This is a genomic window from Blastococcus sp. SYSU DS1021 (assembly GCF_054050995.1).
This window is the reverse complement of sequence record NZ_JBJHAL010000018.1, coordinates 1-56,735: the sequence shown is the minus strand read 5'-3', so window position 1 is coordinate 56,735 and position 56,735 is coordinate 1. Positions and strand designations below refer to the sequence as shown.

The following is a 56,735-nucleotide window of genomic DNA, read 5'->3' as shown; positions in this document are numbered from 1 at the left end:
GTGCCCCGCGGCCGGGTGTCCGGCGGCTCCAGCGCGGTGAACGCCGGCTACTTCGTGCGCCCCACGCCCGCGGACGCCGCCGGCTGGGCCGCGGCGGGGAACGACCTGTGGTCGTGGGACCGGCTGCTGCCCGCGCTGGTGCGGCTGGAGAACGACCGCGACTTCGGCGACCGCCCCGGCCACGGGGCCGACGGGCCGGTGCCGGTGACGCGCCCGCGGAGCGCCCCGCCCCTCGCCGAGGCGTTCGCCGCCGCGGCCGAGGAGCTGGGGGTCCCGGCCGAGCCGGACAAGAACGCCGGTGGCGCGCCCGGCTACGGCCCGTTGCCGCGCAACGTCGTCGACGGCGTCCGGATCAGCACCGCGGCGGCCTACCTGGCCCCGCGCCGCGGGCACCCCGGCCTCACCGTGCGCGGCGGCGTCCAGGTGCTGCGGGTGCTGGTCGAGCACGGCCGCGCGGTGGGCGTGCGCACGACCGGCGGCGAGGTGCGCGCCGAGGAGGTGGTGCTGGCCGCGGGGGCGGTGGGCTCGGCGCACCTGCTGCTGCTCTCGGGGATCGGTCCACCGTCGGTGCTACGGGCCGCCGGGATCGAGCTGCTGGTCGACGCCCCGGGGGTGGGGCAGCAGTGCTCGGACCACCCGCTGGTCTACCTGCCCTTCCGTCCCGTGTCGGGCACCACGGCCCCGCCCGGCCGGTCCCCGCTGCACGGCGTCCTGCACGGGACCTCGCCCGGCGCCGAGGTGCCGGGCGACCTGGAGCTGCTGCCCTGGCTGGCCCCGTTCGCGCAGGTGATGACGGGCCACGCCGCACCCGAGGGCGAGGTGGTCGAGCTCGGGGTGGGGCTCCAGCGGACGGTCGGCCGCGGGCGGCTGGTCCTCGACCCGCGGGACCCGGCCGCCCTCCCGGTCGTGGAGTACGGGCACCTGGCGCAGGAGCCGGACCGCCGGCGGATGCGGGACGGGGTGCGGATGGCGGCGGAGCTGCTGCGGACCCGCGCGCTGGCCGCGGTGGGTGTGCCGACCGACGAGCCGACCGGCGCGGTGCTGGCCGACGACGTCGCGCTGGACGCCTGGATCCGTGCCCGCCTGACCACCGCCGTCCACCTGTCCGGGACCGCGCGCATGGGGCCGGAGAGCGATCCCGGAGCCGTGGTCGACCAGCGGCTGCGGGTCCGCGGGGTCGAGGGGCTCCGGGTGGCCGACACGTCGGTGCTCCCGCAGGTGCCCAGCCGCGGACCGGCTGCCACCGCCGTGCTGGTCGGGGAACGCGCCGCAGAGCTGATGGCCGGGAGCTGAGCCACGCGGCCGTCGGCGCGGGTCCCGGCGGCGCGAGAGGCGCGGCCGCCGGGACCCGGGCTCCGGGTCAGCGGATGGCGGACATCTCGCTGGTGGTGGTGGTCGGGGCCGACCAGGCGTCGGGGTGCGGCCGTCCGACGTCGGACGTCCAGGCCGGGGTGCGGGGTCCGCTCTGCGGCCCGCGGCTGGTGGTGGCCGGACGGGCGCTCAGGCTCACGATCGCGGCCAGGAGCACGAGCAGGCCGACCAGTACACCGCCGAGGGTCAGGAGCGTGGAGAGCATGTACACAACGTAGGCGGTTGGTGCTGTGCTGTCACCGGGCAGAACTCCCCGAAGATCGGCTGCGACGTGCGCACAGTTCACCCGCGTTCTCCCGTCGCGCCCCAGCTGCCCCAGCACCCTTCGCCGAGGGGGGCCGCCGCACTGGTCGCTCTGCCGCGGCCGGTTGCCCGACGGTCGACGGCGGGTAGGGCAGGCGCCGTCGGTCGAACGGAGGACGTGTGCCTGATCTGGTGGCAGCTGCGGGGCAGGTGGTGGCGGTGCCGCTCGGCGCCGTGGCGCGCTGGCGGCGTGGCCGCCCCATGCACCCGCGCGGGGCGGTGCTGGCCGGTGTGCTGGACCGGCAGGGCGCGCGACCGCCGTTCGGGGTCCCGTGGCTCGACGGCGCCGGTACCGACGACGTCGTCATCCGGATGTCGCGCGGCGCCGGGCTCCCGGCCCCGCTGCCCGACGTCCTGGGGCTGACGATCCGGTTGACCGGTGCGGACGGCTCCCCGGTCGACCTGCTGCTCTCGACCATCGGGCGCGGCCGCCTGACGCGGCTGGTGCCGGTGCCGCGGGCGGACGCGGCGGCGACCTACGGCTCGATCATGGCCTACCGCTCGGCCGTCGGGCCGGTGCGGCTGGCCGCCCTCCCGCAGGCATCCTCCCTGCCCACCGACCCCGCGCCGCTGGCCGCGGCCGCCGTGTCGGGCGACGTCGTCTTCACCCTGGCGGCCGCCCGCGGCCTGGAGGAGTGGCGCCCCTTCGCCACGCTGCGGGCCACCGGTCGGCACGGCTCGCTGGACACCGACCTGCGCTTCGACGCGGTGCGGAACCCGCCGCCGGGGCTGGCCGCCGACGGCCCGCTCGCCCGCTTCCGCGAGCCGGCGTACGCCACGGCGCGCTGGATCGGCCGCACCGGTTCGTGACGCGCCGGAGATGCCAACTCACCCGATGGAGTTGATCACCGATTGCCCGGGGGCCGCGTGGGGTATGCAGAACCGGACCGGGCGCATGGACGTCGCCGGGCGCTGAGGACGTCGAGCGGCACCGTCGTGCTGTCGTGAAGCTCGACCGCACGAGGAGATGCACCCGCGCGTGACGCACGCAGAACCCCCGCTCCCGGGGCTGCCCCCGACGCCGGGGGCAGGCATCCGGGTGGTGTCCATCCCGCACACCGACCCCTACGTGGACGCCGTGCTCCCCGACGGGTCGATCCGGGTCGGCGACCACGTCGTCCCCAGCCCGTGGCTGGACCTCGCCCACCTGGCGGTCCACGCGGACGAGGTCGACGTCGTCCACCTGCACGCCGTCCACGGGTACCTGGGCGCGACCGAGCTGGAGGCGTGGGCCGAGGAGCTGCAGCGGCTCGGTATCCCGCTCGTCGTCACGGTCCACCAGCTGCGCGACCCGCAGCGCCCCGCGCCCGCGGAGACCGACGACCACCTCGCGGCGGTGCTCGCGACGGCGGAGGTCGTGCTCACCCTCACCCCCGGGGCGGCCGACGAGATCGCCGAGCGGTACGGGCGCACGGCGATCGTCGTGGCCCACCCGTCCATCGCCGTCCCCGACCCCGAGCTGGGCGCCGAGCGGGGGCTGGTCGGCGTGCGGGTGGGGCCGGCGTCCAGCACGATCCCCGACCCCGTGGGGATCGTCCGCGCGGCTCTCTCGGGCGCGCTGTCGGGCGGTGGCCGGCTGCGGGTTCTCGTCGACGAGGCGGAGGCGCCGGCCCTGGATCCCGAGATCGTCGCCCTCGTCGACGAGGGAGAGGTGGAGCTCGTCCTGGTCGGCGACGGTGGATGGACCGCCCAGCTGCAGCAGCTGCACGCCGCGGTGCTGCCCGAGCGGTGCGGCACGCACTCGGCCGACGTCGAGATCTGCCGGGACGTCGGCACCCGGGTGGTGGCGCCGAGCTGCGGGTGGTTCGCCGACCAGTGGTCGGACGTCGTGCCCTACACCAACGACGAGCGCACAGGCCTGGACCCGGTGTCGCTGACCGCCGCGATCGGCGCGGCGCTCACCCGGCCCATGCCGCGGCCCGCCGACCGGAGCTGGCGGGAGGACCAGCGCGCCGCCGTGCGCGAGGTGCACGGCGAGGTCTACGCCCAGGTGGTGGCCGACCGCAGCTGGGCGTGAGACGACGACGGGCCCGGCGACTGCCGGGCCCGTGCGATGAGGAGAGTGTGGGCAGGGGCGGGGTCGAACCGCCGACCTCTCGCTTTTCAGGCGAGCGCTCGTACCGACTGAGCTACCTGCCCCTTCCGGTGACCTCACCGGAGAGCGACCCTGACGGGACTCGAACCCGCGACCTCCGCCGTGACAGGGCGGCGCGCTAACCAACTGCGCTACAGGGCCTTGCTGGTGGTGCTGGTGCTGCGTGCCCCCAACGGGGTTCGAACCCGTGCTACCGCCTTGAAAGGGCGGCGTCCTGGACCGCTAGACGATGGGGGCTCGTGTTCGCCGGGGGCAGCGAGAACAATACATGGCTCCCGGGCCCCGCCCGAGGCGGGGTCCCCCGAGAGGGGGCGGCGCGCCGGACGACCCGTCTCAGCCGAGGGTGGCCCGCAGCTCCACCGAGTCGTCGGTGACGCTGGAGCAGGCGAGCTCCAGAGGGCCGGCGGAGACGCTCTCGCCCTCGGCGCAGGACACGGTGGTCCCGCCGACGGTCAGCGTGGCGCGACCGTCCTGCACGCTGTCGAACGCCAGCGTGGTGCCGAGGATCTCGGCTTCCGCGCCGTCGCCGGAGAGGGTCACCGTGCAGGTTCCCCCGGAGCACGAGACGTTCTGGGACGAGAGGGTGCAGCCGCTGAGCGCCGCGAGGGAGAGGCCGCCGGCCAGCACCCCAGCGGCCAACCGGGTGATGCGGGTCGTCGACGTCATGTCGCGAGCGTAGGACCCGGCGGTCATCCCGGCGGGGAGGTCGGCGCGAGCGGGGCGCCGCCCGGCCCGGGGGGCACGACCACGCCGCCGCCCGGCCCCGGCTCCACACCCGCGTCGGGGGGTTCCACCTCGCCGACCACCGGGGGCTCCACCCCGCCGACGGCAGGCGGCTCCACCCCGCCGACGGCAGGGGGCGCCACCCCGCCGGCGGGCAGCTGGGCCTCGTCGGCCGGCGGGCTCTCCGCGACGATGGTGCGCTCCACCGTCACCTCCGTGGAGCCCAGCCCACCGAGGGTGATGTCGTCGTAGGCCTGCAGCGCGCCGGTGGCCGGGTCGAGGTAGAGCACGGTGCAGGTGAGCGGTTCCGGGTACTCGCCCTCGAGCGCTCGCAGGCCGGCGCCGCCGGTCGAGCCCTGCACCATCAGCAGGGTTCCGTCGGAGAGCTCCTCGACCACCCGGTTGTGCGTGTGCCCGGCCAGCACCAGCGGCACGAGGCCGTCCAGCGGCGGCGCCTGCTTCGGGTCGTGCACCATCGCGATGGCCGGGTCCTCGGCCAGCGTCCGGGTGTAGTCCGCCAGCTCCTCGCCGGACCGCTCGAGGACGTCGGCGCCCGCGTCGTCGTCGCCGGTGCTCTTGTCCGGGGTGAACCGGGGATCAGGGGCGCCGACGATCCGGATGCCGGCGACGCTCACGTCCGAGTCGTCCAGGACGGTGACGTTGGGCTGGGCGGCGAGGATGCTCGCCGTGGTGGCCGAGTCGTGGTTGCCGCGGATGTAGACGTAGGGCACGCCGAGGTCGCCCACCGCGGTGATCAGCCGGTTCTCGGGCTCGCTGCCCCAGTCGGTGATGTCGCCGGTGTCGAGGATGCCGTCGATCTCGAAGCGCTGCGCCACCTGCCGCACCAGGTCGAAGCCGGCCGGGTTGAGGTGGATGTCGGACACGTGCAGGAGGGCCACGGAGTCGCCGGTGCCGCTCGGCGAGGGCAGCGCGGACAACGTCGCGTAGAGCGTGCCCACGTTGGCCACCAGGTCCTCGAGGGACGCCCGGTAGGCATCGAACCGGGCGACGATGTCCTGGGCGTTGCCGATCAGGCTGTTGGCGTTCACCAGCAGTCCGGTGTACGTCGGCTGCGACAGCGCCTCGGGGCGCCACGTCGCGGCGCCCAGCGCGCCCGTGCCGGCCAGCAGCGCCGCGGTGATACCGACGGCGATGAGCGGCTCGCGGCGGCGGCGCAGCACGACCCAGGAGGTGAGCGCGGCTCCGGCGAGCGCCACCAGCACGGTCACCCAGACCAGCCGGACGACGGCGGACTGCAGGTCCTCGGTCACCCGGTCGACGACGCCGGCCAGCCGCACCGGGTCGGTCGCCAGCGCCTCCGCGCGGGCCTGGTCGACCCGTTGCAGCGAGATGTCCAGCCGGAGCGGCCCGTCGTAGGCGTCGACCGCCAGGGAGCCCAGCGGCGGGACGGCGACCTCCGCACCGCCGGAGGCGGGGCGGAAGGCGAGCGTGGCGTCGAACGGCCCGATGGGCGCGGAGACCCGCGCGAACAGCAGGACCGCGATGACGGCACCGACGAGCGCGATGGCCACGCGGCCGGCCCATCGACCGGCCACCCGGGCCCGGCCGGGCCAGGGGGACGTCGACGCGGTGGGCTCGCTCACGTGGACCACGCTAGCGACGTCCGGGTCGTCGTTCCGATCGGCGCGGCGAGGCGCTCAGATCCGGGTGGGTGCGGGGCGGAAGATCCAGCGCAGCGCGAGGAACCGCATGAGGCCGATGAAGGCCGTCACGCCGGCGACCGTGGCGATCTGCAGCAGGGGGTGGGTGCCGTCGGTGAGGGCGTCCAGCAGCCCCAGGGCGGTGCTGGTCGCGAGCAGGCCCAGGACGGTGACGCCGCCGGCCTCCCACTGGGCGGTGAACCAGTGCACCCGCTGGTCGGCGTGGAACGTGCGCCGGCGGTGCAGTTCGTTGGCCAGCACCGTGGAGACCGCCGTCGCCACGAGGTGGGCCGGCAGGTAGCCCCAGCCGTGCCCCGCCACGAACAGCGCCGCGTAGACGACGGTGGTGACCGCGCCGACCAGCACGAAGCGCAGGAACTGCGCCGAGGTGGCGTCCCCGCGCAGGAACTGCGCCGAGGTGGCGTCCCCGGGCGGGCCCTGCGCCGTCGCGTGCGGCAGGTCGCCGACGGCGTCGGCGGCGTGGCCGCGGCGGAGCAGGGACGGGCAGGTCACGGGGGAGGGCCTCCGGTCGGTCGCAGGTGGACAGGTCAAGGATTCTCTTCGGCAGAACCCCTGTCACCTCTGAACATGCCTGGCGTCACTGGCACTCACCCGTGTCCTTGCTCACGGTCACCTGTGAGCACCTCGGTGCAGTCGTCGGGGCGCCGTGCGTCGGGCCGGGTCCGCGCGGGTAGGGGGCGGCCATGAGTCTCATGGGCTTCCTGGACCGCATCGCGGACGTGTCGGCGTTCGACAAGGCCATCGAGCCCGCACGGCGCGCCGTCCTCGGCATGCCGAGCGCGGTCAAGGACGTCCTGCACGGGACCTGGCTGGGGCATCCGCTGCACCCGGTGCTGGTGCAGGTGCCAGTGGGCAGCTGGGTGTCGGCCGGACTGCTGGACGCCGTGCCCCCGCTGCGGCCGGCCGCCACCGTGCTGATCGGCACGGGGGTGGCCGCGGCGGTGCCGGCGGCCCTGTCGGGAGCGGCGGACTGGTCGGAGCAGGGCGCCGGCGTCCGTCGGCTCGGCGCCCTGCACGCGCTGATGAACACCGCCGCGCTGGGCCTCTACGCCGGCTCGCTGGTGGCCCGGTCCCAGGGCAGGGGCGCACTGGGCCGGGCGCTGGCGTACGCGGGCCTGGGCCTCGCGGGGAGCTCGGCGGCGATCGGCGGGCACATGTCCTACGCGCAGTCCTCGGGCGCCTCGCACGCGGCCACCGCTGTCCGGGCACTGACCACCGACTGGGTCGACCTCGGACCGCTCGACGACCTGCCCGAGGGGCGGCCGACGCTGCGCACCGGGAAGGGCGGCAGCATGTCGGTGCCGCTGGCCGTCGTCCGCCGCGGCGCGCGGGTCGACGTCTTCGTCGGGGCCTGCTCCCACCTGTCCGGCCCGCTGGACGAGGGCGCGGTGGAGACGGTGCGCGGCAGCGAGTGCCTGGTGTGCCCGTGGCACGGCTCCGCGTTCGACCTCGACAGCGGGGAGCCGCGCCGCGGGCCGGCGGCCAACCCGCAGGAGAAGCTCGAGGTGCGCATGGACGCCGGCCGGGTCATGGCCCGGGTGCCGAGCCGGCACCGCTGACGCGGGGGTGGCGCCGCTCTACGCTGCGGCGCCATGAGGCGCACGGCCGTGGGTCTGGCGGTGCTGCTGGCCGCGGCCTGCGGCACGCAACCGGCCGGAGGGCAGGCGGATCCCCCGCCGTCGACCGCCGCGGCTCCGCTGGTGCCGGCGGTGCCCGGCGTCGCCGCCGAGGCGGTCCGCCTGCGCACCGACGAGGCCGTCGGCGGGCGGATCCAGGTGCGGATCACCCACACCGGCGGCGCGCCGTACACGGTGACCGCGGTGGCGCTGGACGCGCCCGGCTTCGCGCCGCTGCCGCCGACCGAGGTGGCCACCGAGTTCGTGCCCGGGCGCGTCGTCGACCTGCCAACGCCCTACGGCGAGGCGGTGTGCCCGGCCGGTGACGGGCCCGCGACCGCCCGGCTGACGCTGCTGCGGCCCGACGGCACGGTGGAACACGTGCGGGTGGCGCTGGAGGGGGAGGCCCTCGACCGCGTCCACGGCGAGGAGTGCGGGGCCCGTGCGGTGGCCGACGCGGTGGAGCTCGGGGTGAGCGGGCCGCGGGCCGGGCCGGACCGGCTCACCGCCCGGCTGACGCTGGCCCGGCGGGGGCCCGACGCGCGGATCCTCGTGGAGCGGGTGGGCGGCAACGTCCAGTTCGACGTCGCGGCGGAGGTGCCGCTGGAGCTGCCCGCGGGGACCGGCGCTGCGGAAGGGTCGCTCACCTTCACCGTGGCCACGTGCGACGCGCACGTGCTGGCCGAGGCCAAGCAGCCGCACCTCTTCCCCGTCGGGGTGCGGATCGGCGGACGACCGGAGCTGGTGGTCGACCTCCCCGTCGACGAGGAGCTGCGTGCCGCCCTGGTCGAGCTGGTCCGGCAGGTGTGCCGGCGCGGCTGAGGCGGTGGGGGAAGAAGCCGGCCCGGCTGCCCCGGGGGGAACGGGTCAGCCGGGCCGGGGTCGTGCCCGCCCGGCGCCGGAGCGCGGGGCGGAGGATGCGGCGGACAGGGGCGCGGAGTCGCGTTCCCCGACCGGAACGATGATGACGGTACGTAACCGCCGGGGTCGACCGCGATCCCCTGAACGGGTGGACCGTACCGAATCACGGTGACCCACTGCACAGGAGGTGTGGTCCGTCGGCGCGCGGGCAACTCCCGAGGATGTTCTTCCTGTTCTCCAGCCGTCTCGGCTGCCTCGGCTCGCTGCTGATCTCGGCGCTGCTGACGCTCCTGCTGCTCCTGGTGCTGGGCGTGCTGTGACGACGACGCCCGGGGAACCCGTCCTGCGCGGACCGGTTCCCCGGGCGTTGCCGTGGTGTCGAGCGGGCTACCGCTGATCAGCCGTTGAGCTCCAGCGTCTGCATGGTCTCCGCGCGTACCTGGGCCAGCAGCGCCGGCTCGTCGTTCAGCGAGTGGCCGTAGGACGGGATCGCCGTCTGCAGCAGGGGGCGCCAGGCGTCGATGCGCTGGGGGAAGCACCGCTCCAGGAGGGTCAGCATCGCCGAGACGGCGGTCGAGGCGCCGGGCGAGGCGCCGAGCAGGCCGGCGATGCTGCCGTCCCCGCCGACGATGAGCTCGGTGCCGAACTGGAGCACGCCCTTGCCCGACTTCGGGTCCTGCTTGATGACCTGCACCCGCTGGCCGGCGGTGACCATGTCCCAGTCGCCCTGCTCGGCGGTGGGCACGAACTCCTGCAGGGTGCGGTGCCGGGCCGACCGGGTCTGCATCAGCTCGCCGATCAGGTACTTGGTCAGCGCCATCTCGGTGCGGGCCACGCCGAGCATGGAGCCGAGGTTGTTCGGCTTGACGCTCTTCGGCAGGTCGAACATCGAGCCGGCCTTGAGGAACTTGGGGGAGAAGCCGGCGTAGGGCCCGAACAGCAGCGAGTACTCGCCGTCGATCAGCCGCAGGTCCAGGTGCGGCACGGACATCGGCGGGGCGCCGACGGCCGCCTGGCCGTAGACCTTCGCCTGGTGGCGGCCGACCAGCTCGGGGGACCGGGAGCGCAGGAACATGCCGCTGACCGGGAAGCCGCCGAAGCCGCGGATCTCGGGGATGCCGGCCTTCTGCAGCAGGGGCAGGGCACCGCCGCCGGCGCCGACGAAGACGAAGCCGGCGCGCATCGTCACGCGGTCGCCGGTCTGGGTGTCGCGGACGGTCACCTTCCAGCGGCCGTCGCTCTCCTTCTCGAGCGCGTCCACCCGCTGGTTGACGTGGACGTTCACCCCGCGGGTGGCGGCGTCGTCGAGCATCAGGCGGGTGAGGGCGCCGAAGTTGACGTCGGTGCCGGCGACCGAGCGGGTGGCCGCGACGATCTGCTCCGGGTCGCGCCCCTCCATCATCAGCGGCAGCCAGTCGGCCATCTCCGCCGGGCTCTCGGTGTACTCCATCCCCGCGAACAGCGGCTGGGCGCTCAGCGCGGCGTACCGGTTGCGCATGTAGGTGCGCCCCTGCTCGCCGGTGACGAAGCTCAGGTGCGGAACGGGCGAGATGAACTCCTTGGGGGAGCCCGTCATGCCGGCGCGGACCAGGTGCGACCAGAACTGGCGCGACACCTGGAACTGCTCGTTGATCGTGATCGCCTTGCTCGGGTCGACCCGGCCGTCGGGGCCCGCAGGCGTGTAGTTCAGCTCGCAGAGGGCGGCGTGCCCGGTGCCGGCGTTGTTCCAGGGCCCCGAGCTCTCGGCGGCGACGGCGCTGCCCGACTCGAAGACCGCGACGCTCCACTCGGGGGCGACGACCTGCAGCAGCTGCGCCAGGGTCGCGCTCATGATGCCGCCGCCGACGAGTACGACGTCGGGGTTCGCGCTGTCGGGAACGCTGCGCTCGGAAGTCACGTCTGCCTCTCTGGCTGTGTGCTCGGCCCGGCGCCGCAGCGCCTCCTCAACGATCGTCGGCCGGATTCGGCCGCTACATGCGATCGCGGGCGTATGAGGTATGTCACCGCGCTTCGTGGGTGCGGCTCCTCAAGGTTATGACCGGGCGCGCCGGGGGTGATGCGCGGGCCGGTGCGGCGGTCGTTGGGTCCCGGCGCGTGCACCCGACCGGGTGACCGCCGGCGCGGGCGGCCACCGCGGTGCTGGAGGCTGCCGAGGTGAATGCGCGGTTGCTGGGCGTACCCGTGGTGGCGGGTGTCCGTGGTCATGGGAATGCTGCTCGCCCCCTTCGTGGTCGTGCTGTTCCGGCTACTCCGGGACATGAGCTGCGGCGCGTCGATGACGACTGGGGTCGTCGTCGCGGCGATCTGCGGACCGATGGTCGGGTACGTGGCATCGAATCGGGCAAGCAGTTCACTCAGCTGCCGGACCGCTGACCGGACACGTACGTGCGGCGGTGGAGCGAGCGGCGCGGCGGGGCCCCGTTCCGGATGACGATCAGCTGCGCCAGGCCGCTCTGCGTCTCGTGGAGCACGGGTTGGCCGTCCTCGGCACGACGAGGGTGCGCGCCCTGACGTCGGCGGCGGTCCTGCTCCTGGTCGCTGTCGTCCTCGCCGTGGTGCAGTCGCCCTGGTGGTGGATCGTCGTCGTCTTCTGGGTGGGGCTGCTCGTTCTCGTGCTGCTGATGCCCGTACGCCTGGAGCGGCGGGCCGCCGCACTAACGGGTCGGCCGTGGGGCGCACGGTGCTCGGGGCCCGTGCCCGGACGACGGGTGGCGTTCCGGCTGAGCTGTCGACGCACCAGCGAGACCGGCGAGCGCGAGCGGCCCCCGGCGGTAGCCTCACGCCGGGGTGCCACCGGTCCTCGGCCGAGCACCCGCGCCGGGCCTCTAGCTCAACTGGCAGAGCAGCGGACTTTTAATCCGCGGGTTGTGGGTTCGATCCCCACGGGGCCCACCGCGGTTCGGTGTTGTGTGACCGCATGCCGACCATGCCGATCCGCCCGTCACCCGGTCGCGCCGACGGCTAGGTGGCCTCGAACCGGCCGTCCTCCGAGCGGACGCGTCCGACGCGCTCCAGCCGCTCCAGGTGGAGGACCGCGGTGCGTCGCTCGACGGCTGTCACGAACGGGAGTTCGACGTGCGGCCGGTAGACCAGGCGGCGATCGATGATCTCCTCGAGCGTCCGGGGTTCGGCGAGCATGGCCAGGAGTGCCTCCTCCCGTCGCTCGATGACCGCCGCGAAGGCGTCGAGCTGCGCGAGGAAGGCGTCCCGACCCTCCACGACACCCTTGTGGTGCGCCGTGCCGTACCACCGGGCCTCGATGTCGCGCAGGCGGGCGAGCGACGACTCGAAGGTCTCGAGGTCGCTCCCGATGTCGCCGTAGTACGGCCCGAAAGACGTGAGGTCGATGTCGCCGAGGAACAGGAAGCCGTCGGGCTCCACCAGGAAGCCGCAGTGCCCGGGAGTGTGGCCGGGGAGGTGTAGCACGGTCACCGTACGCCCCCCCAGGTCGATCACCTGGCCCTCGACCACCGGGCGCACGTCCTCGTGCCCGGCGAGCGCGAACGTGTCGCGGAGCTCGGCCTGGAACGCCGCGCTCTGCTCGACGTCCATGCCGAAATTCTCGAGCAGTACGTCCGGATTCCGGACCGCCGGTGCTTCGGCCGGGTGCGCCAGTGCCGGGGTGTCCGGGAAGACGGACAGCCCAGCCACGTGGTCCTCGTGCCCGTGGCTGAGGGCGATCAAGTCGACCGCGCCGAGGGAGCGCCCTCTGCGCGACACCTCCAGTGATGGGTCGACGAGAAGGGTGCTATCGGCTCCAGAGAGCAAGAGCGAGTTCGCGCCGGGATAGCGGCCCCCCTCCGCCGACCCGAGGACCGTCACGCCTCCGTACCGCTGGTCGTCAGTGCTCCCGAGAGTCACGCCACCACCCTCTTCGCCGTCGCGTCGTCGTCAGGACCTCGCCGCGGGATCAGCGTCGGCGGCGCCGACCCCTACGAGCTGCTCGAACAGGCCGGCGATCTCGGCGACCGCGTCGTCCCTCCGGATCCGGCCCTCGGCCACGGGCGGGGCGAACGCCTCGACGGTGCCGAACCCCATGCGGGCGATCGTCGACGGTGCGGCATGCAGCCGCGCAAGCCCGCGCTCGGCGGCGCTCTGCAGGTAGCGCGCCGTGCGGGCCATCGTGCGCTCCCTGATCTCCCCCCAGGTGCGCTTGAGGTCGGGGTCGCCGATCGACTCGTGGTCGAGGAGCGTGATCAGGGTGAGGTTGGCGACCGCAGCGTCGAGGAACTTCCGGACAGTGACGGTCAGGACCTCCCGCACGTCGTCCTGGTCGAGCGCCGAGATGTCCTGGGCGGCGACGAAGTCCGCGCGCACGCTCTCGGCGAGCACCAGGAACACGTCCTTCTTGGACGCGAAGTACACGTAGAAAGTGGCCCGGCTGGTGCCGGCCTCCTCGGTGATGTCGGCGATCGTCGTCAGCCCGTAGCCGCGGCGCTCGAACACCGCGCGGGCGGCGTCGACCAGTTGCCGCCGCCGCTCGGTGTCCTCACGCTGATGGTCCTCGCGGACGGACCAGCCCTTGCCTTCCACGGGCGGGAGTATAGGTTTGGTGGACGTTGACGTTGACGTCAATGTCCTTGCTCGTGCGGTGCTGCAGTCGGAGGTCGCCATGAAGGTCCTGGTCGCGAACAGGGGGGAGGTGGCCGTCCGCGTGCTGCGGGCCGTCGCCGACATCGGCGGGTCCACGGTGGCGGTCCACACGCAGGAGGAGGCCGGTTCGCTTCACGTGCGGCTGGCGGACGAGTCCTGCGTGCTCCCCGGGCGCGGCGTCGCCGGCTACCTCGACGGCGAGGCGTTCGTCCGGGCCGCTGTCGCGACTGGCTGCACCCACGTCCACCCGGGCTGGGGCTTCCTCAGCGAAGACGCCTCCTTCGCCGAGGCGTGCCGGCAGGCCGGGCTGGTTTTCGTCGGTCCGGCCCCCGACGTGCTCGCGCTCTTCGCCGACAAGGCCCGCGCGCGCGCACACGCGGTGTCGGCCGGCGTGCCGGTGATGGCGGCCACCGACGCCGGGGTGTCCCTCGAGGAGGCGCGTGAGTTCCTCCAGGCGCATCCCGACGGCGTGATGGTCAAGGCCGCCGCGGGCGGCGGTGGCCGCGGCATGCGCGCCGTCGTGGACCTGGATGACCTCGACGAGGCCTTCGAGCGGTGCCGCTCGGAGGCGGTAACAGCGTTCGGTTACGGGGACCTGTACGTGGAGCAGCTCCTGCCCGTCGCCAAGCACGTCGAGGTGCAGGTGCTGGGGGACGGCCGCGGCGCGGTCGTGCACCTGGGGGAGCGCGAGTGCAGCGTGCAGCGCCGCCACCAGAAGCTCATCGAGGTGGCGCCCAGCCCCGCGCTGGACGACGCCCAGCGCGACGTCCTCACCGGGCACGCCGTACGGCTGGTGGAGGCGGTCGGTTACGCGGGGCTGGGCACCGTGGAGTTCCTGGTCGATGCCGCGGCCCTGGCGCGTGGCGAGCTCAGGGCAGCCTTCATCGAGGTCAACCCGCGACTCCAGGTGGAGCACACCGTCACCGAGGAAGTCACCGGCGTGGACCTGGTCGTCACCCAGCTCCGCATCGCGGACGGAGCGACCCTCGCCGACCTCGGGCTCGACCGGGGCGCCCGGCCGACCGCCCCCGGGTACGCGATCCAGTGCCGCGTCAACGCCGAGCGCATGACGGCGGACGGCGGCGCGCACGCGGCCACCGGCACCGTGACGCGGTTCCGGCTGCCCGGCGGCCCCGGCGTGCGGGTCGACACCCACGCGGACGTCGGCTCCACTGTCGACGGCAGCTTCGACTCCCTGCTGGCGAAGGTGATCACTCGCAGCCGCCGCCCCGGCTTCGACGCCGCCGCCGCGCAGGCGGCGCGTGCCCTCGGCGAACTGGGGATCGAGGGGGTGGGCACCAACGTCTCGGTGCTTCGTGCCGTGCTGACCCACCCGACCTTCGCGGCCGGGGAGGCGACGACGGACTTTCTGCACCAGATCGCCGGCGAGCTGCCCGTCGCCGAGGCCGCGCAGGGGCAGCGGTCCGCCGATCCCGACGCCATCGTCGCGGAGTTCCCCGGCGCCGTCGTCCTGGTGCACGTCGCGCCCGGCGACCGGATCACCGCGGCGACCCCCCTGGCCGTCGTCGAGGCGATGAAGATGGAGCACGTCGTGACGGCGGGGCGGGCCGGTGTGGTCACGGCCGTCGACGTCGCGCCGGGCGCGCAGGTGACCGAGGGGCAGCCCCTCGTCCACCTGGAGGCGTCCGACGACGTGGCGCTCGCCGACCAGGCCGACGAGGAGACTGATCCTGCGTACGTCCGCCCCGATCTGGCCGATCTCCACGCCCGACGTGCGCGCGTGCTCGACGACGCACGTCCCGAGGCCGTGGAGCGGCGCTCCCGCACCGGGCACCGGACGATCCGGGAGAACCTGGCCGACCTGGTCGACGCCGGTTCCTTCGTGGAATACGGCGCGCTGGCGGTGGCCGCGCAGCGCCGTCGGCGCTCGCTGGACGACCTCATGGCCTCGACCCCGGCCGACGGCATGGTCCTGGGCCTGGCCACGGTGAACGGTGACGACGCCGAGGACGAGGGGCGGTGCGTCGTGATGGGCTACGACTACACCGTCCTGGCCGGTACGCAGGGCTTCTTCGGCCACAAGAAGACCGACCGCATGCTGGAGGTCGCCGAGCGCCGCGGCCTTCCCGTGGTGCTGTTCGCGGAGGGCGGGGGCGGCAGGCCCGGGGACACCGACATCGCCGACATCGCGGCCTCGATGCTCGACTGCGGCACCTTCGCCGCCCTGGGCCGGCTGAGCGGCCGGGTCCCCACCGTCGGGGTGCTGACCGGACGGTGCTTCGCCGGCAACGCCGCCCTGCTCGGGAGCTGCGACGTCGTGATTGCCACCGCCGACTCGACCCTCGGGATGGCCGGCCCCGCCATGATCGAGGGAGGAGGGCTCGGCCGCTTCGCGCCCGAGGAGGTCGGGCCGATGTCGGTGCAGGTGCCCAACGGGGTGGTCGACGTCCTCGTGCAGGACGACGCCGAGGCGGTCGAGGTGGCCAGGAAGTACCTGTCCTACTTCCAGGGCCCACGGGCGACGTGGTCCGCGGCCGACCAACGCGGCCTGCGGCACCTCGTGCCGGAGAACCGGCTTCGCGTCTACGACGTGCGGCGGGTGATCGACACCCTCGCCGACACGGGGTCGGTGCTGGAGCTGCGCAACGGCTTCGGCCGGGGCATCGTCACCGCGCTGGTGCGGATCGACGGCCGCCCCATGGGCCTCGTCGCCAACAATCCGGCGCACCTGGGCGGAGCCATCGACGCGGACGCCGCGGACAAGATGGCCCGGTTCCTGCAGCTCTGCGACGCGCACGGGCTGCCGGTGGTCTCCCTGTGCGACACCCCGGGTTTCATGGTCGGCCCGGAGTCCGAGCGGGACGCCACCGTGCGCCACTTCTCCCGGCTCTTCGTCATCGGGGCCCACCTGAGCGTGCCGGTGATCACCGTCGTGCTCCGCAAGGGCTACGGGTTGGGTGCGCAGGCGATGGCGGCCGGCAGCTTCCGCGAGACGCTGGCGACCGTCGCCTGGCCCACCGGGGAGGTCGGGCCGATGGGGCTGGAGGGAGCGGTCCGCCTCGGGTACGCCAAGGAGCTCGACGCGCTGACGGACGGCGAGCAGCGGCGCCGCCGCTACGACGAACTGGTCGCCCAGCACTACCGGTCCGGGAAGGCCGTCAACGCCGCGATGGTGTTCGAGCTCGACGACGTGATCGATCCCGTGGACACACGGCGCTGGATCCGCGACGTCGTGGGCGGCTGGACGGCACCCCGCGAACGGCGGCGGTCCTACGTCGACACCTGGTGACACGACCCGGAAGGAGTGAGCATGGACATCGAGAGCTACCTGGAGGACCTGCGCGCGCGGCAGGAGTCACTGCGACCTCCGGACACCCCGAGCAGTGTGGTCTACCCATTGGGCGAGATCAGTCTGCCCGAGCACGTCGCCCATTGGGCCGCCACGGCGCCGGACCGGGTGGCCGTGAGCTTCCAGGGTCGCGACATCACCTACAGCGAGCTCGACGACCTCAACCGCCGGGCGGCCGGGTGGCTGCAGACGGCGGGCGTGCGTCCCGGTGACCGAGTCGGCGTCTTTCTCCCCAACAGCCCGGAGTTCATCGTCACCTTCCTGGCCGTGCTGCGGCTGGGTGCGGTGCATGTCCCGATCAATCCGATGTTCCAGCCGGGCGAGCTGGCGTACGAGGTGAACGACAGCGGTGCCAGGATCCTCGTGACGGCGGCTCCGCTGCTCGACGTCGTCGAGAGGACTCGGGACGAGCTGCCGGTCGAGCGGGTGATCGTGGTCGGTGACGGGGGGACCACGACGCTGCCGGTCACGGGCTGGCCGGACGTGGTGGCGCACGAGCGGTACGACGGCTGCGCGACCGATCTCGACACGGTGGCCGCGCTCAACTACACCGGCGGGACGACCGGTCTGCCCAAGGGCTGCATCCACACCCAGCGGCACATGATCTACACGGCGGCGACCGGGGCCGGCGCCACCGGGCTGAAGGCGGACGACGGATTCGTCGGCGTGTGCTTCCTGCCGATCTTCTGGATCGCCGGCGAGGACCTAGGCATCCTGATCCCGATCGTGCTCGGCGGCACCGTGGTGCTGATGCAGCGCTGGGACGCCTCCGCGGTGCTCGACTCGATCGACCGGTACCGGGCCACCTTCATGGTGGGGACGGTGGAGAACTACCTCGAGCTGATGGACCACCCGGACCTGCCGCGCCGCGACCTGACCTCGCTGCGGCACGTCCAGGCGGTCTCATTCGTCCGGAAGCTCACCCCCGAGGTGCGCGAGCGGTGGTCCAAGGAGGTGGGCAGCGGGGTGCTGCGCGAGGCCGCCTACGGCATGACCGAGACCAACACCCTGGACACCAGTCCCTACGGCTTCCAGGACGGTGACCAGGACCTCAGGGCCGAGCCGGTCTTCTGCGGGCTGCCGGTCCCCGGTACGGACATCGCCGTGGTCTCCTTCGAGACGGGCGAGCCGATGCCCGTGGGAGAGGTGGGCGAGATCGTCGTGCGCAGCCCCTCGGTGACCACCGGGTACTGGAACAACCCGGCGGCGACCGCGACCCAGCTCGTCGACGGCTGGCTGCACACCGGGGACAGTGGACGGATCGACCACATGGGCTGCCTGCACTACCTCGGGCGCCGCAAGGAGATGATCAAGGTCAAGGGGATGAGCGTCTTCCCAGCCGAGGTCGAGGTGCTCCTCGGACGACACCCGGACGTCGACACCGTGGCGGTCGTGCCCGCCGAGGATCCTGAGCGCGGCCAGCGCCCGGTCGCCTTCGTCCGCACCGTGCCGGGATCCAGCCTCGATGCCGAGGCGCTGCAGGAGTGGGCGCGTGGGCAGATGTCGGGCTACAAAGTGCCTCTCGTCCGGGTCGTCGACACGTTCCCGATGACGGAGACAGGGAAGATCAAGAAGAACCTGCTGGCCGGCGAGGCGCAGGAGATCGCGGACCGCGCCTGAGCACCCCGGACGCCGACGAGGGCTGCCCCGCTGTTGCGGGGCAGCCCTCGTCATGTCCGGGGGGCGTCGCGCCGACGGGTCCGGGGCCGGTGAATCGGCCAGCCGAACCCGCCGACCCGCTCAGGAGGCCGCGGCCTCGGAGACCGGCCGTTGTTTCGACGTCCGGCCGCTGGTGTCACCGAGGCTCACCACCACGGTGAGCAGCAGCGACAGCGGGAGGCCGATGAGGACCTCGCTGGACGCGGGCAGCTCGAAGAACGCGAACGCGACGACGAACGAGGCGGCGCCACCGAGCATGCCGGCGGTCGCGCCCCTGGTGGTCGCTCGGGGCCACCAGATTCCGAGCACCATCGGCGCGAACAGGGAGGAGGCGAGGAGGCCGACCGCCGCGGTGTAAAGGACGATGAGGAACTCGGGGGGGTTGAGGGCAAACAGCGTGCAGACGAGACCGACGCCCCAGGTGGCCAGGCGCGCCGCCCGGACGACCTGCTGCTCCGTCGCGCCGGGCCGGAGAAGGGACTTGTAGATGTCGTGCGCGATGGCCGAGTTGCACGCCATCAGCAGACCGGCCGTCGTAGACATGATCGCCGCGAGGATGGCCGCGGCCACCACGCCCTGCATGAGAGGCGACAGGACACCCTGGGAGAGGGCCAGGAAGAGCGCATCGGGGTTCGAGAGGTCGATGTCGTCAATCAGCACGGCGGCGCCGGTGGTCAGCACCAGGGCCACGATGAGCATCATCACGCCGTAGATCAGCATCGCCACGTTGAGCGACACCCGGGCGGACCGGACGTTGCGCGCCGAGTAGACCCGCATGATCACATGCGGGAGCACCGAGATGGCCGTCGCCCACGTCACGAACGCACCGATGTAGGAGGCCATCGGGAGCGACTCGGCGAAGGTGCCCAGTCCCGGGAAGCGCGTGTTCGCGTCGGCGAAGGCCTCCGACCAGTTGCCGATCGAGCTGAGGACGGAGACGGCGAAGAAGATCATCGTGGCGAACATCAGGATGCCCTGGAAGATGTCGTTCCAGGTGACCGAGAGGAATCCGCCCAGGGCGACGTACAGGATGAAGATGATGCTCGACGCCCACAGCCCGATCCGGTAATCGACGCCGATGACCTCCGAGGCGACGATGCTGGCGCCTTTCAGCTGGGCGACGATGTAGGCCATGCTCGCGGCCAGGATGAGCAGCGGCACCAGCCACTGGATGAGCCGGCTGTCGTAGCGCGACCGCAGGTAGTCCGGGAGCGTGTACTTGCCCAGCTCGCGCAGCGGCCGAGCGACGAAGATGGACGCAACGACGAACCCCACAGGTGCGCCGGCGACCAGTGCGGCCCCGTAGGGCAGCCCCAGGGCGAGCGCGGTGCCGGCCGTCGCCATGACGGACCCACCGCTGGCGAGTGAGGCGAGGAAGGCCCACGAGTTGGCGAAGGTGCCGATGTTGCGGCCGGCCACGAAATACTGGTCCGTGGAGCCCTTGACGCGCCGGTGGGCGTACCAGCCGATCAGGACCAGCACGACGAAGTACGCGGCGACCACGGTGAGGGTCACGCGTCGCCCTCCTCTCGGCTGGTGAGCGCGAGCACGAGCCCGGCCGCCGGGGCCATAACCATGACCCCGAACATCGCCCAGGCGAAGACGCTGACGTCGGCGACGGTCAGGTCATGGCTCCAAGGCAGGAAGATCACAAATGCGATGAGCGCGATGGCAGCCAACAGGCCGCTCTCGGCCTTCGGCAGGTTCTGGCGGCGCATGCCGACCTCCGGATGTGTTGTCGACCACAAGCGCCGCTCACAGTTGTTGACACTGGCGCCAATGTCAATACCGAGGGCTGACTGTCGACTGACCCCGTAGCCGGGACCGGGGAGGGAGCTGGACGGCCCCGCTCGACCGGTGAGCGTTCCGCCGGGACCACCCGTCCACGCGGCATCCCGTCTGGTTCCCGGCGGCTAGCGTCAGTGCATGGCAGAGGTCGTGCTGTTCCACCACGCGCAGGGGCTGACCCCCGGCGTCCGTGCGTTCGCCGACGAGCTGCGCGCGGACGGGCACGTCGTCCACACGCCCGACCTGTACGGGGGACGCACGTTCGACACCCTCCAGAACGGCGTCGCGCACGCTCAGGAGATCGGCTTCGGCACGGTGCTGGAGCGCGGCCGCGCGGCCGTCGCGGAGCTGCCCGAGCGGCTGGTCTACGCCGGTTTCTCCCTCGGGGTCATGCCGGCGCAGCTGCTGGCGCAGACCCGTCCGGGGGCCGCCGGCGCGGTCCTGATGCACGCCGCCGTCCCACTCGGCGAGTTCGCCGACGACTGGCCCGCGGGCGTGCCGGTGCAGTTCCACGTCATGGACGCCGATGAGTGGGGGGACGTCGACGTCGCGCGCGATCTCGCCGAGGCGATCGACGGCGCGCAGCTGTTCCTCTACCCGGGCGACCGGCACCTGTTCAGCGACAGCAGCCTGCCCGACCACGACCCGGGTGCGGCCGCCCTGCTGGCGCAGCGCGTGCGGGCGTTCCTCGCCGGCCTGCGGTAGACCCGCGACACGCCGGCGCGCCGGGTCCGCGGCGGGATGACCGACCCGGCCATCGGCCCCCGCCACGCTCGCGAACGGGTGGTTTGTCGACAGGTCGGCGTCCCGGGGAAGGGGTCACCGCGCGCCCGGGCCCCGCTCCGCAACGAAACGGACACGGGCCAGGCCCGGAACCGGTCCGAGCGGCCTTCGCGGGGGCCCGTCGTCCCTAGCCTTCGGGTCATCCGCGGTGCTTCCCAGCCGCGGAGCACCACCTGCGAGGAGCCCCCAGTGCACGCCACCGCATCACCTGTCCGCACGCCGTCCCTCCCCCTGCGCGAGGTCTTCGACGACCCGGGTCTGGACCTGCTCAGGGAGCTGATGGTGGAGGAGCCGGTCCCCGCGCCACCGGTGGTGCGCCCACCGCACCCCGGGTGGGCGGCCCGGGTGCAGGAGTGGACGAACCGCGCGGCGTCCTGGGGCGCGGGGCCGCAGGGGGCCTGGCGTGCCTGGTGAGCTGCTGGCCATCGCCGGGCCGCTGCTGGGGTGCTGCGGGCTGATCGCGCTCGTCGTCGTCCTGGCCGCGAGCTCCACCGCCCGGTACGAGTTCGAGCGCAACGCGGTGCGGGCGCACCGCGCCACCGTCCACGCGCCGCAGCCCGCCGGCCAGGGCGCGGCCGCCCGCGCGGCCGCTGACGCCGCAGGCGTCGAGTCCTCCGGCGATGCGGCCGGGCAGCCCGGGGCGGAGCGGGCGGCTGTCGGCCTGGCCACCCACCCGGTCGGCCGGAGCCTCCCCGACACCACGGGGGCGACCGGCTGGTGGCTGGTCGACGAGCACGACGGTGCGACAGTGGCCGGTCCGTTCGCGGACTCGCTCGACGCCGAGTGGGCGCGCCTGGCCGAGGACCTGACCGACCGCACGCGGGTCGTCCACGGCGGTCGGCGGGCGGACGGCGGCGTGGTCCGGCGGCAGTCGGCGGAGGAGCGCGACTGGCTGGCCGACCTGGGGGACCAGCTCGACCTGCTCCCGGAGGACTGGGACCCGTTCATGACCGACGACGACGACGTGCTGACCACGCTGGCCGTCGACGTCACCGCCGCGCTGCTCGAGGCCGGGCTGCCCCTGCACGACTGCGACGGCCGGGAAGGCGTGGGGCACGCCGTGGGCGGGGTCTGCCTGACCCCGCACCCGGACTCGGCCGGGGTCCTCGTGACCTGGCGTCAGCACGACCGGATGAGCGTCCACCAGGCCCGTGGCGGTGCCATGGAGGCCGCCGTGCAGCGGTCGATGACCGCGGCCGTCGTCACCGTGCTGCGGCTGATGGGCTTCGAGGTGGAGGAGTTCGGCTCCCCCGGGTGCCACCTGGTGACGGCACCAGCCCGCTGACCCGGGGGCGCGGACCGGTGTCACTCCCGGCGGTCGGCCCCCGGAACGGGTGGCACCACGAGCACGGCGCGCTGGCGCAAGCGGGCCGGTAGGCGGGCGCCGGCCGACGGCAGGCGCGCGGACTGCGGGCGGGTGGGACGGGGGGCCAGGTCGATCACGGATCTCCTCGGGGCTGGGGCGTGCCGTGAGCATCCCCGGCAGGTCTGACGGTTTCCCTCGGCAGCGCCTGCGAACTGCCTGTGCCCCCCTGCCCGTGTCACCTCACCTGGACGGGTGGGGACCGACCTCAAGTGCCGTGGATCACGGCCCGATAGGAGCAGCGTGCGCACACACCAGGACGTGGATAGCGGGCGACGGCGCGGGTTCCCGCTGCGGCGGTACCTGATCGCCCTGGTGCTCCTGCCCATGGTCGGCGTCGGGGTCCTCACCGTCGCGGCGGCCCAGGCGCGCGCGGCCGAGGTCGCCGGCGCGGAGCGTGCCGAGGTCGCCGTGCGCGCGCTGGCCCTGCTCGATGCCGCGCGCAGCGGTGTGGAGCAGGAGATGATCCCGGTCCTGTCGCTGTCGGTCATCGGCGATCCGGCGGCCGCGGCGGCCCTCGGGCTGCCCGAGTTCTTCCTGCGCACCCAGCGGCAGACCGCGATCGACGAGGCGGCTCGTGCGCGAGCAGTCACCGACCAGGCCCTGGCCCGGGTCTCGGCGGGCTCCGTCGGGGCGGCGGCCGCGGCGCGTGCCGCCGATGACCTGGCGGAGTTGCGCCAGGCCGACCAGGCGGGCCGGCTGGACATCGAGGCGCTGCACCTCCGGTTCCTGCGCGTCTCCAACGACCTCATGAACGCGCAGGCGGCGGCCGCCGCGGCAGCGACCTCCGAGGGCGTGCCCGGGAACACGCTGCGGGCCATCCGTGACGTCCAGACCGTGGCCCAGCTGGCGCAGGCCGCCGGCCGGCAGATGCCCCTCTTCATCGGCTCCCTGCTGGCCGAGGGCGGCGACGAGCTGATCGGCTCCCGCACCGCCTGGGAGACCCAGTGGCTGGACTACCTGGACGCCCAGCGCCGGATGGACACTGTCTCGGGGCAGGGCCTGCGGGATGCCTGGGAGGAGGTCCGCACCTCCGACGTCGTCACCCAGCTGGACGGCCTGCTCGCGCAGGGACTCACCGACGACGGCGGCGCCGCCATGCCGCTCAGCGACCTGGTCACCGTGCTGTTCCAGAGCCAGGACCGCAGCACGATGCTGGCCGAGCTGGTCGGGACGGCGGTCGACGAGGCCCGGCAGCTCGTGGCCGCCGACCTTGAGCGCGCCGGCGACCGGCTCCAGTTCGTCCTGCTGATGGGAGCCGGCCTGCTCGTCGCCTCGCTGCTCGGCGCCTTCGTCCTCGGCCGCAGCGTCACCGGGGCGCTCCGCCTGCTCGCCGCCCAGGCGACCGAGATCAGCGAGGGATCGCTGGTGGCGGTCGAGGTCGCCGGGCCGCGGGAGGTCCGGACGGTCTCGGCCGCGCTCGGGTCGGCCGTCGCCGGGCTGCGCCGGATCCAGGACCAGGCGCAGGCCGTGGCCCGCGGCGACCTCGACGACGCGCTCCTCGACGAGCCCCTGCCCGGCCCGCTCGGCGAGGTCGTGCACGCCTCGGTCAAGGCGATCGTCACCTCGGTGCGCCAGCGCGAGGAGCTGCAGTTCGCTCTCGCGCACCAGGCCACGCACGACCCGCTGACCGAGCTGCCCAACCGCGCGCAGGCCCTCACCCTCGTGACCTCGGCCCTGCACCGCGGCCGGCGGTCCGGGGAGATGACCGGTCTCCTCTTCATCGACCTGGACGGCTTCAAGGCCGTCAACGACGGCCACGGCCACGCGGCCGGCGACGAGGTGCTGCGCGCGGTGGCGGGCCGGCTCCGGGCGGCCGTGCGCCCGGGTGACGTCGTCTGCCGCCTCGGCGGCGACGAGTTCGTCGTCCTGGTCGAGCCGGTGCACGCCGAGCACGACCTGATCGACCTCGCCGAGCGGCTCATCGCCTCGGTCAGCGAGCCGATCCCGGTGGGGGCGCTGACGGTCGGCGTCGGCGCCAGCGTCGGCGTGGCGATCAGCCGCGACGGCGGCACCGACGCCGACGTGCTCTTCGCCGAGGCCGACACCGCCGCGTACCGGGCCAAGGCGCACGGCCGGGGCCGGGCGGAGATCTTCGACGAGACGCTCCGGCTGCAGCTGACCGAGCAGGCCGAGCTCGAGGCGGCCATCAGCCACGGCCTGGCCAGCGGCGAGATGCACCTGGTCTACCAGCCGGTCATGGACCTGGCGTCCGACCGGCTGACCGGGTACGAGGCACTGGTCCGCTGGGACCGGCCGGGCGTCGGCCCGGTCCCGCCGGACCAGTTCATCCCGGTCGCCGAGCGGTCCCGCCTCGTCGGGGACATCGACCGCTTCGTGCTGCAGGAGGCGACCCGTCAGCTGGCGCAGTGGCGGAAGGAGTTCCCGGTGGCCCCGGGGCGGCCCGAGCCGACGATCGCGGTGAACATCTCCGGCCGGCACCTCGCCGACCGGCGGGTGGTCACCGACGTCGCGGACGCGCTCGCCACCTCCGGGCTGCCGGCGCGGCTGCTGGTCCTCGAGGTCACCGAGACGGTGCTGGTGGACGACCCGGCCGCGTACGACCACCTGACCGAGCTGCGGGACATGGGCGTCGGCATCGCCATCGACGACTTCGGCACCGGGTACACCTCGATCGGGCAGCTGCGGAACATGCCCGTGGACACGCTGAAGATCGACCGCAGCTTCGTGGCGTCGGGGGAGCCCGCCCACCTCGAACTGGTCGCCCTGATGATCCGCGCGGCGCACACGTTCGGTCTCACCGTGGTCGCCGAGGGGGTTGAGGAGGACGCGCAGATGGCGCGGCTCCGGGCACAGGCGTGTGACCGGGCGCAGGGCTACCTGCTGTCCCGGCCGCTGCCCGCGGCCAAGGCCGGAGCGCTGCTGCGCCGGGAGGAGACGGCCGCCCCCACCACCTGAGCCCGTCGGCCCGGGCTGCCGTGCGGCTGCCGCACGCCGCCGGGTGTGCCACCATCCGGCCGGTGAGCGGCACATCGAAGACGTCGGCAGCGCACCTCGCGACAGAGTGGGGGAAGCGGGCATGAGCGAGCCCGGCACCCGGTCCCCCGACGCGGGCTCCGGGATCAAACGGCGCGTCTTCTACGGCTCGGTCGCCGGCGTCCTCGCGATCGCGCTCTGGGCGACGGCGACCCCGACGTCGGCCGCGGAGACGATCGGCTCCCTGGTCGGCTGGACGTCGGAGTGGTTCGGCTGGTTCTACATCGCCTTCGCCACCGCCGTGCTCGTCTTCGTCCTGGCCATCGCCTTCTCGCGGTACGGGAAGGTCAAGCTCGGCCCCGAGCACTCCACCCCGCAGTTCAGCACCTTCGCCTGGGCGTCGATGCTCTTCGCCGCCGGCATCGGCACCGACCTGATGTTCTTCGCCGTCGCCGAGCCGGTCACGCAGTACCTGGCCCCGCCGGTGGTTGAGGGCGAGACGGTGGAGGCCGCCCGCGAGGCGACCGTGTGGACGCTGTTCCACTACGGCATCAACGGCTGGGGCATGTACGCGCTGATGGGGATGGCGCTGGCCTACTTCGCCTACCGCATGAACATGCCGCTGGCCATCCGCTCGGTGCTGTACCCGATCTTCGGCCGGCGCGTGCACGGCTCGCTGGGCGACGCCGTGGACGTCGCGGCGGTCCTCGGCACGATCTTCGGCGTCGCCACGTCGCTGGGCATCGGTGTGGTGCAGCTGAACTACGGGTTGTCGGTGCTGTTCGGCATCCCCGAGGGCCGGGCCGCGCAGCTGGGGTTGATCGCCCTGGCCGTGGGCGTGGCGACGGTGTCCGCGGTGAGCGGTGTCGACCGGGGTATCAAGCGGCTCTCCCAGCTCAACGTCGTCCTCGCCCTGGGGCTGGCCGGCTTCGTGCTGGTGACCGGCAACACTGCGTTCCTGCTCAACGGGCTGGTCCAGAACGTCGGGGACTTCGTGAGCAGCTTCCCCGGCCTCACCATGGAGACCTTCGCCTACGACCGGCCGGACGAGTGGCTGAACGGCTGGACGCTGTTCTTCTGGGCGTGGTGGATCGCCTGGGCGTCCTTCGTCGGGCTCTTCCTCGCCCGCATCTCGCGGGGCCGGACGATCCGCCAGTTCGTGGCCGGGACGCTGCTGCTGCCCTTCAGCTACATCCTGATGTGGGTGTCGATCTTCGGGAACAGCGCCATCGACCGCATCCGGCAGGGCGATGCGGCGTTCGGCGAGACGGCGATGAACATCCCGGAGCGGGGCTTCTACACCCTCCTGGCGGACTACCCGGCCTTTCCGTTCATCGCCTCGATCGCGACCTTCATCGGCCTGCTGTTCTACGTGACGTCCGCGGACTCCGGCGCGCTGGTGATGGCGAACCTGTCCTCGCGGCTGCGCCGGCCGCAGGACGACGCGGCCGCCGGCGTCCGGATCGTCTGGGCGGTCGTGACCGGCGTGCTCACCGCTGCGATGCTGCTGGTCGGCGGCGTGCCCGCGCTCCAGAACGCGACCATCATCATGGGCCTGCCCTTCGCCTTCGTGATGGTGGCGGTGATGGTCGGGCTGCACCGCGCGCTGCGCAGCGAGGCCGATCGCGCCGTCAACCGCCACCGGATCGCTCCCTCCGGCCGGCCGGCCGCGCGGCGGCGCGCCCGGCTGCGACGGCGCCGGGCACCTGTCCCCACCGGCCGTGAGCGGGTCGACCAGTACCTCCACGAGACGGCGCGGCCGGCCCTGGCGGAGGCCGCGGCCGAGCTGCGCGCCCGGGAGGTCGAGTCGGACATGCACTGGGCCGTCGACGACTCCGGCGCGCCCTGCGTCGAGCTCACGGCGCAGGCCGACGGCGGCGCGCCGTTCCGCTACCGCATCCGGCCCAGCCGCCCGCCGCGCCGCGGGGACGGCGCCCGGCCGTCGTCGGACCCGGGTGCCTCCCGGCTCGATGTCCAGGTCGAGCCGGGCAGCCCGGCGGGGGCCGGCGGCTACGACGTCATGAACTACACCCACGCCCAGCTCATCGACGACGTGATGGACCGCTTCGAGCAGCACGTCGCCGCCGCGGCCGCCCGCGGCTGAACCGCCCGGTCAGCCGTCGAGGAACGACTCGATCACCGGGGCCAGCTCGTCGGCCTCGGTGACCAGCGCGATGTGCCCGCCGCGGTAGACGTGCAGCTGCGCCCGGGGGATCAGCCGGGCCATCACCCGGGCGTTCACGACCGGGATGATCGGGTCGTCGTCCCCCGCCACCACCAGCGTCGGCTGCCGGATGAGCCGCAGGAACGGCAGGCTGCTCCACCCGGTGCTCGAGGCGAGCTGGTAGTAGTAGCCGCGCTTCGGGCCGACCCGGGTGTGCGTGTGCAGCGCCGCCGCCGCCCGCTCGGGGTCGGTGCGCATCGTCCCGCCGTAGATCAGGCCGGCGATCTCGCGGGCGTACTCCGGGTCGCGGTGCCGCCGCGGGGTCAGCATGCGGGCCAGCACGGCGGGGCGGGCCGGCACCATGAGGGAGCCGGTCGCCGTCGCGGCCAGCACCAGCCGCCGGCAGCGGCGCCGGTGCTGCACCGCGAAGTGCTGGGCCAGCCCTCCGCCCCAGGACAGCCCGAGGACGTCCACCGGCCGGTGGTGGCCCAGCCGGTCCAGCAGCCCGGCGACCACGGGGCTCAGCGTGGAGAGCAGGTAGGGGACGACGGGTGGCGGTGAGCCGCCCACGCCCGGCACGTCGAACCGGATGACGGTGCGCCGGGGATCCAGCGCGTCGACGAAGGGCTGCAGCACCTCCAGGCTGGCGCCGATGCCGTTCATCAGCAGCAGCGGCGGCACCGCGTCGTCGGTACCCGGCCGCACGGCGGTCCGGAGCGTCCGGCCCCCGACGGTGAGGCTGCGGACGACCTCCCGACTACTTGTCGAAGACATAGGTGCCCGGGGCCTCGGCGAGCACCTCGAGGCCGTTCCCACCCAGCTCGGCCGGCGCCGGCACCTCCTCGCCCGACCGCTCGCCGAGCCAGGCCATGAAGTCCGGCCACCAGGAGCCCTGCACCGTCTCGGCCGACCGCAGCCACTCCTGGGGGTCGGGTGGCGTGGCGCCCGCCACCTGGAAGGTGGACTTCGGGTTGCCCGGCGGGTTCACCAGGGAGGCGATGTGGCCGCTGGTGGAGAGGATGAACCGGCTCTCCCCGCCGAGCAGCTGGGTGGTCCGGTAGCAGGCCTGCCACGGGCACAGGTGGTCGGCGATCCCCGCGGTGACGTAGGAGTCGACGGTGACCGCCGACAGGTCCACCGGCGAGCCGAGCATGGTGGCCCGGCCGGGCTCGGTCAGCGCGTTGCCCAGTGCCACCTCGATGAAGTCGCGGTGCAGGGCTGCGCTCATCCGGGTCGTGTCGGCGTTCCAGAACAGGATGTCGAAGTTCGGCGGCGGCTTGCCCTGCAGGTAGTTGTTGACCCAGTAGTTCCAGATCAGGTCGTTGGGTCGCAGCCAGGCGAACACCTCCGCCAGCTGGGCGCCGTCGAGGTAGCCCTTCTTCCGGGAGCGTTCGGTGGCGGCCTGCACCTCGTCCTCGTCCATGAGGGCGGAGATGGTGCCGGCGCGGGCCCAGTCGAGGACGGTGACGGCGTAGCTGGCCGCGCGCACCCGGTCCTGCCGGCCGGTCGCGGCCAGGTGGGCCAGCACCATCGCGGTGATGATGCCGCCGGAGCAGAACGCCTGGACGCTCACCTGCTCCTGCCCGGTGACCCGCTCGACGGCGTCCATCGCGTCGAGGACCGCCTGCCCGTAGGCGTCCAGGCCCCAGTCTGCGTGCCGCTCGTCGGGGTTGCGCCACGAGATCATGAAGACCTGCTGGCCGCTGGCCACGTAGTGCTCCACGATGCTGCGGCCAGGCGCCAGGTCGGTGATGTAGTACTTGTTGATCGTCGGCGGGACGATCACCAGCGGCACCGCGCGCACCCGCTCCGTCGTCGGCCGGTACTGGATCAGCTCGAAGACATCGGTGCGGAACACCACGGCCCCCGGCGTCACCGCGAGGTCCTCCCCGACGGTGAAGGCGTCGGGCTCGACCATCGACGGCACCCGGGGCGGGTTCGCCAGGTCCTTGACCATCCGCCGCACGCCCTCGACGGCGTTCTTGCCGCCGGTGTCGATGACCGCCTTGAGGGCCAGCGGGTTGAGCACCGGCACGTTGCTGGGGGCGAGCGCGTCGACCAGGTTCGTGGCGGTGAACCGGATCCGCTCGTCGTCCTGCCAGTCGAGGTCGGCGTCCTCGATCAGCTCCCAGGCCACCCGCGCCGTCGCCAGGTGCGCCTGCATGGCCCGCCGGAGCAGCGGGTTGCCGCTCCACGCGGGGTCGGCGAACCGCTTGTCCTTCTTCCCGGGCGCGAGCTCCGAGCGGCCGAGCACGACCTTGCCGAGCTCGCGGGCCAGTTCCCCGCCGCGGCGGGCCACCACGTCCGGCTTGCGGGCCAGCGCCGAGCCGAAGCGCAGCGCGGTGCCGGCCGGCGGGACCAGCCGGCGCAGCGGCCCGCGGGCGGCGTCGACCAGGACCATGTCGAGGCCCGTAGCGGCCTCGGCGGCCTGCTCGGGGGTCCCGGCGGGGAGGTCGCTCTCGGGGCGGCCGGCGGTGGGTGTGGAGGCCGTCCGGTCCGGTTCGGTCGCGGGCTGCGCCATGGCGGTTCCCTTCGTGCGCTTCCCCGGGCCGGCGACGTCGCCGGCCCCGGGGAGGGGCAGTGTGTGACCCCGACCACTCAACCACAGCCCTCGGTACCCGGCAGGCCGTGCACGCAGCCCGTCAGACGATCGCGCTGGCCCCCGTGACGCCGCGGCCGACGATGAGCGTGTTCACCTCGCGGGTGCCCTCGTAGGAGTAGATCGCCTCGGCGTCGGCGACGTACCGGCCGACGTGGTTCTCCAGCAGGATCCCGTTCCCGCCCATGAGCTCGCGGGCCCAGCCCACGGTCTCGCGCATGCGCATCGTGCAGAAGGCCTTGGCCAGCGACGCGTGCTCGTCGGTCATGGTGCCCGCCATCTGCAGCTGGGACAGCCGGGCGCACATCGCCCCCGAGGCGGTGATGTTGCCGAGCATCCGCACCAGCAGGTCCTGCACGAGCTGGAACTCCACGATGGGCTGCCCGAACTGCTCGCGCTCCAGCGCGTAGCGCAGCGCGTGCTCGTAGGCGCCGCGCGAGCACCCGACCGCCGACCAGGCGACCCCGGCCCGGGTGGTGCGCAGCACGTTGGCCGTCTCCCGGAAGCTGTGCGCCTCCTGCAGCCGGTTCTCCTCCGGCACCCGCACACCGTCCAGGGTGATGTGCGCGTTCTGCACGGCGCGGAGCGCGATCTTGTCCTGGAGGTCGACGGCGGTGAAGCCTGGCGTCCCCTGCTCGACGGCGAAGCCCAGCACGCGTTCGGTGTCCACGTCGCGCGCCCAGATGATGACCAGGTCGGCGAAGCTGGCGTTGCCGATCCACTTCTTCTCGCCGTCGAGCACCCACTCGTCGCCGTCCCGGCGGCACGTCGTCTGCAGGCCGCGGGCGACGTCGGAGCCGTGGTCGGGCTCGGTCAGCCCGAACGCGCCGATGAGCTCCATGCGGGCCATCGCCGGGAGCCAGCGCTCCTTCTGCTCCTCTGAGCCGCAGAGGTAGATCGAGCCCATGGCCAGGCCGCCGTGCACGCCCATGAACGTCGAGATGGAGGGGTCGCCCTTGGAGAGCTCCATCGCGATCATGCCGTCGAGCAGGGATGAGCGCCCCGGGCAGCCGTAGCCCTGGAGCGAGACGCCGGCGATGCCCAGCTCGGCCATGGCGGGGATGAGCTGACGGGGGAACTCCGCGCGGGTCCAGTACTCGTTGATGACCGGCGTCACCTGCTCGTCCATGAAGGTGCGAACCCGGTGCAGCAGCGCCCGGTCGTCGTCGTCGAGCAGCGCCTCGAGGTCGTAGAAGTCGGAGGTGATCGTCGACGGTTCGCTGCTCATGGGGGCTCGGCCTCCTGGATCGGGGAACGGTGGTCCGCACCTACCCGGGGGTCGTGGTGGCAACCAGGCGTGCCGCGGGCCCACCGGGGGCAGGACACCAGGTGACCGACCGACCGGAGGAGTTCCTGATGCGTTCCATCGCCGACCAGACCGTCGAGGAGCTGGGCGGGCCGGGCAGCGTGCTCGTCCGCCAGCGCCGCGACCACGCAGAGCTCGACCGGCTGCTGCACGAGCTCGACGGCACGACCGGCGCCGCCCAGGAGGAGGTGCTCACCCGCATCGACCGGCTGGTGTTCAGCCACGCCTTCGCGGAGGAGACCGTCCTCTGGCCGGTGATCCGCCGGGCGCTGCCCGACGGGGACGCCCTCACGCGGCAGGTGGAGGAGGAGCACCAGGAGGTCAACGAGCTGGTCAGCGCGCTGGAGCGCGACGGCCTGGACCACCCCGAGCGCCCGGCGCGGCTGCGGCGGCTGGTGGAGGTGCTCCGCGAGGACGTGCGCGACGAGGAGGACGTGATGTTCCCGCGGCTCCAGGAGGCGCTCAACCCCGAGGAGCTCCGCGCCCTGGGCCGGCGCTGGGCGGTGATGCGGCGGATCTCGCCCACCCGCCCGCACCCCACCGTCTCCCGTCGCCCTCCGGGCAACGCGCTGTCCGGGCTGCCGCTGTCGCTGATCGACCGCACCCGCGACGTCGTCGACGCCGGGGTGCGCCGTGTGCCGGACCGGTTCGCCCCCGCCGGGCGGGCGGTGAGCCAGGGCCTGGCCGCCGTCGCCGGCGTGGTGGAGCGGGTGCCCCTGGCCCGGCGCGGCGACGGGCCGCCGACCAGCCGCTGAGCCGCGCGCCGCAGCCCGGGCGGCCCCGGCCTCGCCCGATGAACGTCGACGGCCCCCTCCCGCAGCGGGAGGGGGCCGTCAGCCGCAGTGCGTGCTGCGCCTACGTCGCACTCGGGCAGTCCGGTCAGGTCGTCTGCTTGTCGTCGGGCTCGTCCCGGGCGTCGAGCTGGATCTCCTTCTCCGCCCGCGGCACGCCCTCCTTCAGCTCCTTGGTGCGCTCCATCTCGGCGTCGAGCTCGATGCCGAAGAGCAGCGAGACGTTGATCAGCCAGAACCAGATCAGGAAGATCACGACGCCCGCGAGCGCCCCGTAGGTGGCGTTGTAGCTGCCGAAGTTCGCCACGTAGAAGGCGAACGCGGCCGACGCGACGACCGCCACCAGGATGGCGACGCCGGCCCCGGGGCTGATGAACTTGAAGCCGCGCAGCTTGGCGTTCGGCGTCGAGTAGTAGAGCACCGCGATCATCAGCGCCAGGATCACCAGCATGACCGGCCACTTGGCCCAGCTCCAGACGGTCAGGACGGTGTCACCCAGGCCGATCGCCTGGCCGACCGCGTCGACCACCGGGCCGCTGAGCACCAGCATGGCGACGAGCAGCGCCGCGAACAGGATGCCGACCAAGGTGATCAGGATCTGCAGCGGCTTGAGCTTCCAGACCTTGCGCCCCTCGCGCGTCTCGTAGACGACGTTCGCCGCGCGGGTGAAGGCGCCGACGTAACCGGAGGCCGTCCACAGCGAACCGAGGAGACCGAGGACGAGGGCGAAGCCCAGGGGCGCGGTGTTGCCGGCGATGTCCTCGATGGCCGGTCTGATGGTCTCGGCCGCGGACTGCGGGACGACCTGCGTCAACGCGTCGGTGAGCTGCTGCGGGCTGGTGAACAGACCCACGACGGCGGCCAGGGCGGCGAGCGCGGGGAACAGCGCCAGCACCCCGTAGTAGGTCAGCGCGGCGGCCCAGTCGGTGAGGTTGTCCTCGCTGAACTCCTTGGCCGCGCGCTTGAGCGTGCCGCCCGTCGTGGGCTTCGGATCGGCGCCGGTGGGCGCGTAATCGGCCCGCGTGCCGCTGATGTTGTCGTCCTGCGGCGCGGGATCGCCGCCGGCGCGGTTGTCGGTGAAGCGCGTCTCAGCCTTGGTGCGGCTGGACGAGCCGGTGGGTCGGGCCATGAAGAAGTCCTCCTGGGACGCGGGCGGTCGCGCCTGTCGATGCCCCGGACGAACTCGTTCCATGCCGGACGCGCCGGTAACGGTCCGGCCACACCTCTCACCGGCGCCCGTGCCCCGGTCAGCGCACCCCGGACACCGGTGACCACTCGCCCGCCCCGGCGGTGGCCTGTTCCACCTCCGCCAGCGGATCGCGGCGGCCTCGCCCGCCGCGGCGGTCGGCGAGCATGCCGAGCAGCGCGACGAGCACGACCACGACCGAGGCGCCGACGCCGATGAGCGCGACCAGCGTGAAGGCGATGGTCCGCGGCAACCCGGTGGCGGCGTCGATGCTGCCCGCGATCAGCGTGACGGCGAGCGTGCTGCCCAGCGCCTGCCCGACCGAGCGGGCGATCGAGTTCACCGCGTTCGCCACCCCGGTCTCCTCCTCCCGGACCGCGTCGACGACGAGCGCGGGCAGCGCCGCGTAGGCCACGGTGACCGAGACCTGGGTGAGCAGGCCGGCGACGATCACCAGCCACGGTTCGCCGCGTGCCCCGGCGAGCAGGGCGAAGCCGGCGACCCCGCACGAGGCGCCGGCGGTCAGGGTGGGCAGGCCGCCCAGGCGGTGGACGACCCGGCCCGCGAAGGGCGCGAGCAGGATGCCGACCACCCCGCCGGGCAGCAGGTAGACCACTGCTGCCTCCAGCACGCTCGCGTCGAAGCCGTACCCGGTGACCTCCGGGTCGGCCTGCACGTACTGCAGGACGGCGAGGAAGGAGGCGAACAGCGCGATCCCGCTCATGAGGCCGGCCACGTTCGGGACGAGGGTGCGCCGGTCGGCGAGCATGGACGGGCGCACCAGCGGTTCGGCGGTGCGCCGCTGCAGCGCCACCCACGCGGTCAGGACGACGCCCGAGCCGGCGAGGCAGCCGAGCGTGCCCGGTGAGGCCCAACCCCAGGTGTGCCCCTGGGAGAGGGGCAGGAGAAGGAGCACCAGGCCCAAGCCCAGCACCAGGGCGCCCCACCAGTCGACCCGGCCGCTCGCCGAGACCCGGCGGCGGGGGAGCAGCCAGGCGGCGAGCAGCAGGGCGACGAGGGCGATGCCCAGCCCCAGCCAGAAGGCGTGCCGGTAGTCGCCGTCGTCGCCGGTGATCAGCCCGGTGGCGACCAGGCCGACGACGCCGCCCACCGCGAGCGTGCTGCTGACCACCGACATCGCCACGCTCAGCCGGGCCTCGGGGAGCTCCCGTCGCAGGACGCTGATCGACAGGGGGAAGAGGCCGTAGGACGCCCCCTGCAGGACCCGGCCGGCCAGCAGCAGCGGCAGGGACTCCGTCAGGACGATCAGCAGGGTGCCCAGCACGACCGCGACCAGGATGCCGAGGATGACGGGGCGCTCGCCCTTCAGGTCGCCGAGCCGGCCGAGCACCGGGGTCAGGACGGCGGCGGCGAGCAGGTTGGCGGTGAGCACCCAGCCAGCGGCCCCGGCTGAGACCCCGAGCTGCTCCTCGATCCGTCCCAGCGCCGGCACGACCAGGCTCTGCAGCAGCGACAGCGTGGTGACGCCCAGGGAGAGGGCCACGACCAACGCCACGGGACGGGTGCCGGAACCGGTGCCGGCCGCCGGAGCTGCTGTGGGTTCGGACACGCTGTGATGCAACCACGCCGCGGTTCCCCGCTCGGCGCGCGTAACGGTTGTGCATCGGATCACACCCGGCCAGGTGAACTCCCGGAACCGACGATTGAGACGGGTTCGAGCGGGGGACAGTGAGCCCCGACGACGTGCCGCCGTCCCTGACCCGGTGGTGGCATCCGCGAGTTCTGCGAGGAGAGCGATCTGATGATGTTGTGGCCGGCCGTGACCCTGCTGGGGTTCTTCGTCCTGACGGCCCTGGTCATCGCGATGGGCACCCAGTCCACCGCCCGGTACGAGCAGGAGCAGCGGGCGGCCCGCGGTGCCGCGAACGCCCGGCGCTCCGGCTCCGAGCCCGTGGGGGCCGCACGAGCCTGACCCCCGCAGCACAGCGAACGACGGCGCCCCGCCGCTCCACCCGGAGCGGCGGGGCGCCGTCGTCGCGTCTCAGAACCAGGCGTCGCGGGCGTCCAGCACCGTGCGGTCCAGCGACTCCAGCAGGTCGAACCAGCCCCGGGTGCGGGGCAGCTCCCAGCGCCAGAAGTAGCGGGCCGCGGCGCGCTTGCCCTCGTGGAAGTCGGTGGTGCCGGCCTCGGCGGCCAGCGCCTGCTCCAGCCACAGCCACGCGACCACGATGTGGCCCGCCGCCTCCAGGTAGACGTGGGAGTTGGCCAGGGCCAGGTCGGGGTCGCCGGTGCCCCAGAGGGTGGCGGTGACCGCTCCCATCCGGGCGACCGCGGCGTCCAGGTCCGCGGCGAAGCCGGCCCACTGCGTGCCGGCGGCGCGGGCGGTGGTCGCGGCGATCGTCTCGCCCAGCAGGGCGAGCCCCGCCCCGCCCTGCATGACGACCTTGCGGCCGAGCAGGTCGAGGGACTGGATGCCCTGGGTGCCCTCGTGGATCGGGTTGAGCCGGTTGTCCCGGTAGAACTGCTCCACCGGGTAGTCCCGCGTGTACCCGTAGCCGCCGTGCACCTGGATGGCCAGGTCGTTGGCGGCCAGCCCCCACTGCGAGGGCCACGCCTTGGCGACCGGGGTGAGCATGTCGAGCAGGAGGTGCGCTCGCTCCCGCTCCTCCTGGGTCTCCGCGGTCTGCTCCTCGTCGACCAGGCGCGCGCAGTACAGGCCCAGGGCCAGGCCGCCCTCGGCGTAGGACTTCGCGGCCAGCAGCATCCGGCGGACGTCGGCGTGCTCGATGATCGGCACCATCGGCGAGGCCGGGTCCTTCGCGCCCGCCGGCCGCCCCTGCGTGCGGGTGCGCGCGTACTCGAGCGCGTGCAGGTAACCGGTATAGCCGAGCACGGTCGCGCCCATTCCGACGCCGATCCGGGCCTCGTTCATCATGTGGAACATGTAGGTGAGGCCCTTGTGCGGCTCACCGACCAGGTAGCCGACGGCGCCGGGCTGCCCGCCCGGCCTGTGCACGCCCTCGCCGAAGTTGAGCAGCGTGTTCGTCGTCCCCCGGTAGCCCATCTTGTGGTTGAGCCCGGCCAGGACGACGTCGTTGCGCTCGCCCAACGAGCCGTCCTCGTTCACCAGGAACTTCGGGACGATGAACAGCGAGATGCCCTTAACCCCGGGCGGGCCGCCGGGGATCTTGGCCAGCACCAGGTGGACGATGTTCTCGGTGAGCTCGTGGTCGCCACCGGAGATCCACATCTTGTTGCCGGTGAGCCGGTAGGTGCCGTCGTCCTGCGGCACCGCCCGGGTGGTGATGTCGGCCAGCGAGGAGCCGGCCTGCGGCTCGGACAGCGCCATGGTGCCGAACCAGCGGCCCTCGATCTCCGGGGCCACGTAGGTGTCGATCTGCTCCCGGCTGCCGTGGGCCAGCAGCAGGCGCGCGTTGCCCATCGTGAGGAACGGGTAGGCCGACGTGCCCACGTTGGCCGCCTTGAACCACGCGAAGACGGCCTGCCCGACCACGTGCGGCAGCTGCATGCCGCCGAACTCCTCGTCGAACTCGCCGGCCATCAGCCCGGCCTCGGCGAAGACCTGGAGCGCCTCGGCGACCTCCGGGATCAGCTCGACCTTGCCGTCGACGAACCGCGGCTCGTTCTCGTCGGCCTTGCGGTTGTGCGGGGCGAAGTGCTCGGTGGCGATCTGCTCGGCCAGGTCGAGCACCGCGTCGAAGGTCTCTCGCGAGTGCTCGGTGAAGCGTGACCGCTTGGTGAGCGACTCGACGTCGAGCCACTCGTTCAGCAGGAAGTCCAGGTCACGGCGGGACAGGATCAGCGACGACGGCACGAGGTCTCCAGGGCGCGGGTCTCCGGGGCGGTGCGAACCACCTCACACTAGGCCGGTTGCCCCGGCGGCATGTGCGGGTAGGTCGGGACCGTCGTCGACCGAGGAGGAGCCATGGAGCTACCCGCCATCGTCAGCCGCGCCGGAGGCGCGCTGCTGAGCACCCTGCAGCACGTCCGCATCCCGGGCGTGGGGCAGGCGTCGGTGACCGACGACCCGGCGACCGCCGCCCGCCGCTGGCGGGCGGTCACCGTGCTGAAGGCGCCTGACCAGGTCGGTTCGCCGGCGTCGCCGCCGCCCCCGCTGGACCGCTTCGGCGACCGGGTCGAGGTGCGCATCGCCGCAGCCCCCGGGGACAGGGGGACCGAGCTCGCGGCCCGCTTCAAGGAGACGCCGACCGACGACGAGATCGGCGAGCTGCGCGCCGCGCTGCGCGAGGCGAAGCAGCGGCTGGAGACCGGTGAGGTGCTGCGCGTGGACCCGCAGCCGCACGGCTTCCGCAAGCCGACCCCCCAGGGCGCGGCCCTGGAGGGCATGACGGGATCGGCTGCGAAGGAGGGTGTGCTGTGAAGGCCGCGACGTGGACCGGGGTCAACGAGGTGTCGGTGGAGGACGTCCCCGAGCCGCAGCTCCTCAACGACCACGACGTGATCCTGAAGATCAGCCAGTCGGTCACCTGCGGCTCCGACCTGCACCTGATCGGCGGCTACATCCCGTTCATGCGCGCCGGTGACGTGCTGGGCCACGAGTTCATCGGCGAGGTCGTCGAGGTCGGCAAGGAGGTCCAGAACCGCAAGGTCGGCGACCGCGTCGTCGTCGCGCCGTTCGCGGCCTGCGGCAGCTGCTGGTACTGCAAGCAGGAGCTGTACTCGCTCTGCGACAACGGCAACGCGAACCCGGGGATCACCGAGGGGCTGTGGGGCCAGAGCCCCGGCGGGTGCTTCGGCTACTCGCACGCGATGGGCGGGTACGCCGGCAGCCACGCGGAGTTCATGCGGGTGCCCTACGCCGACGTCGGCACCTTCGTCGTCCCCGACGGGGTCTCCGACACCCGGGCGCTGTTCGCCTCCGACGCCGCATCGACCGGCTGGATGGGCGCCGACCTGGCTGGGACGAAGCCCGGTGACGTCGTCGCGGTCTGGGGGGCCGGCGGCGTCGGTCAGATGGCCGCCCGCGCGGCGATGCTGCTGGGTGCCGAGCAGGTCGTGGTGATCGACCGGATCCCCGAGCGGCTCGCGCAGGTGCGCGACCACGTGGGCGCCGAGGCCGTGGACTACACGACCACCGACGTCGTCGCGGAGCTGCGCGAGCGCACCGGCGGGCGAGGCCCGGACGTCTGCATCGAGGCCGTGGGGATGGAGGCGCACGCCCCGGGAGCGCCCGGCATCTACGACCAGGTCAAGCAGCAGCTGCGGCTGCAGACCGACCGGCCGACCGCGGTGCGCGAGGCGATCATGGCGTGCCGGAAGGGCGGCACGGTCTTCACCCTCGGGGTCTTCGCCGCGATGGTGGACAAGTTCCCCCTGGGAGCGGCCATGAACAAGGGCCTCACGATCCGCGGCGCCCAGGTCCACGCCCAGCGCTACATCCCGGAGCTGCTGCGCCGGATGGAGGCCGGGGAGCTGGTCACCGAGCACCTGGCCACCCACGTCATGCCGCTGACCGAGGCGCCGGAGGGCTACCGGCTGTTCAAGGAGAAGGAGGACGGCTGCGTGCGCGCGGTCTTCCTGCCCTGACCGCGGGCGGCGCAGCCCGGCATTGACCCCGAGGCGGACATCCTGCCCGCCGGGATGTCCGCCCGCGGGTCACCGCCGTAGGGCTGCTGCCCGCCCGATGCGTGACGACCCCCTCCCGCGGTGCGGGAAGGGGTCGTCGGCGGTCGCGGTCAGCGCCGGGCGTCGGGCCGGTCGCCGGGCTGGCCCACCGGCGGCGGGACCGACGTCGGCGCGGCCGCGCCCACGGCCTCGGTCGCCTCCTCCGCGGCATCTCCGGGGTCGCTGGTCGCCGTGCCGGCCGCCTCGCCCTGGCGGGCCTGGATGCCCGACTTGGTGCTCAGCGCCAGTTGGGGCAGGAAGAGGAACACGAAGAACCCGACCGCCACGACGCAGGCGGCGATGAGGAACACCAGGTCGATCGAGTTCGAGAAGCCGACCTTGAAGGGCTGGGCCAGGGCGGCCGGGAGCTCCTGGATGAAGGAGGTGTCGTCCAGCGCTGCTCCGCCGCCGGCGTCCAGCTGCTGGAACTGCGGGGCCAGCTCCGGGTTGGCCCGCACGGTGTCCTGCACGGCGGCGTCGATGTCCCGGGGCAGCCGGGTGAACAGGATCGACAGGAAGGCCGCCGTCCCGATCGTGCCGCCCATCTGGCGGAAGAACGTGACCGAGGAGGTGGCCACGCCCATCTCCCGGGGGGAGACGGCGTTCTGGACGGCGAGGATGACCGGCTGGAAGTTGAAGCCCAGCCCCAGGCCCAGCAGCACCATGAACGGGACCAGGGACCAGATGGAGGTGTCGGCCTCGACGAGGAAGGACATCGCCAGCAGCGCGGTCACCATGAGGGCGATCCCGACGAGCGGGAAGACCTTGTACTTGCCGGTCCTGGAGATGGCGATGCCGGAGCTCATCGCGCCGACCATGATCCCGCCGACGAGGGGGATCATCTGCAGCCCCGCCACCGTGGCGCTGGAACCCTGCACGATCTGCAGGTACTGCGGCAGCAGCAGCAGGCCGCCGAACATCCCGGCACCCATGACCACGCTGCCCACACCGCTCACCGCGAAGCTGCGGTTGCCGAACAGCCGCAGGGGCAGCAGGGCGTCGTCCCCGTACGCGCGCTCGGCCAGGAGGAACAGCACGAAGCCGACGGCGCCGATCACATAGCAGGTGACGGCCGCCGAGGAGGTCCAGCCCCAGGTGCGGCCCTGCTCGGCGACGATCAGCAGGGGGACGAGGAAGGTGACCAGCGCCAGGGCGCCGGGCCAGTCGATCCGGTGCTCACGGCGCTCGTGCGGGAGGTGGAGCACCCGCCACACGGCGGCGAAGGCCAGCACGCCGAGCGGCACGTTGATCCAGAAGATCCAGCGCCAGCCGTCGACGCCGAGGATCGAGTCGTGGCCGGCGAAGAAGCCGCCGATGACCGGGCCGAGCACGCTCGAGGTGCCGAAGACCGCCATGAAGTAGCCCTGGTACCGCGACCGCTCCCGGGGCGGGACGATGTCGCCGATGATCGCCAGCGCCAGGGACATCAGGCCACCGGCGCCGATGCCCTGGACCGCCCGGTAGGCGGCGAGCTGGTACATCGTGTCGGCGATGCCGCACAGCGCCGAGCCGACCACGAAGATCGTGATGGCGAACAGGTAGAACGGCCGCCGGCCGTAGATGTCGGAGAGCTTGCCGTAGAGCGGCGTGGCGATGGTCGAGGTGATGAGGAAGGCCGTCGTCGCCCAGGCCTGCAGGTCGTAGCCCTGCAGGTCGTCGGCGATCGTGCGGATCGCGGTGGCCACGACGGTCTGGTCCAGGGCCGCCAGGAACATCGCGACCATCAGGCCGACCAGGATGGTGACGATCTGCCGGTGGCTGAAGGTCCCGCCGGAATCGGGTGCGGCGGCGGCCGCGCGGGCGCTGCGGCGCGCCGCCGCGGCGTTGCGGGTGGTCTGGCTCATCGGGTCTCTCCGGCTGGATCGGTGCTCGGGGTGGAGGCGGCGGCGTTCTCGGCGGCTCCGGGCAGGTCGGCCGCGATGTCGTCGAGCAGGCGGCCGAACAGGGTGGTCAGGGCGGCGAGGTCGGCCTCGTCCCAGTGCGCGGTCACCCGCGCCAGGTGCGCCGTCCGCTCGCTGTGCAGCGCTTCCAGGGCGGCGCGTCCGGCATCGGTGACGACGAGCAGGCTGGCCCGGCCGTCGCTCTCGTCGGCGACCCGGCGCACCAGCCCCTGCTCCACCAGTGCCGCCACGTGCCGGCTGATCGTGGAGGGGTCGGCGTGCACCAGGTCCGCCAGGGCTCCTTGGCGGAGGGCTCCGAGGCGCACCAGGGGGAAGAGCAGGACGAGCGCTGCGCGGTCGCGGTTCTCCGGGCCGGAGGCCTGGTTCTTCAGGGCCTGGACCAGTCGCATGAACCGGGGCAGCTGCTCGGAGAGCAGTTCCACCTGCGGACGGCCGCCCGTGGGGGTGGTGGCCGCTCCGGGGCGCGCGGGGGAAGACATGGGCCTCCAGGAACGGGGAAATTGGATGTAATGTACAACCCGTTGTGCGGTGCATGCAACGAGTTGCGGTCCGCACGGGCGGTGACCTGCCCCACCGCCGCCGCGCCGGGCGGTCGGGCAGTGGGATCCTGGACGGCGGCCCGCCCGTCCCGGGGTCGGCGCCCCGGTACCCCGTCCCGGCCGAGAGGAACGCGAGCGCCCCCGTGAGCCATGTGCACCCCGAGCAGCGGGCGCCGCGCGACGATCTCCGGGAGCGCCTCGCCGGCCTGACTCTCGCCGACGAGCACCGGCTGCGCCGCCGGCTGGACGGGCTGCGCCGGACGAAGGACCAGGGGGCGCGCGACCGGCAGCGGGAGCGCATCGCCGCCGACGTCGCGGCGGCCGAGGAGCGGATCGCACGGCGGCGGGCCGCCGTGCCGGCGATCGGCTACCCCGAGGAGCTGCCGGTCAGCGCCCGGCGCGAGGACATCGCCGCCGCGCTCCGGGACGCCCAGGTCGTGGTCGTCGCCGGCGAGACCGGGTCGGGGAAGACCACCCAGCTGCCCAAGATCGCCCTCGAGCTCGGCCGTGGCGTGCGAGGCCGGATCGGGCACACCCAGCCGCGGCGGATCGCGGCACGCAGCGTGGCCGAGCGGATCGCCGAGGAGCTCGGCACGCCCCTCGGCGAGGTCGTCGGCTTCAAGATGCGCTTCGCCGACCAGGTGTCGGACTCGACGCTGGTGAAGCTGATGACCGACGGCGTGCTGCTGGCCGAGATCGGGCACGACCGGCTGCTGCGCCAGTACGACACGATCATCATCGACGAGGCGCACGAGCGGAGCCTCAACATCGACTTCCTGCTGGGCTACCTCGCCCAGCTGCTGCCGAAGCGGCCCGACCTGAAGGTCGTCATCACCTCCGCGACGATCGACGTCGAGCGGGTCGCGAAGCACTTCGGTGATGCGCCGGTGGTGGAGGTCAGTGGCCGCACCTACCCGGTCGAGGTCCGCTACCGCCCCGTGGTGGACCCGGACGATCCGGACGCCGATCCGGACCGCGACCAGGTGAGCGCGATCCTCGACGCGGTCGACGAGCTGGTCGCCGAGGGGCCGGGCGACATCCTGGTCTTCCTCGCCGGCGAGCGGGAGATCCGCGACACCGCCGACGCGCTGGCCGACCGCGCCCTGCTGAACACCGAGGTGGTGCCGCTCTACAGCCGGCTCTCGGCCGCCGAGCAGCACCGGGTGTTCCAGCCGCACACCGGCCGGCGGGTCGTGCTCTCGACCAACGTCGCCGAGACGTCACTGACGGTTCCGGGCATCCGCTACGTGATCGACCCGGGCACCGCGCGCATCTCCCGGTACAGCCATCGCACGAAGGTCCAGCGGCTGCCCATCGAGCCGGTCAGCCAGGCGTCGGCCCGCCAGCGCTCGGGACGGTGCGGGCGGCTCGGCCCGGGCGTCGCGATCCGGCTCTACAGCGAGGAGGACTTCCTCGCCCGGCCGGAGTTCACCGATCCCGAGATCCTGCGCACCAACCTGGCGTCCGTGCTGCTCCAGATGGCCGCGCTGGACCTCGGGGAGGTCGCCGAGTTCCCGTTCATCGACCCGCCCGACCGCCGCTCCGTCGCCGACGGGCTGGCGCTGCTGGAGGAGCTGCACGCCCTCGACGAGCACGGCAGGCTCACCCCGACCGGCCGCGCCCTGGCCGCGCTGCCGCTGGACCCCCGCATGGCCCGCATGGTGGTGGAGGCCGACCGGCGCGGCGTCCTCGACGAGGTGCTGGTCATCGCCGCCGGCCTGACCATCCAGGACCCGCGCGAGCGGCCCGCCGAGCACCAGCAGGCCGCCGACCAGATGCACGCCCGGTTCGCCGACGAGAACTCCGACTTCCTGGCCCTGCTCAACCTGTGGCGCTACCTCGGCGAGCAGCAGGACGCGCTGTCCGGCAACCAGTTCCGCCGGACCGTGAAGCGGGAGTTCCTGCACTATCTCCGCATCCGCGAGTGGCAGGACCTGCACGGCCAGCTGCGCGGCACCGCGCGGCGGCTGGGCATGGCGGTCGGCGAGCCGGCCGGCGAGCCCGACGAGCGGGGCATCCACGCGTCCCTGCTCGCCGGGCTGCTCAGCCACGTGGGGCTGCAGGTCGAGCACGGCCAGGGGCGGCGGGGCGGGCAGGAAGCAGAGCGTGACAAGCGCCCCGGTCGCGAGTACCTGGGCACCCGGAACACCCGGTTCGTGATCGCGCCGGGCACCCCGCTGGCGAAGAAGCCGCCCCGCTGGGTCGTCGCCGCCGAACTGGTCGAGACCAGCCGGCTGTTCGCCCGCACGGTGGCCCGCATCGACCCCGAGACCGTCGAGAAGCTCGCCGACCACCTGGTCAAGCGCCAGTACTCCGAGCCGCGCTGGGACGCCAAGCGGGGCTCGGTCGTCGCCACCGAGCGGGTGACCCTCTACGGGCTCCCGCTGGTCGTGGGCCGGCGCGTCCAGTACGGCTCCATCGACCCGGTCGTCTCCCGCGAGCTGTTCATCCGGCACGCCCTGGTCCAGGGGGAGTGGACCACCCACCACCGCTTCTGGGCGGAGAACCAGCGCGCGATCGAGCGGGTCGCGGAGCTGGAGGAGCGGGCCCGCCGGCGCGACATCGGCGTCGACGACGAGACGCTGTTCGAGCTGTACGACGCCCGCATCCCCGCCGACGTCGTCTCCACCCGGCACTTCGACCGCTGGTGGAAGCGCGCCCGCCACGAACAGCCGGACCTGCTGACCTTCACGCCGGAGATGCTCACCAACGCCGCCGCGGCGGCGCAGGTCCGGCCGGAGGACTACCCCGACGAGGTGCGCCTGACCCAGGGCCTCGCCCTGCCGCTCTCGTACGCCTTCGCCCCCGGCAGCGCCGAGGACGGCGTGACCGTCGACGTGCCGCTGGGCGTGCTGGACTCGGTGGCGCAGCGCACGTCGGGCGAATCGCTGGCGTTCACCGTGCCGGGGCTGCGCGAGGAGCTGGTGACGGCGCTGCTGCGCACGCTGCCCAAGCCGCAGCGCCGGGCGCTGGTCCCGATCCCCGACCGGGTCCGCGCCGTCCTGCCCCGGATCGACCCCGGCGAGCCCCTGTTGCCGGCCCTGGAGCGGGAACTGCGACGGACGGCCGGTGTGGTGATCCCGCCGGACGCTTGGCAGCCGGACCAGGTGCCCGATCACCTGCGTGCCACCTTCCGCGTGCTCGACGACCAGCAGCGGCCGCTGGCGACCGGCAAGGACCTCGCGGCGCTCAAGGCCCAGGTGGCGCCGCAGGCCCGGGCCAGCCTGGCGCGGGCGGCGTCGGACCTCGAGCGGACCGGCTGCACGTCGTGGCAGTTCGGTGAGCTGCCGCGCACCGTGGAGGTGCGCCGCGGCGACCACGTCGTCACCGCCTATCCCGCGCTGGTGGACGAGGGGACGACGGTCGGCGTCCGGGTGGTCCCGACCGAGGCGGAGGCGAGCCGGCTGACCTGGCGTGGCGCCCGCCGGCTGCTGGTCCTGGTCGCGGGCTCGCCGGTCAAGCAGGTGGTGAAGGGGCTGCGGCCCGCCACCCGGCTGGCCCTGCAGTTCAACCCGGACGGCGAGATCCCCGACCTCGTGGCCGACTGCGTCGACGCGGCCGCCGACGAGCTGATCGCCGCGGCGGGCGGCCCTCCGCGGGAACCGGAGGCCTTCGCGGCACTGGTGACCACGGCCAAGGCGCAGTTGCAGCCGCTCGCCGTCGACGTCGTCGGCCGGGTCGAGGCCGTGCTGACCCGGGCGCGCGAGGTGGCGGTGGCGATCGGTGCGGCGCCGGGCCGCCGGGTGCCCGACGCGGCGGTCGCCGACCTCCGGCGCCAGATGACCGGTCTGCTGCACCGCGGCTTCGTGGCCGCGACCGGTCGCCGGCGCCTGCCCGACGTCGTCCGGTACCTCACGGCGATGGCACACCGGCTCGAGAAGCTGCCGACGAACGCGGCGCGCGACGAGCTGTGGATGCAGCAGGTGGCCGCGGTGACGGCCGAGTACGAGCAGCTGCGGCGGCAGGTCCCGCCGACCGGGGCGCCGGACGACCCGGTCGTCCGGGTGCGCTGGATGATCGAGGAGCTGCGGGTTGCTCTCTTCGCCCAGAACGTCGGCACGCCTCGCCCGGTCTCCGAGCAGCGCATCTACAAGGCGATCGACGCGATCCTGGGGTAGTCCGACGGGCTCACCCGGCCGCGCCGGCGCCGCTCTCCTTCAGCAGCGCCGAGATGCGCTGGCGGGTGACGCCGAACAGCGCGGCGATCCGGTTGATGCTCACCTGCTCGCGCTGCAGCGCCGCCGCCTCCTCGCACCGCCAGGTGTGGCCGGCCGTCGCCAGGGAGGTCAGCACGGTGGAGACCCTCTCGACGACCAGCGGGCGGGACTCCTCCGTCACCAGCTCCAGCCAGGGCCGGCCCGCGCGGCGCTCGACCAGCAGCCGGTCGGCCCGGGCGCGAGCGCGTTGCAGCTCTACGAGCGAGCCGTCGATGCAGGCGATCAGGCCTTCGAGCGCCTGCGTGGCGGGCTCGTCCGGTGCTGCGTCCGGACTGGGCATGCTGCTCCTCACGGACGCGGGCAACGGGACGGGCGAACTGTAGCGGGATATATATCGCACACAACCGGCATGGGGCGCAAGGGGGGTTGCGCCCCGCGCCCCGACAGTGGACAGTTGCGCACAACACAGTCGAGTTCCCCGTCCGAACTGCCGATGAGTCCGGCATCGGGCGGCCGCGCCGACACCCGCCCGCCGGCAGAACGGAACGCTCCATGTCCACGCTCAGCGCCAGCCTCGACCTCCCCCCGGTCGCCGCCAGTGTCCCGGCGGCCCGGCGGCTGGTGCGCGAGCTGCTGCGGTCGTGGGGCGCCCGCCAGGACCACGACGACGCGGCCCTCCTGGTGACCGAACTGGTGGCCAACGTCGTGGACCACGTGGGCGGCAGCGCGTGTCTCACCGTGGAGGCGACCTACTCCGAGGACTGGCTCCGGCTCGCCGTCGTCGACTGCTCCCCGGTCCGGCCGGCGGTCCAGCAGCTCTCCCCGGACCGACCCCGCGGGAGGGGGATGCTGATGGTGGAGGTCCTCGCCGACCGGTGGGGGTGCGAGGACTACCGCGACGGCAAGCGGGTGTGGTTCGAGCTGCGTCCGCCCCGGCTGTGATCCACCAGCTGGTTTGCCGCCCTCGCCGAGCGGGGACGGGCGGAGGGGAAGCCAGCCGAAGGAAGGGACTGCGCGATGAGCGAGCCGAACACCCACGCTGCAGGTGAGGGAGTCTCCGACGAGGAGATGATCGAGACCGTCGCCGGCCAGACCGACAGCGCGTCGGAGAACGCCGACGTGGCGGGCAAGGACTGGGACGGCGATCCGGGCGCGGCGCCCGCGCCCACCGACGAGGCCTGACCTCCCGACGTCCCGCACCGCCCCCGTCCCGCTCCCGGGACGGGGGCGGCGCCGCGTTCCGCCGCCGGGTCCGCGCTGGCAGACTTCGGTGATGACCGCCACAGCCGAGGTGCGGCCCGCACCCTCCGGGGCGGCGCTCGGGCCGCTCGCCCGCCCCGCGCGCACCGCGGTGCGCTGGGCCGTCCGGCACGCCCTGCCGGCGGTCTACCTGTCCCGCAGTGCGCGCCGCGGTGACCTGGTCGGCCGGCTGATGCGTGATCCGGCGCTGCGCGAGCACCCCTACGACCTCTACGAGCAGCTGCGCGCCCGCGGCCCGCTCCCGGGCAGCAGCCTGGGGCTGGTGACGACGTCGCACCCCGTCGCGCAGGAGGTCCTGCGCAGCGACCGGTTCGGCGTCGGCTGGGACCGTTCGGCCGCCCCCGGGGTGATCCGCTGGGCGCTGGAGTTCGGCGACGACCCCACGGCGGCCGGTGTCGCCGAACCGCCGTCCATGCTCGTGGTCGACCCACCCGACCACACCCGGTTCCGCCGGCTGGTGAGCCGGGCCTTCACCCCCCGGGCGACGGCGGCGTTCGAGCCGGTCATCCGGCGCACGGCCGAGCGCCTCCTGGACGACCTGGCGCGCCGCGACGGCACGGTCGACCTCGTCGGTGCCTACGCCGCCCAGCTGCCGGTGCTGGTGATCGCGGACCTGCTCGGCGTGCCTCTCGAGCGCCGGGAGGACTTCCTGCGGTGGGGCGCAGCGGCCGCCGCGACCCTGGACCCCGGCCTGCCGCTGCGCCGCTACCTCGCCGCCGAGAAGGCGCTGCGGGCCATGCACCGATTCCTGGCGGAGCACTTCGCGCGGCTGCGCCACGACCCGGCCGACGACCTGGTCAGCGGGCTGGTCACCCTGCCGGCGGAGGAGGCGCTCACCGACCGGGAGCTGCACGCCACGGTGCTGCTCCTGCTCGGCGCCGGCTTCGAGACCACGATGAACCTGCTGGGCAACGCCGTGGTGCTGCTCGACGCGCACCCCGGCGAGCGGGAGCTCCTCCGCAGCGGCGCCGCAGGCTGGGACGACGCCGTCGAGGAGGTGCTCCGGCTGGACAGCCCCGTGCAGCTGACCGGCCGGACGGCGCGCGCGGAGGTCGAGCTCGCCGGGCGGACGGTGGCCGCCGGCACCCGGGTGACGCTGCTGCTGGGGGCGGCCAACCGCGACCCCGAGGTGTTCCCCGACCCGGCGAGGTTCGACGTCACCCGGGCCAACGCGCGGGAGCACCTGGCCTTCTCAGGCGGCATCCACTACTGCCTGGGCGCGGGGCTGGCGCGGCTGGAGGGCGCCGTCGGGTTGCAGGCGCTCGACGAGCGCTTCCCGCGGCTGCGGGTGGCCGGCCGTCCGCGGCGCCGCGACCTGCGGACCCTCCGCGGTTTCGAGGTCCTCCCGGTGACCCTGCGCTAGGAGCCCGCTCCGCTCCCGGATGATCAGGTCACCTGATCAACAAGGGTCCTGGCTCACGGTGGACGGTGAGCCAGGACCCCTGCAGGTGAGCCAGGACCCTCGAGGTGAGCCAGGACCGCCCGTTCAGCTGCCGGGGACCAGCATCCCGGCGCCGACCGTCGCGTTGGTCGCCTCGTCCACCAGGATGAACCGGCCGGTCACCCGGTTGCGGCTGTACTCGTCCACGAACAGCGGCTGGGTGGTGCGCAGCCGCACCCGGCCGATGTCGTTGAGGCCGAGCTCGGTCGCGCCCTGCTCGCGGTGCAGCGTGTTGACGTCCAGCCGGTACTGCAGCTCCTTGACCACCGCGCGCACCGAGCGGGTCGTGTGCTTGACGGCCAGTCGCTGCCGGGGACGCAGCGGCTCGTCGGTCATCCAGCACACCAGCGCGTCCAGGTCCTGCGTCACGTGCGGGGCGTTCGCGGGCCGGCAGATCAGGTCGCCGCGGGAGACGTCCAGGTCGTCGGCCAGCCGGACGGTCACCGACATCGGGGCGAAGGCCTCCTCGACGGGGCCGCGCGGCCCGTCGATGCCGGCGATCGTCGTCGTCAGCCCGCTGGGCAGCACCTGGACCTCGTCGCCGGGGCGCAGCACCCCGCTGGCGACCGTCCCGGCGTAGCCCCGGTAGTCGTGGTGCGCGTCCGACTGCGGGCGGATCACGTACTGCACCGGGAACCGGACGTCGATGAGGTTCCGGTCGCTCGCCACGTGCACGTGCTCGAGGTGGTGCAGCAGCGAGGAACCCTGGTACCAGGGGGTGTGCTCGGAGCGGCGGACGACGTTGTCGCCGTGCAGCGCCGAGATCGGGACGACGGTGAGGTCGGGGACGTCGAGCTTCGCGGCGAACGCGGTGAACTCGTCGCGGATCGCCTCGTAGGTGTCCTCCGACCAGTCGACGAGATCCATCTTGTTGACCGCGACGACCAGGTGGGGCACTCGCAGCAGCGAGGCGAGGAAGGCATGGCGCCGGCTCTGCTCCAGCATGCCCTTGCGCGCATCGACCAGCACGATCGCCAGGTCGGCGGTCGAGGCGCCGGTGACCATGTTCCGCGTGTACTGCACGTGACCGGGGGTGTCGGCCAGGATGAAGGTGCGCCGCGGGGTGGCGAAGTACCGGTAGGCGACGTCGATGGTGATGCCCTGCTCGCGCTCGGCGCGCAGGCCGTCGGTGAGCAGGGCCAGGTCGACGTAGTCACCCTTGCTCGCGCGCTCGACCGCCTCGTACTGGTCCTCGAACACCGCCTTGCTGTCGTAGAGCAGGCGGCCGATGAGCGTGCTCTTGCCGTCGTCCACCGAGCCCGCGGTGGCGATGCGCAGGATGTCCTTGCGCGCGGTGGCGATCTCCGCCGCCGCCTCCGCCGCGGGTGAGTGGACGTCGATGGGGGCGTCGGGGTGGACGCCGGGCTGGTCGGCGGAGCCGGCGGTCATCGGGAGATCTCCTGGCAGAGGACGGCGGAGCGGCGGACGCTGGGGTCCGTCGTCCGGGGAGGCAGAGCGTGTTCGTGCTGGTCGCGGCGGTACCGGCGCTGCTCGTCGTGGTCGCCGGCTACGTCGTCGGCTTCGCGGTGGCGGGCTGGGTCTGCGACCTGCTCGGCGCGCGACCGGGCAGCACGCCGGAGGTGACCGGCTGGTCGACGGGCGTGGTGCTGCTCGCCGCCGTGGTGCGGGTGCTGCTCGTGCTCCGGCGTCGCCGCGGACGGGAGGGGCATCAGAAGTAGCCCTCCTTCTTGCGGTCCTCCATCGCGGCGTCGCTGACCTTGTCGTCGCCCCGGGTGGCGCCGCGCTCGGTCATGCGGGTCACCGCGATCTCGGCGATGACCTCCTCGACCGTGGTGGCGGTCGACGGCACGGCGGCGGTCAGGTTCGCGTCACCGACGGTGCGGTAGCGGACGCTCCGGCGCTGGACCTCCTCGCCCTCGCGCGGGGAGATGAACTGGTTGACCGCGTACAGCATGCCCTGGCGCTCCACGACGTCCCGCTCCTGCGCGAGGTACAGCGGGGGGATGGCGATCTCCTCGCGGAGGATGTACTGCCAGATGTCGAGCTCGGTCCAGTTCGACAGCGGGAACACCCGGATCGACTCGCCGAGGTGGATCCGGCCGTTGTAGAGGTCCCAGAGCTCGGGCCGCTGGTTCTTCGGGTCCCACTGGCCGAACTCGTCGCGGAAGGAGAACACCCGCTCCTTGGCGCGGGCCTTGTCCTCGTCGCGCCGGGCGCCGCCGAACAGCGCGGTGAACCCGTGCTCCTCGACCGCGTCGAGCAGCACCGGCGTCTGGATGCGGTTGCGGGAGCCGTTGGGCTCCTCCTTCACCGTGCCCGCCGCGATCGCCTCGGGCACCGAGGCGACCACGAGCTGGACACCCAGCTCCGCCACCCTCCGGTCGCGGAACTCCAGGACCTCCGGGAAGTTCAGCCCGGTGTCCACGTGCATGACCGGGAACGGGATGCGCGCCGGCGCGAACGCCTTGCGGGCCAGCTCCAGCATCACGATGGAGTCCTTGCCGCCGGAGAACAGCAGCACCGGCCGCTCCAGTTCGGCGACCACCTCACGGATGACGTGGATGGACTCGGCCTCCAGCGTCTCCAGCTGGCTGAGCCGGTAGTCGGGCGTCGTCACGCTCTCGTGCTCCACGGGGCTAGGGGTCGGGCGACCCGACCGGCGCAACCCGGTCGGATCGGTGGGGATTGGTGCCCAGTGTCCGCTATCGGGCGGCGGCGACCGCAGCCAGGACCTCGTCGGCCAGCTCCGGACGCGCGACGACCAGGTCGGGCAGGTAGGCGTCGGGGGCGTTGTAGACCAGCGGCGACCCGTCCAGCCGGCAGGTCACCAGGCCGGCGGCGCGAGCGACGCCGACCGGCGCGGCGGAGTCCCACTGGTACATGCCGCCGCCGTGCACGTAGGCGTCGACCTCGCCGCGCACCACCGCGAGGGTCTTGTAGCCGGCCGAGCCCATCGGCACCAGCTCGCCGCCCAGAGCGGCGGCCACGGCCTGCGCCTCGGCCGGAGGGCGGGTGCGGCTGACGGCGATGCGGACCGGCCCCGCCGGCCGGGGTGGCAGCACCGGTGCGGGGTCGGTGACGTGCACCTCGCCGAGCGCCGGCAGCGCCACGGCCGCCGCCACCAGGTCACCGCCGGCCCACAGCGCGACGTGCACCGCCCAGTCGCTCCGGGCGGGATCGGAGTACTCGCGGGTGCCGTCGAGCGGATCGACGATCCAGACGCGGTCGGCGGTCAGCCGGCGGGGGTCGTCCACGGCCTCCTCGCTGAACACGGCGTCGCCGGGGCGCGCGTCGGTGAGCACGGCGAGGATCGCCCGCTGCGCGGCGGCGTCCCCGGCGTCTCCCAGCGCCCGCCCGCCGGGCCCGCCGGTCCGCAGCGGCAGGAGCGCGGTGGCCGCGGCGCGGGCGGCCGCCACCGCGACCGCGACGTCGCCGCCCGGGGTCAGCTCCACTGGACCGAGGTGGCGTCGCCGGGCCGGCGGGGCGGGGTGTGCCGGCCCGCGACGTCGGTGATGGCGCCGAAGTAGGCCCGGGCCTTCTCCGGGCGCGGCATGACGAAGATCCCGCGCGCCTCGACGAGCGGCTGCCCGGGCTCGGCGGCCAGCGCGATCGTGCCGGCGATGACCGACTTGCGGCCCTCGGTGCTCTCGACCCACGCGCGCAGCACCAGCGGGGTCTCCAGCGGCAGCGGGCCGCGGTAGTCCAGCTCCAGGTGCGCGGTCATGCCCCACAGGCCCGCCGCGCCGGCCGCGCTGCCGAGCAGCTGGTCCATGAACAGGGCGCTCATGCCGCCGTGCACGTAGCTGGGCGGGCCCTCGTAGGCGACACCCAGGGTGACCTCGGCGACCACACCGCCCTCCTCCCGGCGCACCACGAGCGGCGGCGCGAGGGCGTTCCCGGCGCCGACGACCGGATTGAAGACCCGTCGGCCCACGGACGGGTCGTCGAGCGCCGGCAGCACCGAGGCCGGGCGCCGGGAGGCGGCGATGCGGGCGGTCGCCTGCCGCACCAGGTCGGTCGCGGCCGCGATCTCGGTCGCCGGCTCCGTCGTGGTGACCGACATCTCGATCAGCTCGCGGATCGCCGCCCCCAGGTCGGTGGACGCCGCCATCAGCGCCGGGTCGTAGGAGGCCGCGGTGTCCGGGTGGCCGTCGTTCGTCGTCACCACCAGATGGTCGCAAGCCGGGTCACGACGAACTCGTCGCACCCCCGTCCGGGCCACCGCGGGGCAGTCGCACGGTGACGGCCAGGCCCGCCCCGGGCGCGGTCTCCAGCGAGGCGGATCCGCCGTGGGCAGCCGCGAGCGAGGCGACGATCGACAGCCCGAGGCCGGTGCCGCCGGCCGCCCGCGTGCGGGAGGCGTCGGCCCGGTAGAAGCGCTCGAACGCGCGCTCGGCGTCGGCCGGCTCCATGCCCGGGCCCTCGTCGGCGACCCGGAGCAGGAGGACGTCGTCGTCGGCGGGGTCCTGTGCCACGGAGACCTGCACGCGGGTTCCCGCCGGGGTGTGCGTGAGCGCGTTCGTGACGAGGTTGCCGACCACCTGCCGCAGGCGGCTCTCGTCGCCGAGCACGACCGGCACGTCGGTGAGCGACTCGTCCAGGTGCAGGCTGATCGGCCGGTCCGGCTGGACGGCGCGGGCGTCGTGCACCGCGTCGCCGGCGATCGCGGCCAGGTCGACCGGGGCCAGGGACAGCGGTCGCTGCTGGTCCATCCGGGCCAGCAGCAGCAGGTCCTCGACGAGCAGTCCCATCCGGCTGCCCTCGGCCTCGATCCGCTGCATCAGCCGGGCGACGTCCGCCTCCTCCCGGACGGCCCCCTGCCGGTACAGCTCGGCGAAGCCGCGGATGGAGGTCAGCGGGGTGCGCAGCTCGTGGCTGGCGTCGGCGACGAACCGGCGCAGCCGCTGCTCGGAGCCGCGTGCCTGCTCCTCCGACGCCTGCTGGGCGCGGAAGGCGGTCTCGATCCGGGCGAGCATGCCGTTGAGCGCCGTGGAGAGACGGCCCACCTCCGTACGGTCGTCGCCGACCGGGACCCGCCGCGAGAGATCGCCCGCGGCGATGGCCCGGGCGGTCTCCTCGACCTCGGCCAGCGGCCGGAGGCTGTTGCGCACCAGGACGTAGCCGGCGGCGCCCAGCAGCGCCAGCACCGCCAGACCCACGACCAGCTCGATGCGGATCAGCCGGGAGATCGCCCCTCCGTCGCGCCCCTGGTCCTCGCCGACCACCAGGGTGTAGCCCCCCGGCAGCTCGCCCGAGGCCATGCGCCACGCGTTCCGGCCGGAGCCGACCGTGATCGCGGGACCGCCCTCGCGGAGGGCCTCGACGTCCGCCTCGTCCAGCTCCGGCAGCTCGTGGACGCCGGGGCCGTACGGCTCCCCGATGACCACGGGCTCGTCGCTGTCCGCCGGGAGGCAGGCGACGTAGAGGGGGCTGGGTTCCGAGATCTCCCGGAGGCAGGTGCTGACCAGCCGCGGGCCCTGGTTGCTGGCGACGATGGCCTGCAGCTCGTCGTCCTGCTGCTCCTGCAGGTAGTCCGCGAGCAGGGACGTCGCGGCGGCCCCGGTGGCCAGGAGCGCGACCGAGACGAGGGCGACCAGGAGCGCGACCAGGGTCACGCGCAGGGGGATCTGCTGCCCCCCGGCGCGCACGGGGCCCTGCCCGTCCATCGCGGTCAGGAGCCGCGCGGCAGCCGCAGGGTGTAGCCGACCCCGCGGATCGTCTGCAGCAGGCGCGGCTCGGTCGTGTCGATCTTGCGGCGTAGGTAGGAGATGTAGGACTCCACGACGTTCGCCTCGCCGTTGAAGTCGTAGTTCCACACGTGGTCGAGGATCTGCGCCTTCGACAGCACCCGCCCGGCGTTGGCCATCAGGTAGCGCAGCAGCTTGAATTCGGTGGGGGAGAGGCTGATGACCTCGCCGGCCTTGATGACCTCGTGGGTCTCCTCGTCCAGCTCGATGTCGGCGAACGTCATCCGGGGGGCATCGGCCTCCCGCTGCGTTCCCGCCGTGCGCCGCAGGACGGCCCGGATGCGGGCCACGACCTCGTCCAGGCTGAACGGCTTGGTCACGTAGTCGTCGCCGCCGAGGGTCAGCCCGGAGATCTTGTCCTCCGCGGCATCCCGGGCGGTGAGGAAGAGCACCGGGGTGTGGCGGCCGGTCTCCCGGAGGCGCCGCACGACACCGAAGCCGTCGAGGCCCGGCATCATGACGTCCAGCACCAGGAGGTCGGGCCGGAACGAGGCGGCCAGCGCGAGGGCCTGCTGACCGTCGGCGGCGGTGGCCACCTCGAAGCCCGCGTAGCGGAGGCTGGCCGACAGCAGCTCGCGGATGTTCGGCTCGTCGTCGACCACGAGCAGGCGGGCCTCCGGCGCCGTGCGCCCGGTGGGCTGGGTGCCGGACATCGCTCCTCCGGTGGCGTGCGCCGATGCCGTCGTCATGCCCCCAGGGTGGGGACGCCGGCTGCGGTGGATCTGGACGCTACCTGTGAACCTCCTGGGAACCGACCCGGGCCACGCGGCGGACGGGTCAGCCGGCCGGCGCCATCGCCCGGCCGCGCCGCCAGTAACCGATGGCATGGTGCTGGGCCCGGCCGAGCCCCCAGCGACCGCGCAGGTCGGCCCGGATGGCCCGCACGGCGGCCGACTCGGCGCCCACCCAGGCGAAGACGTCGTCACCCGGGGGCCGCTCCAGGGCCGCCACGGCGTCGACGAGCAGCGTGCTCTCCCCGGGAGGCGTCGCGCCCCGGTGCAGCCAGCGCAGGTCGACGCCCGGTGGGGCGGCCAGCTGCTGCTCCTCCTCCGGTCCGGCCACCTCGAGATAGGCCACACCGGTCGTCTCCGGCGGTGCGGCGGCGAGGATGCGGCTCACGGCGGGCAGCGCCGTCTCGTCCGCGGCGAGGAGCAGCCACCGGGCCGGGCGTTCGGCGAGCGAGGCGGCGCCGGCGACGCCGAGCAGGGCGCCGGGACGGGCCGCCGCGGCCCAGGACGCGGCCGGGCCGTCGCCGTGGAGCACGAAGTCGATGTCCAGCTCGCCCGCGGCCGGGTCCTGCCGGCGGGCGGTGTAGCTGCGCAGTGCGACGCCGTGGCTGCCGTCGGGCCACACGACCCGGCCGTCGCGCTGGATCAGCGGCCAGCGGGGAGCCGGGTCGTCCACCCGGGGCACCAGCAGGTTCACCGTCGGCCCGGCCGCCGCCACCGCCTCCGCCGTCCCGGTGAGGGTCACCCGGCGGACCGAGGGCGTCACGTCGGTGACCGCGACGACGGTGAGGACGTCGACCGGGCGCAGGCCGTCCACGAGGGCGGCGTCGTTCGCGGTGGTCACGTCCGACGAGCCTAGGCGGGCGGCCGGCCCGGTCTGCGCATGTGTGTCCGGGCCTTGCTGCGGGCAGGGGCAGGGGCAGCACCGTCCGACGAACGGAGACCACGATGGCCGACGAGTTCGACAAGGGTGACCACGTCACCTGGAAGAGCCACGGCTCGACGACGGAGGGCGCGGTCGAGCGGAAGATCACCTCCGACACCGAGGCCTCCGGCCGCACCGTGCGCGCCAGCGAGGACGACCCGCAGTACGAGGTGCGCAGCGAGAAGTCCGGGCGCACCGCGGTGCACAAGCCGGGTGCCCTCGACGAGGCCTGACCCCCTTCGCGGACGGATCCACGGCCCGGCGGTGCCGGGCCCCAACACCAGGAGGCACACGTGACCGAGTCCGCAGGCGAGTTCGCCGGCTCGCGCAGCACCAAGCACAACCCGCGCCTCGACGAGGAGCTCGAGCACGAGACGCAGGGGATGATGAAGGCCGAGCGGGCCACCCGGTCGCACGAGTGGCGCGAGGTCGAGCCGGTCGCCGAAGGTGACCCCGACGTCGACGCCGATCCGGCCGGCACCCTCGTCGGTGGCACCCCCGTGGGCATGACCGAGGACGCGGTCGTGGCGCGCGCCGAGCTCGCGCGGTGGCTGGACCGGGCCGACTTCCCGAGCACCGGCCCCGACCTGGTCGAGGCGGCCCGCGACCACCGGGCCCCCGACGTCGTCGTCAGCGAGCTGGAGCGACTGCCCGAGGGGGAGACCTACGAGCGGATCGGCGACGTGGTCCGCGCGCTGGGCTACCCCACCGAGACCGGCTCCGGTCCGGGCGCCTAGCCCGGACGCCCCTCCGGTCGCCTCGACCGCCCGGGGTGGGAGGGCGTCGGCTCAGGAGCCGGCGCCCTCCGCCTCTCTCTCCCGCGCCTCGCCGTCGGCGATCTCCTCGGCACCGCGCCGGCGGAACAGCTTCGAGCCGGGGAAGCCCTTCACGATCTGCCGCATGTCCTGGACCGTGTCGACGAGGTCCCGGACGTCGGTCCCCACGTTCTCCAGCCCCTCCAGCGCGGGGAGGACCTGCTCGTCGAGGTGCCCGAGCACCTGCGGCAGCCGGTCGATGAGCGTGATGAGCGCGTCCACCTCCGTCGCGTCGAACTCGGCCGCCAGTCGCCGGATGGACGGCGCCAGGGCGGTGAGCGCGGGCTCGTAGTCGGTCAGCAGCGGCTCGACGCGACCGACCAGCCCCTCCGCGCGCCCGACGATGCCGTCGGCCCGTTCCGTGGTGCCGGCGACCCGGTCGATGGCGTCGTCGGCCTTGGCGCGGGTGTGGCCCATGGCCTCGATGGCGTCGTCGGCTTTGGCGCGGGTGTGGCCCATGGCCTCGATGGCGTCGTCGGCTTTGGCGCGGGTGTGGCCCATGGCCTCGATGGCGTCGTCGGCTT

48 protein-coding genes, 4 tRNA genes and 1 pseudogene (1 of these 53 running past the window's edge) are annotated in these 56,735 nt (G+C 73.6%); 24 read left to right on the top strand and 29 right to left on the bottom strand.

Going from position 1 to position 56,735, the window contains the following annotated elements; translation table 11 throughout:
* Window positions 1-1,293: the 3' portion of a mycofactocin dehydrogenase MftG gene (gene mftG, locus ACI8AP_RS14245; protein WP_456590006.1), read on the top strand. Its footprint begins 237 nt before the window's first position; the window shows 1,293 of its 1,530 coding nt (coding positions 238-1,530); its start codon lies off the left edge, out of view; the stop codon is at window positions 1,291-1,293.
* A gap of 67 nt (window positions 1,294-1,360) precedes the next feature.
* On the opposite strand, the gene ACI8AP_RS14240 is transcribed toward mftG, so the two are convergent.
* Window positions 1,361-1,576, bottom strand: a complete 216-nt coding sequence (locus ACI8AP_RS14240; RefSeq protein WP_456590005.1) for a hypothetical protein — start codon at window positions 1,574-1,576, stop codon at window positions 1,361-1,363.
* Window positions 1,577-1,794: 218 nt separating this feature from the next.
* Between ACI8AP_RS14240 and ACI8AP_RS14235 the strand changes: the two genes are divergently transcribed.
* Together ACI8AP_RS14235 and ACI8AP_RS14230 are read left to right on the top strand one after the other, a co-directional pair.
* Window positions 1,795-2,484, top strand: a complete 690-nt coding sequence (locus ACI8AP_RS14235) for a phosphodiesterase (RefSeq protein ID WP_456590004.1) — start codon at window positions 1,795-1,797, stop codon at window positions 2,482-2,484.
* Between the two features lie 169 nt (window positions 2,485-2,653).
* Window positions 2,654-3,691 carry a glycosyltransferase gene (locus tag ACI8AP_RS14230; RefSeq protein ID WP_456590003.1) on the top strand — a complete coding sequence of 346 codons (1,038 nt, stop codon included), beginning with the start codon at window positions 2,654-2,656 and terminating at the stop codon, window positions 3,689-3,691.
* 48 nt (window positions 3,692-3,739) lie between these two features.
* Here the strand turns inward: ACI8AP_RS14230 and ACI8AP_RS14225 are convergent.
* From ACI8AP_RS14225 to ACI8AP_RS14200, 6 genes are all read right to left on the bottom strand, one after another.
* Window positions 3,740-3,813: transfer RNA gene (locus ACI8AP_RS14225), tRNA-Phe, on the bottom strand.
* 23 nt (window positions 3,814-3,836) lie between these two features.
* Window positions 3,837-3,910, bottom strand: a tRNA-Asp gene (locus ACI8AP_RS14220).
* A gap of 23 nt (window positions 3,911-3,933) precedes the next feature.
* A tRNA-Glu gene (locus tag ACI8AP_RS14215) sits at window positions 3,934-4,006 on the bottom strand.
* 96 nt (window positions 4,007-4,102) lie between these two features.
* Window positions 4,103-4,435, bottom strand: coding sequence for a hypothetical protein (locus ACI8AP_RS14210; protein WP_456590002.1), 333 nt, complete (start codon window positions 4,433-4,435; stop codon window positions 4,103-4,105).
* Window positions 4,436-4,458: 23 nt separating this feature from the next.
* The gene (locus tag ACI8AP_RS14205; protein ID WP_456590001.1) at window positions 4,459-6,096 is read right to left on the bottom strand and encodes a metallophosphoesterase family protein; all 1,638 of its coding nucleotides are present in this window, start codon (window positions 6,094-6,096) and stop codon (window positions 4,459-4,461) included.
* Window positions 6,097-6,150: 54 nt separating this feature from the next.
* Window positions 6,151-6,666: a GtrA family protein gene (locus ACI8AP_RS14200; RefSeq protein WP_456590000.1), complete on the bottom strand. Its 516-nt coding sequence runs from the start codon at window positions 6,664-6,666 to the stop codon at window positions 6,151-6,153.
* A 191-nt stretch (window positions 6,667-6,857) separates the two neighbouring features.
* Here ACI8AP_RS14200 and ACI8AP_RS14195 point away from each other — a divergent pair, with 191 nt between their 5' ends.
* Both ACI8AP_RS14195 and ACI8AP_RS14190 read left to right on the top strand, forming a co-directional pair.
* Window positions 6,858-7,733, top strand: a complete 876-nt coding sequence (locus tag ACI8AP_RS14195; protein ID WP_456589999.1) for a Rieske 2Fe-2S domain-containing protein — start codon at window positions 6,858-6,860, stop codon at window positions 7,731-7,733.
* A 33-nt stretch (window positions 7,734-7,766) separates the two neighbouring features.
* Window positions 7,767-8,612: a hypothetical protein gene (locus tag ACI8AP_RS14190; RefSeq protein ID WP_456589998.1), complete on the top strand. Its 846-nt coding sequence runs from the start codon at window positions 7,767-7,769 to the stop codon at window positions 8,610-8,612.
* Window positions 8,613-9,048: 436 nt separating this feature from the next.
* Here the strand turns inward: ACI8AP_RS14190 and ACI8AP_RS14185 are convergent, their stop codons facing one another.
* Entirely contained in the window at window positions 9,049-10,548 is a 1,500-nt protein-coding gene (locus ACI8AP_RS14185; RefSeq protein ID WP_456589997.1) for a malate:quinone oxidoreductase, read from the bottom strand.
* 922 nt (window positions 10,549-11,470) lie between these two features.
* On the opposite strand from ACI8AP_RS14185, the gene ACI8AP_RS14180 reads away from it, so the two are divergent.
* A tRNA-Lys gene (locus ACI8AP_RS14180) sits at window positions 11,471-11,543 on the top strand.
* Window positions 11,544-11,612: 69 nt separating this feature from the next.
* Here the strand turns inward: ACI8AP_RS14180 and ACI8AP_RS14175 are convergent.
* Window positions 11,613-12,473, bottom strand: coding sequence for an MBL fold metallo-hydrolase (locus ACI8AP_RS14175; RefSeq protein ID WP_456590044.1), 861 nt, complete (start codon window positions 12,471-12,473; stop codon window positions 11,613-11,615).
* A gap of 69 nt (window positions 12,474-12,542) precedes the next feature.
* On the bottom strand, window positions 12,543-13,184 hold the full coding sequence (locus tag ACI8AP_RS14170) for a TetR/AcrR family transcriptional regulator (protein WP_456589996.1): 642 nt from the start codon (window positions 13,182-13,184) through the stop codon (window positions 12,543-12,545).
* A gap of 58 nt (window positions 13,185-13,242) precedes the next feature.
* Between ACI8AP_RS14170 and ACI8AP_RS14165 the strand changes: the two genes are divergently transcribed.
* Together ACI8AP_RS14165 and ACI8AP_RS14160 are read left to right on the top strand one after the other, a co-directional pair.
* Window positions 13,243-16,494: a carboxyl transferase domain-containing protein gene (locus ACI8AP_RS14165; RefSeq protein WP_456589995.1), complete on the top strand. Its 3,252-nt coding sequence runs from the start codon at window positions 13,243-13,245 to the stop codon at window positions 16,492-16,494.
* Between the two features lie 21 nt (window positions 16,495-16,515).
* On the top strand, window positions 16,516-18,174 hold the full coding sequence (locus tag ACI8AP_RS14160; protein ID WP_456589994.1) for an AMP-binding protein: 1,659 nt from the start codon (window positions 16,516-16,518) through the stop codon (window positions 18,172-18,174).
* Between the two features lie 120 nt (window positions 18,175-18,294).
* Here ACI8AP_RS14160 and ACI8AP_RS14155 read toward each other — a convergent pair whose 3' ends face one another.
* Complete coding sequence (locus ACI8AP_RS14155; protein WP_456589993.1) at window positions 18,295-19,728, bottom strand: sodium:solute symporter family protein; 1,434 nt, start codon at window positions 19,726-19,728, stop codon at window positions 18,295-18,297.
* Window positions 19,725-19,931, bottom strand: a complete 207-nt coding sequence (locus ACI8AP_RS14150; RefSeq protein WP_456589992.1) for a hypothetical protein — start codon at window positions 19,929-19,931, stop codon at window positions 19,725-19,727. Before ACI8AP_RS14150 ends, ACI8AP_RS14155 begins: the two co-directional genes overlap by 4 nt.
* A gap of 208 nt (window positions 19,932-20,139) precedes the next feature.
* Here ACI8AP_RS14150 and ACI8AP_RS14145 point away from each other — a divergent pair, with 208 nt between their 5' ends.
* The 5 genes from ACI8AP_RS14145 (at window position 20,140) to betT (ending at window position 27,188) form a co-directional block, all read left to right on the top strand.
* Window positions 20,140-20,706: a dienelactone hydrolase family protein gene (locus tag ACI8AP_RS14145; RefSeq protein WP_456589991.1), complete on the top strand. Its 567-nt coding sequence runs from the start codon at window positions 20,140-20,142 to the stop codon at window positions 20,704-20,706.
* Window positions 20,707-20,973: 267 nt separating this feature from the next.
* On the top strand, window positions 20,974-21,198 hold the full coding sequence (locus tag ACI8AP_RS14140) for a hypothetical protein (RefSeq protein ID WP_456589990.1): 225 nt from the start codon (window positions 20,974-20,976) through the stop codon (window positions 21,196-21,198).
* Window positions 21,188-22,069, top strand: a complete 882-nt coding sequence (locus tag ACI8AP_RS14135) for a hypothetical protein (protein WP_456589989.1) — start codon at window positions 21,188-21,190, stop codon at window positions 22,067-22,069. The genes ACI8AP_RS14140 and ACI8AP_RS14135 overlap by 11 nt, the downstream gene beginning before the upstream one ends.
* Window positions 22,070-22,408: 339 nt before the next feature.
* On the top strand, window positions 22,409-25,066 hold the full coding sequence (locus ACI8AP_RS14130) for a putative bifunctional diguanylate cyclase/phosphodiesterase (protein WP_456589988.1): 2,658 nt from the start codon (window positions 22,409-22,411) through the stop codon (window positions 25,064-25,066).
* 121 nt (window positions 25,067-25,187) lie between these two features.
* The gene (betT, locus tag ACI8AP_RS14125; protein ID WP_456589987.1) at window positions 25,188-27,188 is read left to right on the top strand and encodes a choline BCCT transporter BetT; all 2,001 of its coding nucleotides are present in this window, start codon (window positions 25,188-25,190) and stop codon (window positions 27,186-27,188) included.
* A gap of 9 nt (window positions 27,189-27,197) precedes the next feature.
* On the opposite strand, the gene phaZ is transcribed toward betT, so the two are convergent.
* The 3 genes from phaZ to ACI8AP_RS14110 all read right to left on the bottom strand — a co-directional run bounded on the left by phaZ (window position 27,198) and on the right by ACI8AP_RS14110 (window position 31,075).
* Entirely contained in the window at window positions 27,198-28,022 is an 825-nt protein-coding gene (gene phaZ / locus ACI8AP_RS14120; RefSeq protein WP_456589986.1) for a poly(3-hydroxyalkanoate) depolymerase, read from the bottom strand.
* Window positions 28,006-29,769, bottom strand: a complete 1,764-nt coding sequence (locus ACI8AP_RS14115) for a PHA/PHB synthase family protein (RefSeq protein ID WP_456589985.1) — start codon at window positions 29,767-29,769, stop codon at window positions 28,006-28,008. The genes phaZ and ACI8AP_RS14115 overlap by 17 nt, the downstream gene beginning before the upstream one ends.
* A 121-nt stretch (window positions 29,770-29,890) precedes the next feature.
* A complete protein-coding gene (locus tag ACI8AP_RS14110) occupies window positions 29,891-31,075 on the bottom strand; it encodes an acyl-CoA dehydrogenase family protein (RefSeq protein ID WP_456589984.1) in 1,185 nt (394 codons plus the stop codon).
* A 101-nt stretch (window positions 31,076-31,176) separates the two neighbouring features.
* On the opposite strand from ACI8AP_RS14110, the gene ACI8AP_RS14105 reads away from it, so the two are divergent.
* Window positions 31,177-31,908 (top strand): hemerythrin domain-containing protein, encoded by a 732-nt coding sequence (locus tag ACI8AP_RS14105; RefSeq protein ID WP_456589983.1) that lies wholly within the window; start codon window positions 31,177-31,179, stop codon window positions 31,906-31,908.
* A gap of 124 nt (window positions 31,909-32,032) precedes the next feature.
* On the opposite strand, the gene ACI8AP_RS14100 is transcribed toward ACI8AP_RS14105, so the two are convergent.
* Both ACI8AP_RS14100 and ACI8AP_RS14095 read right to left on the bottom strand, forming a co-directional pair.
* On the bottom strand, window positions 32,033-33,073 hold the full coding sequence (locus tag ACI8AP_RS14100; RefSeq protein ID WP_456589982.1) for a YihY/virulence factor BrkB family protein: 1,041 nt from the start codon (window positions 33,071-33,073) through the stop codon (window positions 32,033-32,035).
* Between the two features lie 118 nt (window positions 33,074-33,191).
* Window positions 33,192-34,700 (bottom strand): MFS transporter, encoded by a 1,509-nt coding sequence (locus ACI8AP_RS14095; RefSeq protein WP_456589981.1) that lies wholly within the window; start codon window positions 34,698-34,700, stop codon window positions 33,192-33,194.
* A gap of 192 nt (window positions 34,701-34,892) precedes the next feature.
* Here ACI8AP_RS14095 and ACI8AP_RS14090 point away from each other — a divergent pair, with 192 nt between their 5' ends.
* The gene (locus ACI8AP_RS14090) at window positions 34,893-35,063 is read left to right on the top strand and encodes a hypothetical protein (RefSeq protein ID WP_456589980.1); all 171 of its coding nucleotides are present in this window, start codon (window positions 34,893-34,895) and stop codon (window positions 35,061-35,063) included.
* Window positions 35,064-35,132: 69 nt separating this feature from the next.
* Here ACI8AP_RS14090 and ACI8AP_RS14085 read toward each other — a convergent pair whose 3' ends face one another.
* The gene (locus ACI8AP_RS14085) at window positions 35,133-36,926 is read right to left on the bottom strand and encodes an acyl-CoA dehydrogenase (protein WP_456589979.1); all 1,794 of its coding nucleotides are present in this window, start codon (window positions 36,924-36,926) and stop codon (window positions 35,133-35,135) included.
* Window positions 36,927-37,037: 111 nt separating this feature from the next.
* Between ACI8AP_RS14085 and ACI8AP_RS14080 the strand changes: the two genes are divergently transcribed.
* Together ACI8AP_RS14080 and ACI8AP_RS14075 are read left to right on the top strand one after the other, a co-directional pair.
* Complete coding sequence (locus ACI8AP_RS14080; protein WP_456589978.1) at window positions 37,038-37,493, top strand: hypothetical protein; 456 nt, start codon at window positions 37,038-37,040, stop codon at window positions 37,491-37,493.
* Window positions 37,490-38,659, top strand: coding sequence for a zinc-dependent alcohol dehydrogenase (locus tag ACI8AP_RS14075; RefSeq protein ID WP_456589977.1), 1,170 nt, complete (start codon window positions 37,490-37,492; stop codon window positions 38,657-38,659). The genes ACI8AP_RS14080 and ACI8AP_RS14075 overlap by 4 nt, the downstream gene beginning before the upstream one ends.
* Window positions 38,660-38,808: 149 nt before the next feature.
* On the opposite strand, the gene ACI8AP_RS14070 is transcribed toward ACI8AP_RS14075, so the two are convergent.
* Entirely contained in the window at window positions 38,809-40,581 is a 1,773-nt protein-coding gene (locus ACI8AP_RS14070; RefSeq protein WP_456589976.1) for an MDR family MFS transporter, read from the bottom strand.
* Window positions 40,578-41,117: a MarR family winged helix-turn-helix transcriptional regulator gene (locus ACI8AP_RS14065; protein WP_456589975.1), complete on the bottom strand. Its 540-nt coding sequence runs from the start codon at window positions 41,115-41,117 to the stop codon at window positions 40,578-40,580. The genes ACI8AP_RS14070 and ACI8AP_RS14065 overlap by 4 nt, the downstream gene beginning before the upstream one ends.
* A 203-nt stretch (window positions 41,118-41,320) precedes the next feature.
* Between ACI8AP_RS14065 and hrpA the strand changes: the two genes are divergently transcribed.
* Window positions 41,321-45,295 (top strand): ATP-dependent RNA helicase HrpA, encoded by a 3,975-nt coding sequence (gene hrpA / locus ACI8AP_RS14060; protein ID WP_456589974.1) that lies wholly within the window; start codon window positions 41,321-41,323, stop codon window positions 45,293-45,295.
* A gap of 10 nt (window positions 45,296-45,305) precedes the next feature.
* Here the strand turns inward: hrpA and ACI8AP_RS14055 are convergent, their stop codons facing one another.
* Window positions 45,306-45,674, bottom strand: a complete 369-nt coding sequence (locus ACI8AP_RS14055) for a hypothetical protein (protein WP_456589973.1) — start codon at window positions 45,672-45,674, stop codon at window positions 45,306-45,308.
* 212 nt (window positions 45,675-45,886) lie between these two features.
* Between ACI8AP_RS14055 and ACI8AP_RS14050 the strand changes: the two genes are divergently transcribed.
* The 3 genes from ACI8AP_RS14050 (at window position 45,887) to ACI8AP_RS14040 (ending at window position 47,957) form a co-directional block, all read left to right on the top strand.
* Window positions 45,887-46,276, top strand: coding sequence for an ATP-binding protein (locus tag ACI8AP_RS14050; protein ID WP_456589972.1), 390 nt, complete (start codon window positions 45,887-45,889; stop codon window positions 46,274-46,276).
* A 75-nt stretch (window positions 46,277-46,351) separates the two neighbouring features.
* Window positions 46,352-46,516, top strand: a complete 165-nt coding sequence (locus tag ACI8AP_RS14045) for a hypothetical protein (protein WP_456589971.1) — start codon at window positions 46,352-46,354, stop codon at window positions 46,514-46,516.
* Between the two features lie 91 nt (window positions 46,517-46,607).
* The gene (locus ACI8AP_RS14040; protein WP_456589970.1) at window positions 46,608-47,957 is read left to right on the top strand and encodes a cytochrome P450; all 1,350 of its coding nucleotides are present in this window, start codon (window positions 46,608-46,610) and stop codon (window positions 47,955-47,957) included.
* Window positions 47,958-48,080: 123 nt separating this feature from the next.
* Here the strand turns inward: ACI8AP_RS14040 and ACI8AP_RS14035 are convergent, their stop codons facing one another.
* Window positions 48,081-49,424 (bottom strand): sulfate adenylyltransferase subunit 1, encoded by a 1,344-nt coding sequence (locus ACI8AP_RS14035; RefSeq protein WP_456589969.1) that lies wholly within the window; start codon window positions 49,422-49,424, stop codon window positions 48,081-48,083.
* Between the two features lie 68 nt (window positions 49,425-49,492).
* Here ACI8AP_RS14035 and ACI8AP_RS14030 point away from each other — a divergent pair, with 68 nt between their 5' ends.
* Window positions 49,493-49,714 (top strand): hypothetical protein, encoded by a 222-nt coding sequence (locus ACI8AP_RS14030; protein WP_456589968.1) that lies wholly within the window; start codon window positions 49,493-49,495, stop codon window positions 49,712-49,714.
* Here the strand turns inward: ACI8AP_RS14030 and cysD are convergent.
* The 6 genes from cysD to ACI8AP_RS14000 all read right to left on the bottom strand — a co-directional run bounded on the left by cysD (window position 49,705) and on the right by ACI8AP_RS14000 (window position 55,315).
* Complete coding sequence (gene cysD, locus ACI8AP_RS14025; protein ID WP_456589967.1) at window positions 49,705-50,613, bottom strand: sulfate adenylyltransferase subunit CysD; 909 nt, start codon at window positions 50,611-50,613, stop codon at window positions 49,705-49,707. The genes ACI8AP_RS14030 and cysD overlap by 10 nt on opposite strands.
* Window positions 50,614-50,698: 85 nt before the next feature.
* Window positions 50,699-51,448 carry an inositol monophosphatase family protein gene (locus ACI8AP_RS14020; RefSeq protein ID WP_456589966.1) on the bottom strand — a complete coding sequence of 250 codons (750 nt, stop codon included), beginning with the start codon at window positions 51,446-51,448 and terminating at the stop codon, window positions 50,699-50,701.
* Window positions 51,439-52,161 carry a PaaI family thioesterase gene (locus ACI8AP_RS14015; protein ID WP_456589965.1) on the bottom strand — a complete coding sequence of 241 codons (723 nt, stop codon included), beginning with the start codon at window positions 52,159-52,161 and terminating at the stop codon, window positions 51,439-51,441. The genes ACI8AP_RS14020 and ACI8AP_RS14015 overlap by 10 nt, the downstream gene beginning before the upstream one ends.
* A 22-nt stretch (window positions 52,162-52,183) precedes the next feature.
* Window positions 52,184-53,662: a sensor histidine kinase gene (locus ACI8AP_RS14010; protein ID WP_456589964.1), complete on the bottom strand. Its 1,479-nt coding sequence runs from the start codon at window positions 53,660-53,662 to the stop codon at window positions 52,184-52,186.
* Between the two features lie 5 nt (window positions 53,663-53,667).
* The gene (locus ACI8AP_RS14005) at window positions 53,668-54,432 is read right to left on the bottom strand and encodes a response regulator transcription factor (protein WP_456589963.1); all 765 of its coding nucleotides are present in this window, start codon (window positions 54,430-54,432) and stop codon (window positions 53,668-53,670) included.
* An 88-nt stretch (window positions 54,433-54,520) separates the two neighbouring features.
* A complete protein-coding gene (locus tag ACI8AP_RS14000; protein ID WP_456589962.1) occupies window positions 54,521-55,315 on the bottom strand; it encodes a siderophore-interacting protein in 795 nt (264 codons plus the stop codon).
* A 104-nt stretch (window positions 55,316-55,419) separates the two neighbouring features.
* Here ACI8AP_RS14000 and ACI8AP_RS13995 point away from each other — a divergent pair, with 104 nt between their 5' ends.
* Window positions 55,420-55,629, top strand: coding sequence for a DUF2945 domain-containing protein (locus tag ACI8AP_RS13995; protein ID WP_456589961.1), 210 nt, complete (start codon window positions 55,420-55,422; stop codon window positions 55,627-55,629).
* 60 nt (window positions 55,630-55,689) lie between these two features.
* Window positions 55,690-56,133, top strand: coding sequence for a DUF2795 domain-containing protein (locus ACI8AP_RS13990; protein WP_456589960.1), 444 nt, complete (start codon window positions 55,690-55,692; stop codon window positions 56,131-56,133).
* 51 nt (window positions 56,134-56,184) lie between these two features.
* Here the strand turns inward: ACI8AP_RS13990 and ACI8AP_RS13985 are convergent.
* Window positions 56,185-56,735 (bottom strand): annotated as a pseudogene (locus ACI8AP_RS13985) (hypothetical protein); the annotation flags it as partial.

Coding starts and splice junctions, on each gene's coding strand:
- ACI8AP_RS14240 (WP_456590005.1), bottom strand. CDS start 1,576: ATGCTCTCCACGCTCCTGACCCTCGGCGGTGTACTGGTCGGCCTGCTC.
- ACI8AP_RS14210 (WP_456590002.1), bottom strand. CDS start 4,435: ATGACGTCGACGACCCGCATCACCCGGTTGGCCGCTGGGGTGCTGGCC.
- ACI8AP_RS14195 (WP_456589999.1), top strand. CDS start 6,858: ATGAGTCTCATGGGCTTCCTGGACCGCATCGCGGACGTGTCGGCGTTC.
- ACI8AP_RS14190 (WP_456589998.1), top strand. CDS start 7,767: ATGAGGCGCACGGCCGTGGGTCTGGCGGTGCTGCTGGCCGCGGCCTGC.
- ACI8AP_RS14160 (WP_456589994.1), top strand. CDS start 16,516: ATGGACATCGAGAGCTACCTGGAGGACCTGCGCGCGCGGCAGGAGTCA.
- ACI8AP_RS14150 (WP_456589992.1), bottom strand. CDS start 19,931: ATGCGCCGCCAGAACCTGCCGAAGGCCGAGAGCGGCCTGTTGGCTGCC.
- ACI8AP_RS14145 (WP_456589991.1), top strand. CDS start 20,140: ATGGCAGAGGTCGTGCTGTTCCACCACGCGCAGGGGCTGACCCCCGGC.
- betT (WP_456589987.1), top strand. CDS start 25,188: ATGAGCGAGCCCGGCACCCGGTCCCCCGACGCGGGCTCCGGGATCAAA.
- phaZ (WP_456589986.1), bottom strand. CDS start 28,022: ATGTCTTCGACAAGTAGTCGGGAGGTCGTCCGCAGCCTCACCGTCGGG.
- ACI8AP_RS14115 (WP_456589985.1), bottom strand. CDS start 29,769: ATGGCGCAGCCCGCGACCGAACCGGACCGGACGGCCTCCACACCCACC.
- ACI8AP_RS14110 (WP_456589984.1), bottom strand. CDS start 31,075: ATGAGCAGCGAACCGTCGACGATCACCTCCGACTTCTACGACCTCGAG.
- ACI8AP_RS14100 (WP_456589982.1), bottom strand. CDS start 33,073: ATGGCCCGACCCACCGGCTCGTCCAGCCGCACCAAGGCTGAGACGCGC.
- ACI8AP_RS14090 (WP_456589980.1), top strand. CDS start 34,893: ATGATGTTGTGGCCGGCCGTGACCCTGCTGGGGTTCTTCGTCCTGACG.
- ACI8AP_RS14080 (WP_456589978.1), top strand. CDS start 37,038: ATGGAGCTACCCGCCATCGTCAGCCGCGCCGGAGGCGCGCTGCTGAGC.
- ACI8AP_RS14070 (WP_456589976.1), bottom strand. CDS start 40,581: ATGAGCCAGACCACCCGCAACGCCGCGGCGGCGCGCCGCAGCGCCCGC.
- ACI8AP_RS14065 (WP_456589975.1), bottom strand. CDS start 41,117: ATGTCTTCCCCCGCGCGCCCCGGAGCGGCCACCACCCCCACGGGCGGC.
- ACI8AP_RS14055 (WP_456589973.1), bottom strand. CDS start 45,674: ATGCCCAGTCCGGACGCAGCACCGGACGAGCCCGCCACGCAGGCGCTC.
- ACI8AP_RS14050 (WP_456589972.1), top strand. CDS start 45,887: ATGTCCACGCTCAGCGCCAGCCTCGACCTCCCCCCGGTCGCCGCCAGT.
- ACI8AP_RS14045 (WP_456589971.1), top strand. CDS start 46,352: ATGAGCGAGCCGAACACCCACGCTGCAGGTGAGGGAGTCTCCGACGAG.
- ACI8AP_RS14040 (WP_456589970.1), top strand. CDS start 46,608: ATGACCGCCACAGCCGAGGTGCGGCCCGCACCCTCCGGGGCGGCGCTC.
- ACI8AP_RS14035 (WP_456589969.1), bottom strand. CDS start 49,424: ATGACCGCCGGCTCCGCCGACCAGCCCGGCGTCCACCCCGACGCCCCC.
- ACI8AP_RS14010 (WP_456589964.1), bottom strand. CDS start 53,662: ATGGACGGGCAGGGCCCCGTGCGCGCCGGGGGGCAGCAGATCCCCCTG.
- ACI8AP_RS14005 (WP_456589963.1), bottom strand. CDS start 54,432: ATGACGACGGCATCGGCGCACGCCACCGGAGGAGCGATGTCCGGCACC.
- ACI8AP_RS13995 (WP_456589961.1), top strand. CDS start 55,420: ATGGCCGACGAGTTCGACAAGGGTGACCACGTCACCTGGAAGAGCCAC.